Genomic DNA, 57671 nt, shown 5'->3' with positions numbered 1-57671 from the left:
AAACGAGTTGTCCTGCACGACGACGATGATGCCGCACCGAATGTCGATCGACGAATCTCCTGGCGAAGCGTCCTCCGACAAGTCGAGCTCACCCACCGTATACCCGCGAGGTACCAATCCAGGCACGAGAGGTGCGGCGATGCCGGTGTCGAGCGAAATGCCGACCATTTCACCGTCGTACCAGTGAATGTTTTTTGCTGGCAATGACAGCAGCGGCAAAAACACGTTTGCGAACTGCCCTCGGCCAACCGGTCTATTTCCGGACAATGCCACGTCTCACGTCGCTTTCTGCGCGAGTTGCCGCAAAGCGGCTCGCGCGACGAATGGGGTCACGTTGTTTTCTTTGGCGTACGCCGCGACGTCCGCTTCGGAAGGTTCGCCGTTCGCCGCCACCGGAATCGCGGGGCGCAACGCAGCGGGGACCGTACTCTTGGTTCTTCGACCCACGTACGCACGCAATGCGCCCGTGCTCATCTCCGCGTATTCCTGCACCGGGCCCGCTTTCGGATTGCCCGGTTCCTTCCACACGAGCGCAGGAGGCTCGACTTGGGCGAGCTGCGCGAGGAGCTGTTGACGCTCGTTCGCCTCGGCGGCCTTCTGCTCTGCGAGGCGTTCGGCACGCAAGGTCGCTGCTTCCGCCGAGTCCTGCTTCCACGCGACAAGAATGCCCGCCGCCGCGTCCGGCGATTTCTCGCCCGTCAATTGAAGCGCATTGCGCCCCAACGTGAGCACTGGCTTTGCTTCCGCCGATGCTCGCTTGATGTCCTCGGTGCTGGCATCCGCGGCCAATCCGAGGAACGCCGCCAAATCCGACATGCGTTTGTCCTTCCTCTTTTGGGCCATGGAGATGGCCCGCTTCACCACGCCCGACCAAGACAAAACACCGTCTGCAAGTTTTGCATTCACGGCGTTTTGCCCATAAAACACCTTCGCATTCAATTCGCGCACAGCTTTTGGCGTCATTCCGCGGCGTGCAGCGACATGGTCATAAAATCGAGTCGAATACATCGACACGACCTCTTGCAATCGTGCTCGCGCCTCGTCATCGAGAGGCTTTATCCAATCGCCAGCGGTTTTCCCCTCCGGGTCCTGGATGCGCGTAATGGTTACCCCCATCTTGTCGAGCATGCGCGAAAGGTCTAGATGACTCGTATTCGTGCCAATGGAACCGGCTGCTCCATCCGTTGGCACGTAAATCTCATCAGCAACGCACGCCAACCAATATGCTGCACTTGCACCCAATTCGAGATATGCGATCGATGGCTTTCCAGAAGCATCGAGAATTGCTCTCATCTCGTTGCCACCATCCGACAAGCCAGCCGCCGCGCCAGGCGAATCAATGCGGAAACCTACGACGGATACAGCCGAATCATTCGCGGCCTTTTCGACCGCTTGACCAATTCGATCATATCCGTCCCACCAAATGAAATCTTTGAACGCGAGCGCCTTTTTGGCGAGCGGTCCCTCGATACCGATGACCGCGAGTCCATTGCTCACCTCATACAGCGGCACTCCTTTTTCGTTCTTCACAGCCTGCGCTCGAGCAAAATAGGGCCCTGCGAGCGCCGCGTCTATGGCGAGCTCCGAACCCAGTGCTTCAAGCGCTTGTATGAACTCCAACCTCACGCGTCTTCGCCTACAACGTGTAAGAACACGCTGTCAACGAATCGCCCGAGTGCCTACTTTTCTTGCGTTGTTTGCGGGGCTTTGTCGTCGACGAGCTCGGCACCACGCTCCCCACCAAACGGCTCGCGACCACGCGACACACGGATTTCGTCACGGGTGAAGATGCCCCCTCGTTGGTGGTAAGCGAGGAGCTCGGGCAGCGGCATGCGTGCGAGTGCCGGCGCCGAAATGCCGAATTCGCTCGCAAGGCGCGCGGCATACTCCACCGTGATCTCGTGTCCGTTCGCGTGATGCATCTTCAACGTGTCGGCGTAGTCCTTGTGGCGTTTTGCCAGAGCCGCCAAGCGTTCGTTGTCTTCGGGGTCGGGGAACGGCCACCCAATCCACGGGGCAGCGGATTCGTCGCCCTTGTTGACCGCCGCCCAAGGCCGGAGCAGGCCCGTCGAAAATCCATGGCTCCCTGCCATCACATCGGCGACAACCCAATCGAAAAGGACGCCTTGAAGGATGTACGCTTTCGCGTACGAACCGCCTTCATTCGTCGCGCTTCCGTCTTGTCCAGTCAAAGCGAGGAAGATGTCCGTGCGATCGAGCTTGAGACTTTGCGGAAATATCTGCCACCCGGAGCCGGCAAACTCGAATTTTTCCACAGCCGTTTTCGCCGTCACGACGATGTGACGTACGCCCTCCCAAAATTGGCCCAGTGCGGTGTCCAAACTCTTGCCCACTTCGTCCTTTACCGCAATTCCTTCCGGGAGTTTGGCGACGAGTTTGGGGTGGCCAACTGCTTCCGCACCCGACGCGCGATCGACGATGATGTGCCCACGACTTGCGATATTGAGAGATAGAGGCACAACTGCCCCATGCTCGTGAGGATGCAGGTGCGTCGTTCGAAGCACGATCCACTTCCCATCCCCATGGCTGATTGGAATGGAGCCGTCCTGGGTCACGGCAATGTATTGTCGTCTGAGTGAATCGTAGTCGACCGCCTCGAGGTCCCACGGTTCGACGATCGGATCCCACCGCGAGCCGTCTTTTCTCGGCTGCCACGTGACTTGCAAAATCGAGAGTCCACATGTGGCCAGATCTTCGGCGCTGTCGCGCTTTGCTGGCGCCGTGAGCATCGAGCCTCGAGGTCCAAGCGCTTGCTCGAGCTCGAGGCGGATGGCCTCGTCACCCTCCTTCAACACGTGCCCACATGCAAGCCATGGGGCGACGCGTTGCCCAAGTGCCGCCACGAAGTTTGCATCTCGGCGGAAAAACCGTGCAAGCCTTTTTCCCATGTAAACACGACCCGCCTGGTGCGCGTCGCGATGTTCGCGAATGCGCTCAACTGTCCATTCACCGAGCCATGAACGCGTGTAGTTCGTGAATCGGTGCCCAAGATATCGGCCGTCCGTCGAAACTTTGGCGGGTTCGATTGGCGGCGCGGATGATGTCACTTGCAAGATGGTGGCCACGCTGAGGCGCTACCATTCCGACCGATAGCACGTCAATCAGAGCGTCCGGCGCCAAGCTTCCCGCGGCCCGAACAACGCGTCGAGATGCTTGAGCGCCGCTGCATCTTCCGGAGTCGCTACGGCAACTCGCCGCTCTCCCACGCCCCGCAAAAGCTCTTCGTTGTTCTCAGCGGGTTCGTCCAGAATCAACCGATGGACTGCGTGCACGTGCGCATCCAATCCGTTCGGCGATTTCTTCGTAATGCCTGGAATCCATCCGGACATTTCTGCCTCCAACCGAGCCAAATGACCGAAGTGATGAATGCGGCCTTGGTCGTAGGCTTGCGCTACAGGTTGCGCTCGAGCTTCTTTCGATTCGCTCGCCCGAATGCGCACCACTTCGGTCGGTTTGAACGGCGTGGTTTTCCCTGCCCTCAAGTGCTCGGTTTCTTCGTAGAGCTGAATGTTGCTCCTCACATTGTCGCCGCCTCGGTTCGTCTCGGCGATGATTTCTATCTTGTCGGCATGGCGCGCCCATTTTCGGTGCGCCTCGAGTGCAATGGCCGCCCATTGTTTCGGCGTGTGCTTTCCGGTTTTATCGTCAAGCACGTACACGTGGTGACGAGCATCGAGGGCATCCACGACAATTCCAGTTTCATCGCTACGATTCGAGACGCTGTCAGCGGGGTCGATTGAAACGACAATATGAATAAATCGTTGTGGGAGCTGATCGGGTCCGATTCGATGCTGATCGATTGTTGCCTGTGGGAAAAGCGTCCCCTTCAACTCGTCCAGGATTATGCCATCGCGCTCTTGTAAACCGAGGCGCCCCTCGAGCGATGCCAGAGTCTTTGCGTACGATGGCGCCAAGTGCCACCGATTTTCCCACGAACTCCATTGAAAGAAGAGAATGCCGTTATTGGGATCCTTTGCCTTGTCGCGGAATTCGCGAAAGAAGTCGTCGGGGGTCGGGGAGAAGGTGAGCAAGCCTCGCGGCTGGACGAGACCTGGACGCTGCACGCGCAGTGATAGTTTCACGTTCGTCCACAAATCACGACGCCATTTCCACGTCGATACTTCGTCGCCCCATGCGTGATCGAAGTTCCCGCCGCGGAAGTCTCGATCTTCTGCCGAGTACATCTCGGCCTTGGCGACGAGCTCGCCACGCTTGCGCCATTCGATTTCAGGAGGCGTCCGACCAGGAAACCACCGCGGATAAAACCATGGCGTCGCAGCCGCAAGCAGTCCACTTTCGCCTTCGAGCATCTTCGAGCGGCCTTCCCCTTTGTCGGGCGCAATGAGCGCGATGGTGCGCGCCCGGCCTTCCTCGACTTCCTCACGCAACCATTCCGCCGCCGCTTTGGTTTTTCCCGACCCGCGGCCGCCGCAAAGAACAGCTTCAGACCATGGGTCATTCGCGGGGAGTACTTGGTTCGGTCGTGCGCGAAAACCACGCCATGCATGGGAAAGCAGCGCGAGCTCGAACGTCGAATAACGCGCTAGGATGGCATTGCGCTGCTCTTCAGGGAGGCGACAGAGCCGGACGAATAAGGATTCCGTGCTCATACGCTGAGGGGCAACGTCGGCGGCAATGTTCGTGCAGGGAGCTCGCCTCCCGCCTCGAGGTTTTTCACGCATGTCTCCAGGTCATCAATCAGTTTGCGTGTTTCTCGCACATAGGTCGGATCCTTGTCTGGGTCTGGCGGCGCTGGCGGCCGGAGCTCGATAGCGCGCAATTCGGCCGCTCGAGCTTCTCGCATCAAGTCACGGTATCCACGAAGATTGGCGCCGGTGTATTCGCGCTCCGCACGTCTCCGCAATTCGAGTTTTTGCCGTTCGTAAAAAAGCCAATCATCTCGTTGAAGCACGGCCAGGTCATCCGACACGACAATGGGTTCTTCTGGCGGGGGCGGGGGGCGATGCGGGTGCTGGCTGTTGCGCAACCTCGACGACCCCTCGAGGTTTCCTGCGAGGTGGCGAAACAATGCGATTCACGGTCGCGTAATGAATCTCGATGCCTTCACTGTTCAGCTTCTCGGCGATATCGCGATCAGTCTCGCCACGCGCTGCCATACCTCGAATTCGATCTTCGACCTCTGGAGAGATCTTCCTCGCGGGCATGCCTACAGTTTCTATCTCACCTTGCAACACATTGCAACATCATGAAACACACAACGACGCGCTCGGGGAAGGTCGCACGATTCCGGACACCTCCCTACCCCACCCCACCTTGAAAATCGGCTTGTCGTGATCGTGTGCGCATCACCACTCAACACGTCTAGGCACACGCGTCTTGTGTGTGAATCCGCGGTGAATGACTGGCAAGATGGTTTGTCGTGCCGAGATGTCGAGATCAGGCCCCTCCATAACTCCCAAAACACAACAACCATGTGTCTGTTCTACACGTACGTACGCGGATCATGACACAACGACACACACGCGAATTTGTCTAGTGATTCAGGTATCTTAAGAGTGTGCCGTGTTCCAGCGCACTCGGCACGACTCGGCACGAACGACACACGCTCTATGAGGGGCGCAGTCGCGTTACGAGCGCTTGAAGCAGCCGCTACAGTTTGCGATGGCTGCTTCCGTGTACTGGTAGCTGATCTCCATCGACGGCGGCACGGTGGGGCAGGCGCGTGGCTGAGCGCCTGCGGCGGACGCGTTCAACGTCTCCACCAGGTAGGGAAGTACAAGCGCCCCCTCCAACGGCGCAAATGTTAGCTCAATGTGTGGCCCGGAAGGGTACACCGTTGAACCTTTCACGGTGGCGGTGGTCCTGTTGATGCCAAAGCGCACGTTCCCACATTCACAACCACTTACGCCAGTGACGGAGACGGTTGTAAGAAAAGATTCACGTGTAACGATCAGAACGCTACTCGCCGTGCGAACCGTCCAGTGTGCTTGTTCTAGCGTCGTGCGGATTTGCTTCCGCCACTTCTGACGCTGTTGCTCCGACAGGGGCTTGCCCATCCTTCGCCTCCGAGCTGCGTTGATACATCCGGGCTTGCGCTCCGTCCAGTCGCACACGCCCAACGCACACCCACCCAGCTCGAGCGATGCAGATGCCAGCACGCTTCTTGTCGCCATCAGAGCAGTCTTTAAGCTCACGCTTGATGGCCTCAGTGAGGACCTCACCAACCGAGACCTGCACGCCCGGAGCACGCTGCTTCAACCACCAATCGATGCGAGCTTGCCATACCTCTTCTGGAGCTCGTTGTTCTTGCTCCCCGGCGCAAAGGGCTCGTTCCTCTGGAGTGTCTGGCCACCAACGGCTCGAGTTGCGGTCTGGGTCTTGGTATCGCGCGACTGCTTCAGCCCACAACTGATCCCGGTCCTTGGCGATTGCATCAAGGTCAATATGGCCACACCGCACTGGCCACCAGCGCCGATTGCCTGTAGGGTCGTTGAAAGCCGGATACGTGCCATCTGCCATTGGATTGACCGTTCCCACGAAGACGGTCTGGCGGTCGACGCTTGCCGTGTGCTTTTCGTACGGGCCGCGGTAGTCATCGCGCGCCTGCGTGACGAACGCCTTCACGCGGTCGAGATCAGCCTTTCCCAGACCAGCCAACTCAGCGAGCTCGAAGACCCATCGTCCGCGAATAAGCAGGTATTTGTCCTTCGAATGCCAATCCAGCTCTGCGTCAGAGAACCACGCAGGACTCGTTAGCACCTTGACGGCCGTGCTTTTGGCAAGGCCTTGGTGCCCTTCGAGGATCAATACATGATCGACCTTGCATCCTGGGACGAACGCACGCGCAACAGCGCTTATCATCCACCACGCACCGACCAATTTGGTGTAGTCGGATGCTTGAACGCCAAGGTAGGTGGTCAACCACGTATCTATTCGCTTGACACCATCCCACCGAAGCGCGGAAAGCCATTCGCGTACGGGATGCATGCGTTTTTCACGAGCAACCACGCGAGCAGCTACATAACAGTCGGGCCGCCCGAGGTTGAATGACCAGCGCCGCATGAACCAAGCCTGCAAACGGACGTCATCGTCCTCGCTCCACAATTCGCCTGGTTTGCTAGGCTTCCCGTCGACGGGATACCACGGAGCTTCTTTCAGGAACGTTATGCTGTTCCTGAATTCGTCCCATGCAAGCACGTCCTGCCATTGCTCCTCACCTCGCAGGATGCTTATGGCATTGCCAGGATTCGCAAACAGGGCGCCTCGTTCCCCACGACGCAGCTCGTCCCGCCAATCGCCATGGGCTTCAACGACGACTTTAAGTTTGCGTGCGCCCATTGCTTATTCTAGCCCACGGCTTCCGGATAGAAAAGCCATTCGAACGCTTCACCGCGCAGCTTCGCGAGCGCTCGTTCAGCCTGCATCTTGTTGCCCGCCGCGATGCGCTGCCGCTCACTCTCGCACCATGCGCATTTTGCACGCGCCAATGTGCTGCTGCCCGTCACGATGCCGCATTCGCCGCATCGAGCTCCGTTCCATGCAGAGACGTCGATTTCGACGACGGAGACGTTCGCAAAACCGATCTGCGAGCGCCTGTACGTCGCAGTTTGGCGCTTGACGACGACACGCACACGTGGAGCGGGATTCGCACTCACGCCGCGCACTCCCGCACGACCTGCAATTGCGGGCGGTTGGCGTGCTCGTGCTGAGTTGGTGAGCCCCATCCACACGTCTTGCACTGCCCTGGTGCTTTCGCGTTATCTGCATAAACGTGCCCACATTGGACACACCATTTGGAAATCCACACGCCCCGCCCTCCGGTGCATGGGACAGGCGCAATTTCCCATACTCGCCCAAGAATGAGCCCCCATTGACCCGGAACATGCCACGGGTCTCCCGCACAGCGCTCCGGCGGCAAAACATCGAGCAGCTCGGCGCAAAGCACGAGTTTGCCGCGCCAAGCCGCAACGTTCAATTCACGCGGCGACTTCCCACGACATTCCCACAATCCGCGATCGTGAAGATCACGCATAATGTCAGTAACCTCGCTGTACACCTTCCCGTCAGGCAAATCCCCTTTGGACTGAGACAATCCGATAACCGGCACAGTCGCCACTCCGAGACCATAACGCCACTCTGAGAGCGGTTTGGCAACGCCATAAGAGCGGTTTTCAAGGCGCTTTTCGGCGTATGCAATGGCCTGCGTCCATGGCTCCAATAGCGTGAGGCACCGTTCGGGGAGCGGAAGTCGTTCGATCACGCGGCAAATCTCCTTTCGGGCACGGACGCTGGAATCACGCAATCGCCGAGATGTGCGTACGCTCGTGCCAATCGGTCCCAATCTTCGGGCCGCGACGTCAAGAGCAGAATGGCGGAACCGTGCGGCGGCGCTTTGCCAGGCCGCGGCGGGTCACCTGGCATCAAATACCGCACGCGCTTGCGAAACTCGATGCGAGCGGCTTGCTGAGGGCTCGGAACGCCGACGTCGCCGGCATGCGCCAAAGCGACCTGAAAAAAACTCGACGGATTGAATGCGACGAAGAACAACCGCGAGATTCGGCCTTCCGCCCATTCTCGCGCGCCGTGCACCCACCATTGCCACGCCGCCGTTTCGCCTCGTTTCGGGGCGGATTGCACCACACGATGCGAGCACGCCATTCGCGCGACAAGCCGTCGTCACCGGCCCCGAAAAACCGTCGCGCTCCGACGATGCGATTCGCACCAGCACACGACGCCGGATCAAGCCCGAATCCGCCGAACAGCTCGCGAGCCGGGTCGACCACCTCCAGAGGCGTCCACCATTCTCCCGTCTTCGATGAATGGAGTCCACGCAAGGTCATGCTGGCACCTTCCCCCACGGCAAATCGAGCCCACGTTCCGCCGCCTTTTTCGCGGCCTTTGCGTCGTTCATTTGTTCCCACAATCGCTGGAGAACGAACCCCACGAACCACTCGGCCTCTTCACGACCGTATTTCTCGCACCACACGAAGTCGACGTGGTAATCGATGGACAACGCGGTCACATTGGCATTGATGCGTGACAATGGCACGCCATGCCCGCGCGTGATCATGTACATGTCGAGGTCATTCCAACCGCCCTCGATGACGACGTATCGACGTGCGTATTTCGACGGATCGGCCTTGTGCGCTTCGACTGCGCGGAGCAGCTCGGCACAGAACCGATCGCGACCGTGCGTGATCGTGGACCAGAAGTCGGCGATCGACTTCCGCTCGAGCATGACGAGCTCGTCGTGCCCGTCGAGCCCGTAGTCACCCACCTCGAGCTTGCGGCGAACGGTGGGCAAATGGACGCGCGCGCCCTTCTCGAGCACGAACGGCTCGAGCGGCGTTTGCTCACGGGTGTCGACGACGACGCGCAAGTTATCCACGAAGAATCCAGTCCTCCCGATCTTCGGCCGTGAATGCGCGTCGATCGTGCTCGGCCGCCTCGAAAACCGCTGGCAGCAATGCGAGGAATTCGCGCCGTTCATCGTCTCGCGCGGACCCATCGACCATTGCCTTGTATAGCTCGCGGCATCGTTTCAGGTTCATCGCGGGACCTCGCGCACTCGAAGGTCTTCGGGCAGCTCGAGCAAGTCGCCGCCCTTGCGATGCTTCAGCCGCAACGAGATGAGCGGCTGTGCCTCTTGGGCGACTCGAAGGGACCTCCCGGCAATGCCATTGCGCGCATCGGAGAACGCCCCCCCGCCTTGTTTGACGAACACGGGCACACGTTGCTCACCGCATTGCTCGATGATGCGACGAATCCACTCGGCCTCGCACGTGCGTGCCCCATGCCCACTTTCCCCGCCCACGATAACCCAATGAATTCCGCTCAAATCGAGTGCACCGAGGTCCTCGAGCAGCGGCTCGATCGACAAGAAACGCACTCGTGCAGGTACTTTGCGCAATTCGTCAATCCGCGGGCCCCCATACTTCCGGTCCTCGACAGACACACCGAGCCAAACCCATTGTGCTGGAGACGTTGCGGGGTTGGAAATGCCGATGCGCATCAATTCCGGTCGAATATGCCGCACTGCATGGGCTTCATCCAAAACACGCTCGTACAGGTTGGGGCGGGCGAAGTACTCCGCCATTCTCGCCGCGCGCTTGGTGAGCACTTGGTATGTATGGTGCGGTGTGAGCAGCATTCGGACAAGCACGGCGTCGATGTAAGTGAATGGAACAAAATCGGCGAACAAGTCCGACATGCTGTTGGCGAAGATTTTTCGCGGCTTTCGCCATCGCAGCGGCACGTCGAGCATTTCGGGGACGAGTCGCGGATCGAACCCCTGCTCATAAGGATGCCCTGGAACGCCCCGAAAGCGCTCCGCAAACGCATCGGCATAGCAATGTTTGCAGCCGGGAGAAACCTTCACGCACCCACGCACGGGGTTCCAAGAGGCATCCGTCCATTCGATTGGTGAAAGTTGTGCCATCACGCCACCCCCGGGAACCGATACGTCTGCACCTCGCTCAGTTTGGCCAGGTAAACCAATCCATCGGCGCGGCGCAGACGAATCACCGTCTCGCCCGATTTCGGCATCACGGACGTGCCAATGATGCGATGCGCTTCGCCCTCCTGTGTGAAAAGGTGATGTCCGCCGAGCATAAGGTGCCGGCAAACGCGCAGCATGACGCTTCGACAATCCCCAAGAAAGCCCATACACACCTCGAGCGCCGCGTGGGCGCGTCAATGCGTTTCGGTTGACACGACAAACCAACGTGCTACTTCGTCGCGGTCGAGGTGCGCGCACAACCCCAATTCGGGGAATCGGCGCGCCTCTCGCAGGAGCAATCCAAGCTGGTGGTACGAAAAGTTCGTGTGTCCCTCGAGCATTTCGAGCGCATTGCGAAATCGCACGATTCGAGGGTCATCCGTTCGCATCAGATTCGAGATTTCTCGGGCTCGAAGACCACGGCCAGCAAGCGCACCGTTCACGGTTCGCTCGAGCTCGCCCAAAGCCTCGACGAGCATGCGGAACCCGCGAACACGAATCTCGCGCATGTCCGGGCCGATGAGCTGCTTCGGTTTTCGCTCGAGCTGGTCGACCCGGCCGCGGAGCTCCTGCAGCTCGCCACGCAGCGCGATCACTTGCTCGGCCTGCTCGAGCAGCTTCGTGATGGCCTGGTGCCGGAACGCCGCGGCCTCAGGCGTGCGCGCATGCGAGGCGACGACGATGACCGCCGCGGGTGAAAGGTAGAGCAGCTCGCGAGGACGCCCGCCCTTCGCAGTGCTTGGACCAAGGCCAACACGTTCGCGGTTCTTCACCCGTTGGTGAACCAAGGCCCTTTTCAGGCCACCACCTGAATACTGGTCCGAGGCGACAAAACCACGACGGATGAGCCTGTCTACGAGGTCCTTGCAGTCATGGTGTTGAGCAAAGCCGAGTTTTTGGGCGACGTCGGCCAGTTCCCACCATCCATTGCGGCTCACGACACGCCTCCCGCGGGAGTCGACCATGCTTCAACGTCGATCCCAGTGAGTCGTTTGATGCGGATGCGGAAGTCGGCCGCGGGTCGTCGTGCTCGCCGTGCCCAATTGGAACAGTTGTAGGAGCCGAACTCCTCAATCAGAGCGCGATGTATCGTAGTGCGCTCGCCGTACCAAATCAAAGCGAAGAGCCGGGCACCAAGGGTGTCCTGCACTAACGGCGCTTTTCGAGCTGGCCGGCCAGCACGACTACGTGCAGGTCGAAAGGTATCCATCAACGTCCATCATAGACGTTGGTCTATCGGTAGTCAAGCGTCACAAATCCTTCGACTACTTTTGTCCACGGGCAGCCGTGATGAACGCTTTGGACAGCAGTTCAACGTGGTCAGCCGTTGGATCCTCCTGTGCAGCGGAATAGACGTACTGGACAGCAAGAGCAACCGACTTCAGCGACTCGATGCCTAGTGCTGGCTTGGTAATATCGCCCGCTTCAATCAAGTAAGGCAAACGTGGCGGGACGGGCCCCGTGGGTTTTGGCGGCTCGCCCTTGCCATCAAGTAGCCAATCCAATGAGACGTGAAGAGCTTTTGCAAGTCGAACGGCTGTTTGGTGCGTTGCGCTTTTGCGAGCACCCATCAGCAGCTTGGAGATGGTGCCGTTTGAGAGCCCAACCGAGTCCTCAACTTCCTTGTAAGGAGGCGGTTCGCCCTTCTCGTCCGGGGCAGGCTGTGAAGGCGTACCAGACACGATCTGCAAGCTCTGACATGACGCGTCGGACCATCACCGAAAAAATTCGTCCGGTCAATTATTTTGTCGCTTGACTACCGATAGACCAACGTCTATCTTGGACATGCGGGCTTACTTCAAGGAGGACGGCGATGGACGGGCGAACGAAGTGGATGCTGAAGCTCATGCGGATGCTGCACGCATCCAGGCGGCACACGTGAGCGAGGTTGCCCAAGGCGGGCAACCCGTTGACCGGGTGGCCGTGGGTGACCGGTTCGGGGACCTCATCATGGTGAGGCGAGTGGACCCGAACGAGCACGCTGGCGGCGTGGTAGCGATTCTCATCGAGGGGAACGAGAATCCGTGGGTTGGGACGCGTGCGCAGTTCATTGGGCTGGTGCACGCGATGAGCGAGATGGCGCTTGGTTTGACGATTTGATGGAGGGAGCGATGCCGAGCTTGTTGACGTTGTATCAGGTCGAAGTGAAAGAGCGTAATGGCCAACGGACGATGATTTGGCCGGATGGCTCGCCGGCTCGATTGCGCACGTTGGACGAGGCGAATCAGCGGCTCATGATGTACGTGGGCAAGGCCCAACGAGGCGAACCCATCGAGGGCAACGAACCGCGCTCGGTCACGGACCTTTTCGTCACCGAGGTCGAAGTGGACGCGAACGAGGAGCGTCTTGGCTACGACGTGCGCTCGACGAAAGACATTCGGCACGAGCGTGTGGAACGAGTCGACGCGACGTCGGCAGTGGGAGCGGCGGCGTGAAGGGCGACAAACCTGTCACGGCCTCGGATCTCATTGCGTTGCTCGTCGGCGAACAGCGGCTGACGGCACTCGTGTCGGAAGCCAATGAGATTGCTGATGAGGACGGTGCTGACGAAATCGACGGGGACCTTGCAATCGTCGAATGCGTGAGCGCCGAACTGGACGGCTATTCGGACGTGCTCTACGGGAACACGGTTTCCGAAGACGCCGAGCAGCTCGTGAGAATGGCGATGCGCAATGGAATCATGTTGCTGACCGTGGCAGCACGCGCGTCGCGCCGTGTGCAACCGGCGAGCGAGGTCGACACGTCGAACATAACGAGCGAAGACGATTGAGATTCGCCTCGAGCTGCGCAGGGGCAACGACGAGCGCAGCACCTGGAATGCGGGACAACGTGCACGGGTCTTCTGAGCTTTTCTTCTCGTGCGCGTGCGGCGTCCGGCGGGTTCAAGTCCTGCGCATTCCACCATCGGACATGGTGCCCGGTGAAATGGCTTGTCGTGTAGTGCCGATGAACCTTGAAATTCGACATGGCAGGTCGTTTGGGAATGGTAGCTCGGCGGCAGAGCATCGTGAGGGCGCGCATGGGTTGGAGCAGCGGCAATTGCCAAGGCACCATGGTCGGAGCGTACACGAAGGTCGCCGGTTCGAATCCGGTCCGTTCCCCTTGGAGGCAATGAAGTGACCCTCTTTCACGGCCTTTCGTTTGCTGATTACGTGGCATTCGACCGAGAGCATTTCTCGCGATTGCGGCTGCTCGACATTTCGCCGCTCGCGTACCATCGCGAGACCAAGAAGAAGGACACCAACGCTCTCCGAATCGGCCGGGCCGTGCACGCGTTCGTGATGGACCCCAATGCCGTGGAAATCATCGCCTACGATGGCAGGCGGCAAGGCAAGAAGTGGGAGGATTTCGAGGCCGAACACGAAGGTGCCATCATTCTCTCGCCGGACGCATACGAGCGAGCAATGGCCATGCGCGATGCGGTGCATGCGCATCCAGCGGCGAGCAAGCTGCTAAATGCGGGTGAAGGAGAGGAGTCGCTTTTCTTCGAGGTCGCGGGCGTCCAGTGCAAGGCGCGCATCGACTGGATTGCGAAGGATGGCACCGTCGTCGAGCTGAAAACAACGCGGGCGATCATCCCCGGCCGGTTCGCGCACGAATACGCGCGTCGCCTATACCACGCGCAGATTGCGCTCTATCGCATGGGCCTCGAAGCGGAACGATACGGTCGGCCCCCAGTCGTGACGATTGCGCTCGAAAACGCGCCGCCCTACGACGTGGCCGTCTATCGCGTCGGGGAAGATGTGCTCGAGGTAGGCAAGCGCAAAGTGCTCACATGGCTAGACACGCTCGCACGGTGCCGCGAATCGGGGCAATGGCCGGGCGTGGGCGGGCACAGCATCGACGGGATGCTCGATTTGCAATTGCCCGATTGGGCGATCACCGATGGACTGCCTGATATCGAACTGGAGGATGAGCATGGGGACTGAAATCACGGGCCACTTGGAGCTGGTGTATCCGTCGCAGTACGTCAAGGCCGCGGACCTCCAAGGCCGGGATGTCACGGTCGTGATCGAAAAGGTCGAATACGAGAACCTCGTCATGCAAGGGGGTCGAAAGGACCGCAAGGCATGCATCACCATGTTGGCGCGCAATGGGCGTCGTTTGGGTAAGCGGTGGGTTGTCGGGAAAACCGTGCTGCGACAAATCGGAGCGGCGATTGGATCGCTCATTGTACGCGAATGGAAGGGCCGCGAAATCACCATGTACCCGACGACGTGCAAGGGCAAAAGCGGCGGCATGGTCGAGTGCATTCGCGTCCGTGTGCACGCAAACCCCGATGCTACCGAGATTCCGGACGAGATGGCAAAAGACCCCGAGCCGTTGCCGCCGGAGTTCATGGCCGAGGTGCATGGAGAGGGCGAGTCGTGACGGATATTCCGCGCTTCCTATCGCCGAAAGGGTTCGGGGAGCTCCTCGACTACCATCGGAGCACGGTGGCGCAATGGTTGCCCGCGTGGCGAGCCGAGGGCATTGCCACGGGGTACGGCAAGGCGACGCGGATTGAGGTGGCACGTGCACGGCAATGGATCACCGAGCACACGCGGCCGAAAGCGGCGCCGGCGATGCCACACGTATTTCATACGGAGACACTGCAATGAGTGTTGCACGTGCGCGGCAAATCGTTGCCCTGTTGGAGGGCGGAATTGCCAATTGGCGAGAGAAACAAGAGCTGTGCCAGTTATTGCCCCCGATTCTGGACGATGCAGAAGCATGGAGGAAGGGCGCGCATGTGCTGAATGAGCTTCAGGAGCGCGTCATTCCGTGCGGTCATCGAATCGAGGATTTGATCGGCGGTGAAGGGCACGTGACGAAGTGCGGCGCGTGCTTGGCCGCGCGAGCAACATTCGCAGAGGTGAAGTCGTGAGCAGAAAACGAATCAACACAGCACGTGATCGGCGCAAAGCGAAGGACCGTGGTTCCAAACTTGGGATCTTCGTCGTCTCGACGGATGAAGGCGTCGCGATCGAGCTTGGGGAGGGCTCGAGCAGCGTCCGGCTCGACATGGGAGTCGACAAGGCAATCGAAGTCGCATCGACGATCATGGTCGCGATTTTGCCGGCTGCGACACGCGACGGCGAGACCATTGAATCCCTTGGCGACAAGTTCTTCATGCTGTTGACCGAGAAGTGCCAAATGGTGACTGCGCAATTGGACGCAATGCCATCATGAGCACCTGGCACTCTGTCTTTTGGTCGCCTTCGAAGCACCGATGGCTTATTCGCCTCGGCGCAGAAGGTCGAACGCAGCGCCAGATCACGGTGCCTCAGTCGGTTGCGCCTGGCCCACGGTCGCGCAAGCAGGCAGAACAATGGGCGACCGAGCAGCTCGGAGGAAAGTCTGATGCTCCTGCTGTCGTCGCGCCGAAGACACTTGCCGAGCTCGCCCCCATCGTGCTCGAGCTGTGGCAGAACGACGAGCGGTTGGCGCAGAAGACGAAGGCCGACCGCGAAAGCTTCCTGCGCCTGCACATCCTGCCCGCGTTCGGCGAACTGGCAGTCGAAGCCATCGATGTGCCGAAAGTGCGCGATTGGGTGCGTGCGATGCGCAAGAGGGGCGACGCCCGATCTTCGATTGGCAACCGACTGTCGACGTTGGCAACGCTGCTATCCGATCTTCACGCCGAGAGGCACGCACCGGACAATCGTGTCGCGACGGCGAAAGCTGTGCTCGACGAGCTCCCCGCGTCGAAGAAACACGCTCCGGTTTCTTTGGATCTGGCGGCGTTCTCGATGTTGCTGTTTGCGGCTTCCGTGCCGTTTTGGTTCCGCATGCTGTGCGCGTTGGCGGGCCTCGCAGGCCTCGAGGCAGGGGTGGCGCTTGGGCTTCGCGTGAAGGACGTCGTGCTCGAGCACGGGCAGCCTATCGCGCTCCGGATTTGCCAGGCCGTGCAGCAGCTCGGGACGAAAGGGTACGCCTCGATTGGGCCGACGAAGAACGAACATCGAGGGAGCGAAGAACGCCCGCGGATTTTGCCGGTTCATCCGGCGCTCGCCGTGCTCTTGACCGAGTGGTTGCGGATCGAGCGGGAGCGATGGTGCTGCCATGTGGCACAGCCCGACGATCTTCTGGTGCCGTCCGCGTCGGGGAAGGCATGGCGCCCGAAGGTGGCGAAGCGGCTGCGTCGCGAGCTCGCGGGGCTTGGCATCGCAGTACCCGATGGTCTCGTGTTTCACCGGCTACGCGGATGCTTTGCGACGTGGTTGGCGGCCGCCAGCGTCCCAAAGGACCAACGCCAGCGCCTCATGGGACACGCTGGCGATGTCGAGGCGGAACACTACGAGGTAGCGGGGCAGTTGTTCGAATCAGATTTCGAGGCTGTCGCAAGGATCGCTGTGGAGGTGCGAAATGGATCAGGACGACATCAATTGGTTCATGCTGGCGATCGTGATGCGCGCTCGCCGGTCGATGGGATTCCTGCGGCCCGGAGCCCCCCTGACCGCACCCCTCGCTCTCGAGGCACGCCGCCCTCCCCGACGGAAGACCGGACGTACACGGGAACCTTTTACAAAAGGCCGAAAAACGCGCCGGCCGTCCGGGGTTTAGGGGTGGCCTTGGACCAAAATCCCGTCGGCGCCCCCCCGCGGACCTCCGAACTATGTCACGGTCGCAAAGGGCCTAGCCCCTCCGCCCTGCGCCCCCACTGTGCCGGTTGCTCATGCCGCGCGACGATTCCGCGGCACGGCAAGATCTGCTGAAACTGGCACCCCCCCCCCCCCCCCCCCCCCCCCCCCCCCCCCCCCCCCCCCCCCCCCCCCCCCCCCCCCCCCCCCCCCCCCCCCCCCCCCCCCCCCCCCCCCCCCCCCCCCCCCCCCCCCCCCCCCCCCCCCCCCCCCCCCCCCCCCCCCCCCCCCCCCCCCCCCCCCCCCCCCCCCCCCCCCCCCCCCCCCCCCCCCCCCCCCCCCCCCCCCCCCCCCCCCCCCCCCCCCCCCCCCCACACCTAAAACGCCCACGAAACTAGGCGCCCCAGGCAAGAATCGAACTTGCGACCAACGGTTTAGGAAACCGCTGCTCTATCCACTGAGCCACTGGGGCGGGCCGAGACTCGACGAATCCTACGCGGACAAGACAGCTCGTCAAGTGTCTTCGACATGAGCACCACAAATGTGCTTCCGCAAACTTTTTCGCGCGCGGCCAACCACCTCCCTCGCGTCATGCCTTCGGCTCCCGACCACTCCTCAAAATACGCGCCGCCTCCGCATAATGATGCATCCCATCCCGCTTGCCCCACATTTCCGCCCGCTCACTCGGACGCCGCTCATCCGATAAACCTACCTCGTCCCGAGCCCCAATCTCCACAAACGCCCGCGCTATCCCCACAATCACCGCCGGCTCGACCTCATTCTCCGAATAACCCGTCGTCAGCCACTCCTCCACAGGCGTCGTTTTCCCATACGTATTCGTCGTCTCGTTCGGATCACAACCAAGCCACCCCAGAAGCCGCACCTTGTCAGGAACACGCGCCCGCTCGTGCGCCGATCGAAAATGCAATGCCGAAAGCAAATTGTCGAGCGGCCGGCGATGCAATCCACCCGTACGAAGCAAACACGATGATACCCCAAAACCCATGAAGTGCCTCACCCACCGCTCGTTCATGGGCAAACCATTGGCTGCGACATCCACGAGCGTCTGACCATTCGGACGCGTCGATGACGGACTCGCACCCCTATCGACGAGCAAACACGCAATACCAAAATGGTTTTCATCGTCGAATTGATTCGTCGCCGGCATCGTCCGCCCCCGCGATACTCGCTTGGCAAATACCGGAGCATGCCCGAATCGAAGACTCGCATCGGGATCAGCCCCCGCATCGAGCAAACATTCGACCATTTCCCGATTCCGATGCCCTACGGCATGATGCAGCGGCGAATCTCCATGCGCATCAGCCACTCGAACATCAGCACCCTTTGCAATCAATTCGCGCACCCGCTCGATGTCGTTCTTTCGACACGCCGCAAACAAATTCCTGCTCTTCCCGGACAGCGTCACCTTCGGCGGTAACTCGAGAATCGCAGCACTCTCGCCTTCGTAGGGCGCCTCCCCATACACGGCAAACTCGTAGCGCGATATCGGAAACATTTCTTTGGCCAAATTGATCCCGAAATCGGTTGCCGCCGCAATCTCGTCATCCGGTACGCCCCACGGCCCCTCCTCGAGCCACTTCGTGAGCTGCTCTTGCCACGAATCGCCACTCTGTTCTTCGTCCGGCGCAAACTGTCTTTTCAGCGCCTCGATGGATTCCCACAAAAGACGAAGCGCACCCTCGAAATCCGCAACTTCCCCGACGACGCGCAGCCCAATCCAATCCTTCGCCTTTTCGTAAAATGCATCATCCTCGTCCGGAGGGTCCCGCATCGAATCCGGATCGAGCCCATGAACCACGACATACCGCTTGCCACGCAGCTCGTCCGGGAAAACATGCCCCTCCTCAGATTGCGAAAGCAACTCCACGACGCGCTCGATGCTCAAAGGCATACCAAACCATAGACCCATCTACGCACACGTCAATCGAATGCGTCAAACTTCACCACCAGGTCGACCATCATTTTTGCATCAGACCATTCTACTTTGCCATCGATATGCAGGGAAAATAGTACGTCATGCAACCGTTTCGGTCCTCGAGCCGATCCGGTGTTCCAGCCTTACGATCATGCTCACGGTGATTCGACACGGTTTCGTCGTTACTTTCGGGCAACATCGATGAATGCAATGATTGCTTTGCTGCCCATCGTCATGGTAGCCTGGATTCATGCTACGATGCCTGGTCTTCGCCTTTGCAATCCTTCTGTATGCCGGTACCGCATCCGCGGCCGATGTTCAAGCAAACCCGTCGAATTACCTGAGCCTGCTCGGGTCATTGAAGCCCGGCGACAGACTGGTGCTCGATCCGGGTACCTATACGCAAGGCTTACCCATTACCGGCTTGAACGGCACGGATGCTGCTTGGATCACCATTTCTGGCCCACCATCCGGGCCCGGAGCGATATTCGAAGGCAATGCCTGCTGCAATACCGTCGAATTGGTGAGCTCGTCGTACGTCGCCATCGAGCACATCACGGTGGACGGCAAAGGCATTGATGGCGTTTTCGGAGTGAGCGCCAAAGGAAGCTCGAACAACGTGGTGCACCATATCCGCGTCGAAGGTTGCACGTTCGTCGGCCAAAACGCTTCACAACAGACGGTGGCCATTTCCACGAAAACGCCGACGCACGGCTGGATCATTCGCGGCAACGTGATCGACGGCGCTGGCACGGGGCTGTATCTCGGCAATTCGAATTACGCGGAACCGTTCGTTGGAGGCATCATCGAATACAATTTGGTGCGCAACACGATTGGTTACAACATGCAAATCAAAAATCAAAACGCCTGGCCCATGCACGCCGCTTTGCCGGCCGAAAACGCACCTCGAACGATTCTTCGTCACAACGTCTTCATCAAAGACGACACGCCGAGCCCCGATGGGGTACGGCCCAACGTTTTCCTCGGCGGTCCACCTCCAAGCGGCCTCGGCGCCGAAACGCTCGTCGAAGTGTATGGCAACGTCTTCGTGCACAATGCAAGCGAATCACTTCTTCAAGCAACCGGCCGAGTATCCATTCACGACAACATCTTCGTGGACGCATCCGACGCAGCGCTTTACCTTGCCCCACACGACGGTTTTCCGCTCCTCGGCGCTCGCGTGTATAACAATACGTTTTACGCGGCAAAACGAGCGGTTTATCTTGGCACGCAACCGGCCGAAGGTGACGTCGTCAGCGGGAACCTCGTGTTTGCCGATACGGCATTCGATGGGCCATTCGTGGGCCTCGGAACGAACCTCGTCGACACGGCAGGAAATGCGGCCAATTTCGTCAACAAGCCGTCGGTCGCCCTCGGCGAAATGGACTTCTATCCGCTGGTGGGCAAAGCGGAAACGAGCCCCATCGATGCGGCTCCGTTTGCCGATGACCCGGAACACATATGTGATTTCAATGGTGGTCCGCGAAAAACCTTTACCCATCGCGGTGCGTACGCTGGCGCCGGAACGAATCCCGGCTGGAAACTTGCTGCCGAGATCAAACCTGCGGTGGTTTGCCAATCTTCGAGCGGCACGGGCGGGAGCGGATCGACCAGCAGTGGTGGAGCCGGCGCTGGTGGCGAAGGCATGGGCGGCGCTGGCGGCAGTGGAGGCGCTGGTGGCGGCAATGCGAGCGATCCGGGGGGGTGTGGTTGTCGCACGAGCTCGAATGGCGACGTGACGCCAATGGCGGTGGCGTTCGCGCAGGCGGCAATGGTACTCTTTCGGCGCAGACGAAAACAACGAGCGGCTCGCATAGGTCAAAAGCGAGCAGCGTAGCAATCGAGGATCCATCATGAATCGAACCATCGTGTATTTGATCGTCGGGGTCATGGCATTCGGCATTCCAGCCGCTTGTTCCTCGACTGGCAATTCGTCGACCAATGCGTCGAGCGGATCTTCTTCCACGGGTTCTTCCGGAACAGGCGGCGAAGGTGGCGTGTTATTTCCGTCGAGCTCCAGCGCGTCGAGCTCGAGCGGCTCGGGGTCTTCGAGCTCGGGATCGGTCATCGACGCGGGACTCGAAGAATTCTGCGCGGGCAAAGGAGCGATTCCCATCCCTGGAACGACCGATTGCACGGGAGACATCGGCAAAAAGGTTTTTCTTTTTGCGATGTGCTCGTGCACTGATCTCACGTCGCAAAACACGGTCGATACCGATTCGATGGACGCTGCCAAGCCTGGTCAAGCGCTTGCGGGCGGCTCGGTTGGCGTCAATGGCAACTACACGTCTTCGGCGCCGAACGACATTCAAGGAGCGCTCATCGTCGGCGGCGCGCTCGATACGATGAATTCGCATAACGTCCTGCAAAACATGACCATTGCTGGCACGTCGCACGTCGGCGCTCCGGCAACGGCCAAGAGCGATGCATACCTTGGCGCCGAGGTCACCGGCCCGCCAAACTTCCTCACGGTGTCGGGCAAGATGTATACGCCGATCACGTCCAACGTCAATCAAGTCAACGAGCTCGGTGGTTTTTCCATTGGTCCCGTCACGGTACCCGAGCCCTGCGATTGTAAAGATCCCGTCGACATTGCGGGAATCGTTGCGGCATTCAAAGGATCCAACGACAACTTGACGAACATGATCCTCACCGATGCGCTCACGACCATGCCCAATTACGCCAAGGATATCACGCTTCCTTGTGGTCGTTATTATTTCGATGGCATCGTCGTGAACAACCCGGCCACGTTGCGATTGCAGGGACGCACCGTCATTGCGGTGGATGGCAACATCAACATGTCGGGCCCTTTGACCATCGAGCTTGCCGAGGGCGCCGAGCTCGATTTATTCGTGACGGGCACGGTGTTTTTGAACAATGCCGCCACGATTGGTTCGATGACGTCACCGAAATCGACACGTATCTACATTGCTGGCAATGACGTGACGATGACCGGCAAGCTCGATCTTTCGGCGAACTTTTACTTGCCAAACGCGGTCTTCAACATCACGAACGACCTCGAAATGTGGGGCGCTCTATTCGCCAAGAAGATTAGTTCGTCGGGCAAGGTGAAGGTGCATTACGACGAGGGGATATTGAAGATTCCGGGGTGCCAAGGCGGCGACGAACCGTGTACGGATTGCGGCGATTGCGTCAATCCGATGCCTGCATGCGGAGCCGACGGTACGTGCGGGCCATGCACGAAGGATCAAGATTGCTGCCCGCCGCTCATTTGTGATGCGCTTGGGGAATGCAGTCCTCCGCCACCCAAGTGATCCCGGGATACCTCCCGCCTGTTCAGCCATCAGTGCACTGGCTCGACAAACGATTGCTTCATCCCTGACAAATGCGTTTCGAATCGCCACGGACAAACGCTCGGTGATGCGGTCCACGCGGGCGAGAATCGGCGCGCCAAATTCGCAATTCAACTTACAGTTTGTCCGACTAACATAAACGTTTGTCCGACTAATATCCGGTTTGCCACCGGTTAGCAAACTTCCACCGGCGTCGGAAGAAACGCGGCACTGTACAAACGAGTTTGTCACAAAAATCTGGCATGTCCACGGCGAGCTGTGTATGTAGTCGGTTATGGTTCGTCGAAACGCACCTTCACGCCGCTCTCTCATCTACTGGTTTGGCGCGCCGATCGCCCTTTTGCTACTCGCGGCGTGCCCGGGATACATGAGTGCCGATCCTGCCGACCACTGGCGGTGGTCACCCATGTGCCCGAGCACGGAAGACGGAGCGCTTGCAATTCCAAAAGAATGTTGTCCGTGCCCATGGCCGGACATGTGCCCCGATGGGTGGCCGGAAGTGCCTGCGCATTGCCGTACGGGATGCGAACCCGGACAACCCATCGAGTGTTGCGAATGTCCCACGGAAGTGTGGTGTGGCGATGTCGCGGAACAGCACTTCAAAGAACCCGAGTTCTGCAAGAGCAAGTTCTGGCGGCAGGACGGTGGCACGGACGCTGGCTCGGCTGTTTGTCCCATTGGAACATGCGTGCCGAAGATCCCGGAAGGCTGGATGGGGCCGGCAACGCTTCATCATGGGTGGGACATCGAAATACCCGCATGCCCCGAAGACTCCATCATGATGGAGGGTTACGGCGAACCTCCACCTCCCACGTGCTTCGAATGCGGCTGTTCTACACCAAAGAGCGTCTGCGGTTTGTCCCCGGAGTGGACCATCAGCTCGCGCGGGTGTGACGACTTCAATGCGGGCGTCAAGTGGGATTTTTCTCCCTCTCCCGATTGGGATGGAACCTGCAACGGAGAGAAGGCACTGCCCGAAGGCAAGCTTTGCGGCACGGAGGGTTTCTGCGCGAAGTCGATCTCCATTGCGCCTCCGAAGGTCGAACAGATCGACAAGTCTTGTGCTCCGTTCGTCAAAGAGCCCGAGGAGATGCCCGTACCAAAACTCCACAACAACGCGCTGAGCGGCGGCCCCGACGTGCCGATCGGTCGCGTTTGCATTGACAAACAGGCTGCGGACCTGCCCACGTGTGGCGTCAATAGCGAAAACGTCTGTGTGGAGATTCCTCTGAACATGGCGTGCGTCGCGCGAGAAGGCGACCATGCCTGTCCCGAAGGATGGCCTCAAAAGAATCTCTACTACCAAAACATCGACGACCAGCGTGTCTGCTCGGAGTGTTCGTGCGGTCCTGTCGAAGGAGCATCTTGCACGCGCAAGTACCAGATTTTCACCGACGGGATGTGCACCCCATCGGCAGAATACGCAGCTCTGACGTATGAAGATTCCACTCTACCGAAGTGCTTCCTCATCAATCCGGGCATGTCGGTGGGTAGCAAGGCGGTCGAGTTGGTCGAGAACGTTCTCGGTGCCTGCGCGCCTTCGGGTGGCCAGCCGATCGGCGACGTGAAACTCGAGAAGCCCTTCACCGTCTGTTGCGTCGCGACCGACATGTGAGCCCGCACTGGGGTCGTGGTTCGTCGCGCCGAACCACGACCCAACCTTCTAGAACGAAGGTACGAACGAGACAAACCCAGCCAAGATCGGGATGAACGCATTCTGCTCGGGGGTTTGATCCCAACGAAATGACTTTGGTTGATACAGCGGAAGTTGAGCTTCCGCGTCCAGCCGGAATGCAAATCGCGGACTGACCGGAATCTCGACACCGGTGCGTAGCCCGACGGAAAACAGACCATCCAAGTCCGCACGGGAAAACCGCTCGTCCGCAAACGACGCCTTGAAGTCGTTCGCCGACACGCCTCCCATGGCGACCGCACATGCGCTGAGCGGCGCTTTACGCGCACACACGGCGAAGGCTCCGAGATACGCGTGCGACCGCACGGCAACTCGCTGCTGCGCACCCATGTCCATCTCGGCCGGAACGAGCGGTGGAAATATTCGCGCATCGAGCTCGAACGTGAGCGGCCCGATGGAACGCCCGACGCCAATACGCAGTCCAGGCATCACGACACGCGTCATGGCCAAGAGGCCACCGCCAATCACCAAATGGCGGCTGGATCGAGCGTTCTGCGTCGACGCGCGCGTCTGACATATCGGCGTCGACGACGGCTCGGGATCCGACGGCTTCGCAGGATCGGGCGATTCCTGATGGACAGGAGGCTTTTTTTCTGATTGTTCGACAAGTTTGTCCGTACCAACCTGGAGTTTGTCCGCGGCTTCGTCCGCATCATCGGGTTCTTCCGGCGGAATCGTCGCCCGCATGAGGTACGCCCCATCGAATGCCGCCCAATACAGCACCTTGAAACATTCCTCGGACGCCGGGTACTCGTTCGATTGACCACCCACTTGGATCCCCTCCGGATCCAAGACGGACAAATCGACTTTCTTACCCCCATCGAAACGCCGCTTGATCGTCACCACGACCTTGCGCTTCGCCGTCGGATCAATCGATGGATTCGTCACCCAGTTCGTGATGATTCCATACAAAGAGTCATAATCATTACATTTTGATAGGCCCGGCGAGACACTCAACTCGAGCCGATGCGGCGGCGTATCGACCTGATCGGCGTGCGCAAACTTCGGCCACGCAAGCGCAAACCCGAGCGCACTCATTCCCAAACCGAACCGAGCTTTCTTCATTGTCGGGGTCGAAAGGTTCACGAGGACGTCCCGCGCACGAGTAGCCCCCATGATGAATGGATGACCCCTCCGTGGCAAGTCCAAAGATAGCTACACGATTCACGCAACGCGCAAATTGAGGAACGCAGATTGCCCCGTCGTGCACCGTTTGTCTCGACAATCAATACGTGGCTCGCCAACACTTCGGCTCATACAATTCAGGAAGATCCGTATACGGCGGTCGTGAAGTTCCTTATCGCTTCGCCCAAACGTCGCGCGGGAAGTTGCCCCAAAACCATCCACCGGGTTACGCTCACTTTCATGCGTGGCGCAATTCTTCTGCTTCTCACCTCCACTCTCGTCGGGTGCGGTGAAGACCTCGACCGTCGAGACAATAATACAACCTGCCCAGAACCCCCCGCCGATCCCTCCGCCGCTCGCGTTTTCGCCATACAACCACGCATCTCCCCGGAACGTTTCGATAGTTACGAATCATACCAAACACACCTGGTCGAACTGACACGTACCCACGTGGCCCCGTGCTTGGCCCGCGATCGTTCCAACATTATCGTCTTCCCAGAAAACACGGGCCTCCCCGCCGCATTCATCGGATCGCGCGGCGAGGCAGCTCGAGCTTCCACATCGGCGTTCGCCGCATTCCTGGCGCTCGGAGGCCAATACACTCAGCCCATTCAGTTCTACAAAGACAAATGGCCCAACGTCCCGCTACCTACCCAAATCGAGCTCGGCATCACCGACACGGTTTGGCGTGCGTTTTACGAGACGAACTCCCTGATCGCCCAGGAGCTCGGGGCCTGGGTCATCGCATCGACCAACGTGAGCGGGCTCGTCGAAAAAAGCTCCGACCCCACGGAAATCGCCGCCCTGGCCGATCCCGACCTGAAAAACGTGTCGTACGTGTACGTCGCGCGCGACCCCGCCGTCTACAATTCAGCATTCGTGCACGCTCCGGACGGATCCCTCGTCGCAATGCGAAAGAAACCTTACTTGGTTGCAAGCGAAAAAAATGACCTCGCTCTGACACCAGGACCCTTGCGCGACGCTTTACCCATCGAAATCGGAGGCCTCGGGCTCGGCATCTTCACGAGCAAAGATGCATGGATGCCCGACCTGGTCGATAGACTCGCTGCACTCGGCGCCGATACGTTCGTTCAGCCCGAAGCATTTTCCGGTTGGACGATCCCCGAAGAGCCGAGTGAGCCAAATGTATGGGCGCCCGAAATTCTCAGCCAAAGCGCAATGGCCGCCGTACGAAAACACGGAGCCTACCGGCACGGCGTCGTTTCACATCTGACGGGCAATTTGTTCGACATGACGTTCGATGGACAATCGATCATCGTGGGTGATCCGGTGCCCGGCGAGCTGCAACGTGCTTATGTTGGACAAACGGAAGAAGGCGGCGTGCTCGCCGTCGCGCCGTGGGTGATTGCCGATCCCATCGAAGAAGACCCCGCGGCAACGCTGGACGCTCGCAGGGCCAAGCTCCGAGCTTTCGGACAAGAGCTGTTGCCAGGTGGCCCAAGGGCAAACCAATACAAAGAAGCAGTCATTGCAGCGGACCTGGGCAAACCCTCATCCCCGATCACCGATGGCCCGCCCGGCGCGCTCGGGCCGAGCCGCGCGATTTCCAATGTTGGTCAAGCCGAACAGAGCAATGCGGCCGTGGCTTGGACCAATACGTCGCCCATCGTCGTGGTCTTTCAAGAAGGCGCGCGTGGAAAAACCCGCATCGTCGCCGTGACGTCCGAGGATCAAGGAAAAACGTTTGGCATGCCGCACGCCGTCGCAGCATCGAACAAAACACAAATTTCGCCGGCTGTCCTGACGTCCGGCATCTACGTGTACGCTGCTTGGCAAGAGATCGACGAACAGGGCAGCCGTATTGCCTGTTCGATTTCGATGGACCGCGGAAAAACGTTTGGCATGCCAGTCTATCTGCCCTCGGAAGCAGCAGCTCCGGATTCATGGCGACCAGCCCTTGCAAGCTCGAACGGTCGAGTTTTCCTCGCCTACGTGGATGGTTCGTCGGGAAATGAACGCGTCATGCTCGCAAAAGCGCCCGAAGGCACGCTGGCCTTCACGACGAGTCCCATCGAAATGATGAAAGCGCATCCGGCGGGAGACGTCCGCAACAATCAATGGTCCCCGACGGTCGCGGCAAACGCAAATCACGTGGCCGTAGCATGGGTCGATTTCCGAAATAACAATTGGGATGTTTTTCTGTCACGATCGACCGATGACGGCTCGACCTTCACCGCCCCCGTGCGCATCGACGACGGCTCCGAAGCTCCCGAACGATTGCACGACGATGCTTTCGCCATGTTCTTGCCGAATGTGGACCCGTCGACGCTCGCCGTGGGATGGAGCGACGTGCGCCTTCGCAATCGACATGCAGCTCCCCGAGTATCGCTCGTCGCAGGTTCGGCCATTGGCCAGAGTCGCCGCTTCGGCTCGGTGGACGCAAGTGCGTATTCACCACGATTCGCGCCGCTCGGAGCGAACAAATTGGCCGTGGTTTGGCAGGACGATCGGACGCTCGGCGCCGATATTTACTTGTCGACGAGCATCGACGCAGGCGCGAATTTCGGCACTGAGCTGCGCATCGACGATGGGGGCGACGGCGCAAGTCACCAGACGGCACCGGTCATCGCAGGCGACGGAGCAGGCTCGGTCATCGTGGCATGGGAAGATGCTCGATCCGGCCAGCGCCGAATTCGCTTTGCATTGGGGAAACCCTAATTTTTACCCAACGCCCCCGGATACGCACCGCGCATCGTCGCGGCAATCTTCTTCAATGCATCGCCAAACGGAGACCGCTTGCGCCACACGAGCGCGATCGTCCGATGAGGCGCCGGTCGAGCAAACGGCCGCACGCGTAATCCCGCACGCTCGACCTCGAACGCCACGGCCAGCTCCGGCAATAGCGTGACACCAGCACCTCCAGCCACCATGTGCACGAGCGTGGACAAACTCGTCGCGCGAAACTCGAGCTCGTGCGCTTTGGCTCGAGTACACACCGCCAGCGCCTGCTCGCGAAAACAATGGCCATCATCGAGAAGCAATACATTCGTGTCGACGAGCTCGCCGGGCGTCACCGGGCGCGATTTCGCGACCAGCGGGTCATCGGGACGAGCCACGAGCACGAACGGATCGACCGCAACGACATCCGATTCGACATCGCCCAGGTCCGCTTCGAGCGCCAACAGGGCCGCGTCGATGAGCCCCGCATCCAAATTGCGCACCAAAACTTCCGTTTTGTCTTCGAGCCAAATCGTCATGAGACGCGGATACGAAGCCCGCAGCGCAGGCGTCGCGCTCGGCAAGAGATATGGGGAAATCGTCGGAATGACTCCAATACGCATCACCCCCACGAGCGGATCGCTCGCTCGCTTCGCCGCCCCCACGAAATCGTCCGCCTCGACGAGAAGCCGCCGCGCCCGCTCGACCAGCTCCTTGCCCGCCTCCGTGAGAAGCACACGCCGGCGGTCCCGTTCGAAAAGACGCACCCCAATCGCCTCCTCGAGCTGCCCGAGCTGCGCACTGAGCGAAGGCTGCGAAACATGACAACGTTCGGCAGCTTTGCGAAAACTGAGCGATTCGGCCACGGCAACCACGTATTGCAATTGCCGAAGCGTGAAGGGATGAGGAGCATGCGACGCACTGATAGTCATGGGCTATCAATCTTATCACTTCTTTGTCTTGGAACAATCACGAGCGACGCCCCATCATGTGCTCAGGACGCGGCCGGCGCCGCAACTCAAGTAACGAAGGAGACGCAACCATGTTGACCGTTGGCGACAAATTCCCCGAGTTCAAACTGCAAGCCGTCGTCTCGACTGAAAAAGGCAAGGAGTTCCAAGAGATCTCCAACGAGAGTTTTTCTGGCAAGTGGAAAGTGGTGTTTTTCTGGCCTATGGACTTCACGTTCATTTGCCCCACGGAGATTGCCGAATTCGGTCGGCGCAACAGCGATTTCCACGACCGGGATGCACAACTTCTCGGCGCGAGCACCGACTCGCATTACGTCCACTTGGCGTGGCGCAAAGACCATGCGGACTTGAAGCACCTGCCTTTCCCGATGCTGGCAGATACCAAGCGTGAGCTATCGAGCGCGCTCGGGATTCTCCACAAGCAGGAAGGCGTCGCGCTGCGAGCGACGTTCATCGTGGATCCGGATGGGATCATTCGTTTCGCAACGGTGAACGACCTGTCGGTCGGACGAAGCGTGAACGAGGTGCTGCGGGTGCTCGATGCATTGCAAACCGACGAGCTCTGCCCGTGCAATTGGACGAAAGGCCAACCGACGCTGGAGGCGGCCTAGCCATGTTTACGCTCGAATCAGTCCGTCACGCGCTTCCGGAAGCCGCAAAAGACCTGCGGTTGAATTTGCAATCGGTGATGCAATCCGGTTCGCTGACGCTCGAGCAACGGTGGGGTGTGGCGGCTGCGTGCGCAATCGCCACACGATCGCCGGCATTGCGGGATGCCGTCATCGAAGAAGCTCGGCGTGAAGTGAATGAAGCGGTCGTCGACGATGCGCTCGCGGCAGCGTCGTTGATGGCCATGAACAACGTGTACTACCGATTTCGACACATGATCGGCAAATCGGTATACTCGGAAAAACCCGCGCGCCTTCGCATGACGCGCATTGCCAGACCGGCCACGAACAAGGTCGACTTCGAACTGGTTTGTCTGGCCGTGAGCGCAATCAATGGGTGCGAGACGTGCGTGCGAGCACATGAAAAAGTGGTGCTCGAAGGTGGTTTGACCGAGGAGCACGTGCACGACGCCGTGCGAATTGCGGCGACGATTCACGGCGTTGCCGTCGCGCTCGATGCGTCCGGACACGCGCACAAGTCCACGACGCACCCGCACCAGGATGACGGAACGTCGAGCCACGAACACGGAGCCCCTGCTGGGCCAGGATAAACCTTCGCGGCTTTTCAGGAGGTAGGCGACGAGGGGGCAGCCGCGGCCCCCCGCGCGTCATCCGTCGCGGTCTCCGATGCAAGCAATTCTTCGAGCACCTGAATGGCGCCCGTGATGCGCAAGAGCGTCGACTGAAGATTGGCCTTCTTGGTTTCCAGCTCGTCCAGCAAAGCGCGGCCGTTTTCGAGCTCACCGCGAAGTTCTCGAAGGCGTTCTTCCAACTTGTCCCTCATCGATCCCATCTCCTCGTTCGTACCCGCCTTCTCAGAATGCGTACGACAGGCTTCCACCCAATCCCGGACCGCCCGAATTGAATTTCCGCGCTTGATATCCGCCGCGAAGCTGCACGGAAAATCCGCTCGTCACCTTGAACGATACTTCACCCACCAGGCGCACGCCAAACGCTTCTGCATTGGGCATGTCGGTGATTTCGATGATGGGCGAGATGAGCAATCGGCTACCGCCCACGATGTCCATGCGCGAGTAGAATCGATTGCCGAAGGTGACGCCGCTCAGCCCAAGCCGCTCGAAGCCGAGAATGAGCTTGGTCCCGTACGGATCGCCAATATGCGTCGCCACGTTGACACCGGCGGAAAACCCTTCCTCCGTGATGCTCGTGAGCAGCTCGCCCTCCATTTGCCACAAATCGAGGATTCGGAAGCGAACACGCGCAGCGCCGAAGTTGAGCCCGACGTCGTATTTCTCTTCATCATACGTCTCGAGCGGCCTCGGCGACTTCAGCGATTGCCCGCGAAGCACGCCCAAGCGAAATCCGAATTCGGACACCGTGCGCAATGATCGGTACGTGTATCCCGCCTCGATGCGGTAATACTGTTCGTTCACGGCAGGCGTGATTTGGCCATCGGAACCGCACCCCTCTTGCGTCGGTGTGCACGGAATGGACGACGTCGCCTTGTTCTCTCCAAACCCGACATATTCACCGGCAGCGGTGATGACGGAGCGTCGTCCACCGAGGCGGGCGAGGAGCGCGCGTTCGCGCGTATCGGTCAAATCTTCGATGACCGTCACGGGATGCGGCGCCGTGCGCGAGGCAAATGCGGCGACGCGCGATCCATTGACGAGTTCGAGTTCGATGGCATACGCAATGCCCGGCGCCTTCATCAGGTCGGCGGGAACGACGGCGACGTATTGGTCTCGATCGCCACGCTTGAATTCCACGATTCGCTCGGCCCCCGCCGCGGTCGTCACGACGGCGACGACCCGCCGAATCAAATGCGGATGGTCGTACGTGGCTTTGATGGCGAGCGGTTCGCTTGGTGGTGCCGAATAAACCGCCGCGTGATACACGCGCGGCTGTGGTCCCGCTGGACTTTCCGGAGCCACCGGGGCGACCGGCATTGCGGCGGTTTGTCCGGTCGCAACGGGCGCAGCAGCCGGAACCGGAGCCGGTGCCGTTTGTCCGGTGGGTGCGGCTTGGGCCGCTCCCGTCGCCGCGGCATCGGCCGGCGTTTCGGCCGGCGTTTCGGCCGTTTGTGGATCGGCCAGCGCCACACCGACATATCCCACGCTAACGAGGGCAAATGCCACGATGGGCAGAACGAATTTGGCAGCCTGTTCCGTCACCATGTGTACCCCACAGCGCCGCCGAAGCCCGGGCCAGCGTGATCAATGGTTCGGCCTTGGAAAGACACGCGCGCAGACACCACCAAGTCCGGCGTGAATCGATAACCGGCCTGCACGATTGCGCGCACACCAATTTCATTTTCGCCCGTGGACTCGCCCTCCGCGACGTTGTCGATTTTCGTATTTCCCGCCGGTTGGTTCGTCACTTCGGTTCGTACGAGAATGGGCACCTTCTTGATCGTATTGAGCTCCAATTGCGTGAACCCACGCAAACCCACGCCCCCCAAAAGCTCGCCGCCCAAAAGCAAGTTGGTATCGCGATCGCTACCAATTCGGAACAACACTTGACCACCGCCCGTGACACCATTGTCTTGCAAACCAATGGCCAATCGGCCAATGAGCGAGAACAAGCGGTGAAAGCCGACTTCGGTCTCGAGATACCCATACGTGAGACCTACGGCGCGTCCTTTCAGGTTCAATACATCGAGGTCGCGCAGCGATCCGCCTTGACCTCGATACACGCCAAACCCCGTCCGAAGCGCTCGAACCCCCACATCGTCGTACCGCAGTCCGAAAATTCCCTCGGTCTGCCAGCTCCAGTCATTCCCTCGCAAACGATTGTAATCCGCATAATCCGTCAGCAGCGTAGCGCTCGCTCCGACTTTGCGCGGTGGACCAATCTTCGGTACGGGCACCACATCGACGACCTTGGGCACCCCCGGCCCACCGAAGACCGGCGTCGCGACCCCTTTGGCCGACGTCGCCTCAATGAAATATTCCATCTCCGGCGGCTGGAGTTTGTCCTTTGGAACGAGCCCGCTCCAGTACCCCGGACCAATCGGAATCATGTTCACGGTCTCGAAAGCCGATTCGCCACGCCGCCGGATGTGCAGCAAAGCGCCCGTCGCATCGTCCGTCAATTCCGCCACGAGCTCCAGACGCGACCCCTCGAGAACCTCTTTGGGCGGCTCGAAGCTCCTGAGCGCCGGGATGCCGTCATCATCCTTGGCGTCGGTCTTGCGACGCTTGGGCGTGTCTTTCGCTTCCACCAAACGCCGAAGCGCCGCCGCTTCTTCATAAAGCACGCGCGCATAACGCCCATTCGGCGTCGTCCTCACATACTCCTCATACTTGCGAATGCGCGTAATCAAATCGGCGCCCTGCAAGCTGTCGAACATTTCCGCCACTGTCCGCGCTTCCGCGTCGAGCTTCGATTCGGCGGGCGCTTCCCCCGTCGGTGCCGAACCCCCGTCACCCGGAGTGGTCCCCGTCGGCGCCGGCGTCGTCGGCCCCGGCGATGCAGCGGGCGACAAAATCACCAAATCGCCCTTCTCGGGGGTCCGCGCAAGCTCGCCAGAAGGCCGCGCGAGCGACAACGTCGGGCGTACCTGCCCAAGCTGTAACGTACCGATACGGAAGCGATCCTCGAGAATCTTCCCCGACACCGGATGCCGAAGCTTCACCGGCCGCCAAAGCTCGACGAGCGCCCCCTCCGTCGCGCCTTGACCAGCACCGATATCAATGACGAGGTCCTCGCCATCGAGCGCCAGCACCGTCGCTCGCACTTCCCCCACAGGTTTCGCCTGCGCAAAAGCCGAAAGGCTCGTGCCCCAACAAGCAAGCATCATGAGCGCGGCCAGCCCAATCCCCCGCCCCCTGGCTGCGTGTGGATTCGTCTGCTGCGCGCCCCGATACTTCCGCAGGCGGCTCGAATGCCCACCGGAAACTCGTCCCCATTCGTTCATCACGTTGTCGTATTTTTACGTGGAGATTTTTAAAATTCAAGAGGTAATGAGAAAAAAATCAAGTTGAAGTTTTTAGGGTTCGTCATGCGCGCATATCGATTCGCGCCAAGGCCATTGAAACTGCGTCGCACCTTTCGCGCGTAGAAAAATTCACCCAAGCACCGCCCTTGTCGACTATCATGGCACCCGCATGCATCCTTCGACCCTGCAACTCGGCATCGTGAAAGCCGCCCTGCCCCTTGTGCTTCTTTTGGCATGCACGAAGGACACGCCGCAATCGACGAACCCCAATGAAACACCGTCGCCGCAAGTACCGGTGCCGAATGCCGCGTCGTCGCTCGAGAGGCTCCTGGGTATGCCCCTCCCATCCGCTTCGTCTTCGATCGATGAAACCATTGCAGAAAAAGCGGCTTTGGAATGTCCCAGTACGAACGATTGGCAAACACTCGAATCGTTTGACGCCGAATGCGCTTGGGCGTGGACGACGGACGAACAAAAACTTCCCGCACCGCTCGAATGGAAACCATGCTCGCCTCGGGACGGCGCACCCAAAGCAGGATGCCAAAAATTGCAACGCCAAAGGCGTTTGCAAACATTCGCCGTGGGCATCAACGCCGCCGGCGACACGCAAATCGGGTTTGTCGAAAACTGCCCGCCGGAACAGATCGTGCTGGCAAACGTCGACGGTCCCACGCGCTTCGCCATGCGCAGAAGGGAAACGGAGCAATTTCCAAAAACGTGTCAAATGAAATTGCTCGCCGTCGACATGGACCATTGGCTGGCAGCTCTCGGTGGACACGATATGCCCCCAAAGTCGACCACATCCGGATACAGCGTCGGCGGCGCGTTCATCGGAGGCACCATCGGCTCGGCCCCAAACGTGCTCCGTGCTCACGGGTCCAATCCTTTTCACGTGGCGACGACCCAGGGTAGCATTCTGCCCGATGGTTGGATGGCCGATGGTAAACGGCAATCCTGGGACGGAAAACCGCTCGAAAAACCACCACGCCTGCACCTCGACCGAATCACGAAGCGCCTCTTCGTGGATGAAAAGAAAGGCATTTATTCGAAGACCAATGAAGACCCCGAGCTCGTGCTCGAAGTTCCAAAAGGACGAACCTTTACCGGGTTTCAACGCCGTGACAAACAAATTGTTTGGCAGGAACGATCACTCGAGCATAGCTGGCAAAAATGCGCTCTTTTCGGCGGCGAAATCGACGCGCGCGACGTCTTGGTGAAACCTCGACGCATCGCCGAAATCCCGTGCACATCGTCCAAGCTCGCTCTAGGCTGCGACATGGTGCTCGCCAGCGACGACACGCAAATTCGTCTAATATCCTTGTCGGACGGCACCTCGAGAATCCTGCAAATGAAAGGCGATGCCGCCGCGGTCGATTGCAAAAGCGCTTTCGTCGAACGCCCCGCCGCGCTCTTCCGTATCGACGTGGCTGCATTTGGTCCCGCAAAAGTGCCCCTCGACCCACCACCCGAACAACCAAAACTCAAAAAACGGTGATACTCTACGGAGCTCGAGGGCGCCACGTATTCGGGCGACGCAGATGCCGGCAGCACTGGCAAAAACGCAGGAGCGGGTGCCGATGCCGACGCAGCAGCCGCGGCCACTTCAATCCGCGCAGGAACCGGCCCGCTCAAACTAATGACGACCTCCGCACGCGTTTCATGCGAACCTACGAATGCGCGCACGTGATGTACGGTTCCCACGACGCCTCGGATTTTCACCACGCCGTTCGAATGATCGACAGGCCGCCCATCGATCTCCACCGACGCATCCGGAGGCGTCACGATAATCATGGCGTCGATCATTTTCGCAGGCGATGCGGCCGGCGCCGCTTCGTCGCGAACGCCATTCGACCGAAACCACGTCGAAGCATACACGCCGACGCCCAAAATGGCGGCAATGCCAATGGCGCCAAGCACCGTCGCCACGGATCGAGACGGCTTCTTGTCGCTCGCATTCGCCAGCGTCGCAGATGTGGGCGCTGCCCCCGTGGAGCTCGAACGCCGTTTTTCTTCGGCTGCGCCAAGCTGCTGCAATTCGGCAAATTGCAGCGCCGTGATCTTCGCCGAAGAGCTCGCCACGAGATCATCCATCGACGCATCCATCGAAACTCGGTCGGCAAATGGCTCGAGCGCCATCACCAATTCGATCATCGACGATTGCCGATCCTCCGGGCGCTTGGACATGGCCTTTTCGACGATCGCCAATACCTCGGGCGGTATGTCTTTACGAAATGAATCCAGCCGCGGCGGAGGCTCGTGCGCGATGGTGTACAGTACCATCGGAAACGCAATGCCGTGAAAAGGACGCCGACCTGCGAGCATTTCATAGAGTATTACGCCGAGCGCATAAATATCGGCCCTCGAATCGACCGCTCGAGCATCGACCACTTGCTCGGGCGCCATGAAATCGGGTGTCCCGAGCATGCTGCCTTTTTGCGTATTACCGGAATCTTCATGAAATTTGGAAACGCCAAAATCGAGCACTTTGACCCAATCGACGACGCCACGCTTACGCGCGAGAAACACATTGTCCGATTTGAGATCTCGATGTACGACCCCTGCTGCGTGTGCCGTTGCCAACGCATCGGCAATACGTGAAGCGATTTTCGCAGCGCGTCCAATGGCGAGCGGTCCGGACCGAATGATTTCGTCTGCGAGCGAATGCCCCACGAGCAGCTCGAGCACCAAATAGGGCTTGCCATCCGGTGTCGTTCCAATGTCGGTGCATTCGACGATGTTCGGGTGTCCGAGCGTTCCGGCAGCGCGTCCTTCGTTGGTGAAACGCTGCACGGCATCCGAATCGTCGGCGCAGCCGCCTTTCAGCACCTTGACGGCAACCTCGCGCCCGAGCACCTTGTGCTTCGCGACGTAGATCTTGGCCATGCCGCCTTCATTGAGCAAGCGCAAGATCTCGTAGCGCTCGCCGAGGATCGTGCCAACCAGCTCATCGGTCTTCGATGCTGCGTCTGCACTCTCCGATTTGGGGGCTGATGCCATGTTGATGCTCCCACGCGACGTTCGGTGGGCATTCGCTCGTTGATTGTCAGAAGAAACCAAGCAAGCTGCCGGTAAAATGTCATGCGCGGACAAACCGACTGCCGATTTCGTATCAATAGACTGCTGCTCGAGACGCGTCAACAAGGATCTACCGCGCCGAGGCGGCAATCTTTTCGCGCTGTGGTGGGTACGCGTTCCAACTGCGAAGGAGCAGTCGCGCCGGGCTGTGAAAATCCGAGCGGACTACCGGCAAACGAGATAGCCGCCAAGGACCTGACTGGGCAGGCAATCGTCATTTGGCGGGCATACGTTCGGATCGCCATCGCACAAGATGATGTTGCCCTGATTCTGGCACGTGGGCCGGCACGATACCTCGGTATAGTCCTGACCGTTGAACGTGCCGCAGCAGATTTCGCCAGGGCAATCGTCCGGGCCATTGCACGTAATGGCAAGATATTCGGGCGGCCCGCAGCTCCCCTCCGCGCCGCAATGATCCTGGCTCGCATCCTGGTTGTGGAAACAACATATTTCGCCGGGTGCACACGCCTGGCCTGCGCAATTCACCGTGATGAGAACGCCGCTGCTCGAGCTGGAAGACGAAGAGCTCGACGATGACGAGCTCGACGAAGCGCTCGATGACGAGCTGGAAGACGAAGCACCCGAAGACGACGAGCTGGAAGACGATGACGTCGAACCGCCGCCTTGGCCTCCGCCCCCTTCCCCGCCCGAACCGCCAGCTCCATTGCTGTTGGCACTGGCAAATAGCGATTGCGCATCGGAAACTCCGCACCCCACGACCGATGCGACAAGCCCTAGCACGCCCAAAGACACCCACGATGCAAGCTTCATAATGACCTCATCTCACCCGCCATGCCGACGGCTCGAGGCGCTCATCTAAGCGCATTCTCTACCGGTTGAAAAGGACGACGACGACTCCACGAGCACGTTTCGACAGCCTTTGTTCCGCACGATACGCATGGACTTTTTCGATAACACGATAGTCACCTCCGAAGCCCAGGCGCTTCATGACCACTCGCAGCGACGTATTCGACATACCCGCCACCGTACTGATGCACTCCTTCGGGCGTCAATTCGAGCACTCGATTCGACAGCGCCGCCAGAAAATGCCGATCATGTGAAACGAAAAGCATCGTTCCCTCGAAATTCGACAATGCCTCGACGAGCATCTCTTTGGTCGTGATGTCCAAATGGTTCGTCGGCTCGTCCAAGACCAGAAAATTCGGTGGATCGTAGAGCATTCTCGCAAGCACCAGCCGCGCCTTTTCGCCACCGGACAGCACACGGCAAGGTTTGTCGATGTCGTCGCCGGAAAACCCAAAACAGCCCGCAAGCGTGCGCATCGTCCCTATCGACGCTTCGGGAAAGGCCGTCGTGAGCGTACTCATCACCGTCGCATCCGGATCGAGCAGATCCATTGCATGCTGGGCAAAATACCCAAGCTTGACGCTCGCGCCCACCACCGCGCCGCCCGCGTCCGGTTCGAGCGTTCCGGCGACGATCTTGAGCAGCGTCGACTTGCCCGCTCCGTTGACGCCCATCACACACCAACGCTCGCGCCGCCGCACGAGAAAATTCAAGCCGTCGTAAATGGTGCGATTGCCGAATCGCTTGACCACGCCTTCCAGCTTTGCCACGTCTTCGCCGGACCGCGCAGGCACGCGAAAATCGAACATCGGCGGGCGCTTGCTCTTCTTCGGAGGCTCCATTTTCTCTATTTTGTCGAGCTTTTTCACGCGACTCTGCACCTGCGCCGCCTTCGCCGCATGCGTCTTGAACCGCTCGATGAAACGCATTTCCTTCGCAAGCATCGCCTGCTGCCGCTCGTATTGCGCCTCGGCCTGCTGCCCCGCAATCGCCCGCTGCTTTTCGTAAAAGTCGTAATTGCCGGTGTACGTCGTGATGTCCCCACCGTCGATTTCGAGAATTTTTGTGCACAAACGATTCATGAAGGCCCGATCGTGCGACGTAATCACGATCGACCCTTCGTAGGACTGCAAAAAACCCTCGAGCCATATGATCGATTCGATATCGAGGTGGTTCGTCGGTTCGTCGAGCAGCAGCGCGTCGGGGCGCAAAAGGAGTATTTTCGCGAGCGCTACGCGCATTTTCCAGCCGCCGGAGAGCGTCCCGACATCGGCATCCATGAGCTCGTTTGAAAAGCCGAGTCCCGCAAGAATTTCCCTCGCCTTCGCATCGAGCGAATACCCATCGAGCTCGGTCCACTGCGCCTGCGCCTGCCCGTATTTTTCGAGCAAGTTTTCCATTTCGTCGGCCCTTTCGGGATCCGCCAGCGCAAGCTCGAGCTCCGCAAGCTCGGCCGCGATTTTCGACACGGGCCCCACGCCATCCATCGTTTCAGCCACGATGCTCTTGCCCGTCATCTCGCCGACGTCTTGACTGAAGTAGCCGACGGTCACGCCGCGATCGACGGAGATTTGGCCTTCATCGGGCTGCTCTTCGCGCGTGATCATGCGAAAGATGGTGGTTTTACCCGAGCCGTTGGGGCCAACGAGGCCAATTTTTTCGCCGCGGTTGATGGCACACGACGCCTCGACGAAAAGAATTTGCTTGCCGTGGCGCTTACCGATGGAGTCGAGCCGGATCATGGGGGCGCGTTCTTAGCGGAAGCCTGGCCCGTGTGCATCCGAAAAACGCGCGGGCGGCCGGAAAACATGCGAGCTTGCAAGAACTTTGTCGTGCACCTCGGGCCGGAAATGGTTAGCTTTCCGCCATGAGGCAGACTCAGGCCGCGCCTGCACCAGCCGAATCGGACGCGAAACTCGCCGTTCGCGCCATCCTGCGTGTGCTCATCCTCATTGCCCTGTGCACTGCCGGCGGGCTCTACGGGTATTGGTATGCGTGGCTGTTTCTCGGCCTGACGCTCGTGGTGCTCGCCGTGAACGTCACCGTGATGCGGCTACGCAATCCAGGGTTATTGCGCCAACGATTGAAGCCGGATCGTCCCACGAAAAAATGGGACCGCCAATTCATGATCGTCGGCTTCGTCGCGAGCATCGGCATATTCGTCGTTGCGCCGCTCGACTTTTTTCTGATTCACGGACCCAACGTACCTCTCGCCTTCGTCATTGCCGGCGCCGTGCTCTACCTCGGAGGCAATGGCTTCATTGCCTGGGTCATGGGGGAAAACCCATTCCTCGAACGAACGGTGCGTATCCAAGAAGAGCGGCATCAAGTCGTGATAACGACGGGACCTTATGCAATCGTGCGTCATCCGATGTACACAGGGCTTCTCGTTGCGAGCGCAGGATGGCCGCTGGTGCTCGGGTCGTGGTGGGCTTTTTTGCCGGTGCTGGTGATGGATGTAGCGTTCGTCGTGCGCACGTACCACGAAGACCGCACGCTGCACGACGAACTGCCGGGATATCGAGAATACGCGCAGAAAACGCGCTATCGACTATTACCAGGAGTGTGGTAATGGGTTGGACGCTCGAGCCTATGGTGGCGGCATTGCGTCTTCGAGCGCAATCGTCAAATTGTACAGTTTGCCCGTGTACCCGAACGTCGAATTCGTCACCTTCACGAAGTGTTTGCCGGGCGCTGTAATCGGAGCGCTCTTCAAATCTTCGTGGTAGTCGCCATCCGAGCTGGGCCCACCGAGCGACGTCGTGCAATTCGATGCGAACACTTCCACGACGGTGTCCGTTTGCGCATCACCGGGAGACGTTATCACGCGAACGATCTTGCCTTCATTTCCGGGGTCGACGTCGAAGGAGAGCCAATCCACGTCGTCGGGGCTCGACAGGAACAGGTTTTTGATGTCCGCCGGCAACGCTCCTGCAGCTTGGGCCGTCGCGCATGTATTGTTGGGCTCGACGTCGGCCGTCACGACCTTTTCGGCTTTCACGGTCGCGAAATACCCGGTTGTGCCCGAATTATCCCAATAGATGAAGTAGAACGGATCCGTATTCGTCGCCAGAACCGTTGGAGCTCCACTGAAGTCCATGAGCTCGGTGAATTTGCCGCTCTTCGGCAATACGGCGAGGTTGGGATTGGCATCTTGCGACGACGCCGAAGCGGTCACCTGATAGAGTCCCGGGCCAGAGGGCGTGAACGAATACAAGAGCGTACCGAGCGGCGTGTCGATGTTGCCCTTGACCGATGCGCCTTCCATGAGCACGTCGGGCATTCGTGCGGCAATGTCGAGCCCACCCGGAGCGGGCGAAGCCAATGTATCGCCGAGCGGGCCGCTATGCACGGTCAGATCGCCTTTGCCCGCGGGCGTGTCGACATCCACCAAAACGAGCAGGTCGGTGGAATACATGTCCACGGATTCGACCTGCGCATTGATGCCTGGCGAGCCGGCGACGTTGATGTTGGTGTACTCGAATGGTTCGAAAAACCCATCGCCCGTCGATGTGGTATCGAACGGTGTGGATAGATCGAGCTGCCGTGCTTTCGTTACGAGAATGGAGCCTTGGGCGGACGACCCGACCACCGTCAAATCGAGCGGCGTTTCGATTTTGAATGCGCCCGCGTACGTCACGGTGCCCGCCGCATCGACGACCTGCACGTCGCGCGGACCCGTTGCAGCATCCTCGCCAACTTCGATGGTTGCAACAATCGCCGTGGGGCTCGCAATTTTTTGATTGAGCACGGTGACGCCCGCGCCGAATTCGACTTTCGTTGCATCCGACCAATTGGTGTTGAAACCACTGATCGTCACGTCAATCATCCGCGCCAAAAACACTTTGCTCGGAATGACGGCGTTGATGCTCGCATCGGCACTCGGCCCTTCCACGCCCGGAGGGCCCGCGGGACCTTGTTCACCCGTACAGCCCATCGAAACGATGGCAGCAAGGGGCACGGCAAGCAGCGCGAATCGGTGTCTCATGAAAAGCTCCTCGTCTGAAGGATTACCCAGCCGTCGATCATCGTCGAGCCAAGCGACGGCCGCAAGAGAAAAGTGAAGCTTTGGAGGAAGGTCGCGCAAAGCGGCGTCAAAAGCATTTCCTCACGAGCAAACCTTTTCGGCAAAGCGCGAAAACTTTGCGTCAATGGCAGCAGCGCCCCCAACGCGCCTCGATGCGGGCTTCACAACGGGGAGATGTCGATGTACACTCCTGCGACCAGGAGGTTTTCGTCCTATGCTTCGTCATGGTTTTCTTTTCTTGACCGCGCTTGCTCTCGCAGCGTGCTCGTCCGGCACGACCGGCGGCGGCTCGGGAGGCTCTGCAGGAAATGGTGGGTCTGCTGGTAGCGGCGGCACCGCCGGTAGCGGCGGAGCCGGTGGCAGCGGCGGGGCCGCGGGAAGCGGCGGAATGGCTGGCGGCGGTGGAGTTGGCGGCGGCAACGTGAATGACATCAACACGTGCGAAGATTTGCTCGTCGCATACAACAATGAATTGCAGGCGATCCAAAGTTGCACGATGGATGCCGAATGCGGCTTGGAGCTTCAAGGCACGAGTTGCGGGTGCACGCGTAATCTGGTGGCGCGCAAAGACGCCGATACGAAGCATTATTACGATTTGCTGAAGCGTGGCCAGGAGCTCATGTGCGAGCTTGGAACGACGAGCACGTGCGATTGCCCGAATGCGAATGGATTCATATGCATGAGCGGCCGGTGCGCTTGGAATTACGTGCCTTGATTGAGGCCGGGCCAGGATTTGCACCCTCGCTTCGCGCGCGTGGGACGCGCGCTTCGCGAGGCTTGTTTACGATGGGGGGGTCCGCGGCTCGCCTCCCGGTGCTTTTGCTTCGCAAAAGCACGGCGAGGCGCGGACGCCCCCCATACCCCCCCCGGATCAAGTTGATCGCCTATCAAGCTCGTTTCGATATGCGCACGCCTCGTTGCCCAAGCGCATGCCGTAGGGCTGCTTCGAGCGTTGCGAAGGTGCGGAACGTCGACGTTTCGGTCGACCCCAAGTCCACGAGCGTCCGAGCGACTGCGGGTGAAATGCCCGAAACGAGGCAATCGCTGCCGAGAAGGGACGCGGCGCGAGCGATGTCGAGCAGATGATTCGCCGTTTCCGCATCGACGGTCGTGACGCCCGTCAAATCGAGAATGGCGAATTCAGCCTGCTTTTGCGTAATCGTGTCGAGCAACGTGGACATCATGCGCGCGGCCCGCTCGCGATCCACCATCCCAATGACGGGCAATGCCACCGTTTTTTCCCACACTTCGATGATCGGCGTCGACATGGCCGCCAGCGCCGCCTCGAGCAGCGCTGCCGCACGTTTTTGCTCGGTCACGTCACGCGCCGATGAAATGGCAATCTGCTTGCCCGCGTGTTCGAAGAGCACCGTCCGCACCTCGGCCGGAAACGTCGTCCCGTCCGAACGCCGAAACACTGCATCGAACGTCCGCGGCTCCCCCGCTTCGAGAAGCTCACCATCTCGCGCGATGTCTTCGGCCGTCACGCCTTGACGAATATCCGCCAAATTTTTCGCAATCAAATCTTCCGAAGGAACGAGCAATTCACGCCCCGCAGCTCGATTGCATTCGAGAATCGTCCCGTCTCTTTCGTGCACGAAAAGCATGTCCGCCGCATGTTCCACGAGCAATCGAAAACGAGCGTCGCTCTCGGCCGCCACCTTTGCCGAGCGCATTCGTTCGATTTCGGCTGCGACGCGACCTGCAAATAACCGCAGCGAAAGCGCTCGCTCTTCGACGGCGTCCATGGGACGTGAATGCGCAATCGTCATGACCCCGATGGTTTTACCTCGGGAATCGAGCACCGGAACGGCAATGACGCTTTGCGTTTTCTCCATCGTTGGATTTCCAGGAAAAACATCACTCGAGCCGCGAGGAATTTGGCAGATCTCGCCGCGCGCAACGATCCCGCAGGGCGTGTTTTCAACCGGATAACGAATGCCCTCGACATGGTTCGTCCCGTCCCACATCGACAACAATCGTGCATGCGTTGGTGGATCCTCGTATTCGCTTGCAAACACCATGTCGACTTGCATTGCGAGCGCCGTTTGTCGCGTCACGGCGTGAAAAAGCGACGAGCCTTCGAGAAGTGACGCTGAAGAATCGATCCCCATCGCGAGGAGCGATTCGGCACGCATTCTGGCCATCGCACGCGATGCAGCACGGCTGGCAGACTGGAGCACGGCCAAGATTTGTCCGTGGTTCGATTCGAGCATGGGTTTGTCGTCGACGACGCATATGCTCCCCAAAATCGCACCGACCTCGTCCCTTACCGGCACGCCAAAATAGCTCTCCGCATGAATCGCTTCGAGCATTGCGACGTTCGGGAAAACCTCACGCAAACCGCGTGCATACGTGACCACCTCGCCATACATGACGTTTTGACACGGCATACCCGCCACATCGTAAGCGAATGGCTCGAGCGCGTGCCCATCCACCCACCCCGCAAGCACCTCGGCACGCGTCACGGGCCAATCAACACCACGCGTCACCATGACTTGTCGCGGCCCGAGCGCATCCAAGACGCCCCGCACCACATTCTGAAAGAGCACATCGCGCGATACGTGTCCCGTAGCCGTATCACCTACCCATAAGACTCGACGCCCAACACAATGAAAAAGTTCGTCCGAGGGTGTACCGTTTGCTTCCAGGGCATGTTCCGTTTCATCTTGGTTGCGCACCATCACGTGAAATCGCGCGCGCTGCCCCGTTCGCGCTGCCGCCATCGCCGACTGAAGCGATTGTTGCGATTGTTCCGTGACGAACGAGGCAAACGGCGTCCCCAGCATCTCTTCGAGGTTACGCCCTACAAGGCGAAGGAACGCCGGATTTGCCGCAACCAACGTGCCCCCTTGTGATGCCAGCGACAACGAGAAGAGCGGCTCTCGAGAATCGTTGAAAAATGCGTCCGCGGAGAAAGCCATTCGCGCATCATGCACGAATGTCCAGGCTCTGACAAGACGGAATTTTGACGCTCAAGTCTCGAGGCGCGGATCGAATGCTCGGGCAATCAGAGGGTAGACATGCTCGGCCGCCTGCTCGCCGATGAGACAATCGAGGTGCCCGTAATCGGGGATCACGTGTCTTCGATAATACGCGGCTCCATTTTCCTGGACCAGCCGGTCATAACTTTGGTCCGTGCTTTCCGGGCAAAACGTGCGGTTTTTTTCGCCCGATAGCAGACACATCGGAAGCGCCAATCGATCGAAATGGTACTGATCTTCCTTTGTGAGAATGCAGGACGCACGCGTTTTCTCCGCTATATCGAGCAGAAATGCGGCAGCCACGTCGGGAATCAGATCACCGGCGAGCGCATGCGTTTCGGCATTGATGCGATCATGGTGGAGCAAATCGCCGAACACCGCGCTGTGCCGACGACAACTGACGTTGTCGCAATCATAAGATTTCGGCACGACGGCCGCGAGCCCGGTAATGGCAAGATCCGCACGCGAATGCGTAATCTCACCTGGCTTGAAATGGATGATCTGCTCTTCGGGAAACCATTTGTCGAGATGAAGCTCGGCCTTCAAACGTCCAATGATCGGGAGCTCGAAGTCGAACGCCACCTGACTCAAAATCGCCGACGAAAGATGGCCCTTCTCGACATGACCTCGAATGAGCGAAAGCACGAGCGCCGGGGCACTCAAACAATGCGCGAGCACACCCACGGAAGCGCCCGTACGAGCTCGTACCGCACCGACCGCCGCTGGCCAATCGTATGTCGCCACATCGTCGAGCGTGTAAGGACGCTCGTGCGCAGCCAAATACGGCGACGTGCGCCAATCGAAAAGCCACACATCGAACCCTTCGCGGTGCAAATATTCGGCAAGATTGCAGCGCACCGTATCAATACAAAATGACAGCCCCGTCATCGAAGTGCCCGGCGCTAAAAGCACTGGACCTCGATTTCCGCCCGGGACGTGATGAAGTCGCAAGGCAGCGCCGTCGGCGGCGGTGATGTCGACGATTTCAATCGGAGGAAGCTCGAGCGTGCGTCGAGCACCGAAGAGAGGAGCAAAAGAGGTGATTCTTTCCATGGCCAAACCGTGATCCGGCGGAACTGAAATGGCTTCGAACCAGAAGACACTGGCGGGCGCAAGCCGTCAAGCATGTCTTGTACAGAATCGTGCTCCGCTCTCATCAGGGTCCGCGTGCTGCAATCATCGTCGCAAGCCGGCGCGACGAACGCTCTTGCGCTCGGATGCAAGTTGTTGGACGATACTCGAGCTTTTCAACTCCTCCTACATCGAGGTTTCCATGCAACGAATTTCTCAACCCCTGACGCACCTTCGAGGCTCTTACGAAGTGATCGTCGTAGGGAGCGGTTATGGTGGAGGTATTGCAGCGAGCCGCTTCGCACGAGCAGGGCGCAAAGTGTGTGTGCTCGAACGCGGGCGCGAACATTTGCCTGGTGATTTCCCCGACACGGAAGTCGCAGCGCTTCGCGAATTTCAGATGAATGGCCCCATGCACGATTTCGGGTCGAAAACCGGGCTTTATGAATTGCACGTCGACAAAGACATTACGGTCGTGAAGGGTTGTGGGCTCGGCGGAACGTCGCTCATCAATGCGAACGTGGCCTTGCGAGCGGATCCGCGCGTATTCGAGGATTTGCGGTGGCCGGCGGAGTTTCGTGCGGACATTCGTGGAGGTCTCGAGGAGGGTTACGAGCGTGCCGAAGCGATGCTCCAGCCACGGACCTATCCGCGCACTCGTCCGGAGCTCAAAAAGGTATCGCATTTGCGCGGCTGCGCTGAACACTTGGGCGAAAAGTTCCATTTGACGCCCATCAACGTCACGTTCGAGTCGGGCATGAACCATGTGGGGATTGAACAAAAGGCGTGCAACGATTGCGGCGATTGCGCCACCGGATGCAATCACGGCGCGAAAAACACCACGCGAATGAATTACCTGCCGGATGCATGGAATCACGGCGCCGAGATTTTTTGCGAAGTGGACGTCGTATCCATTCGCCGCGTAGGCGACCGCTGGCTCGTCATCGTGCGGCCATTGGAAGTCGGGCGCGAGCTTTTCGATGCCCCGGCCATTCATATTTTCGCCGATATCGTGGTGCTCGGCGCCGGGACGCTCGGTTCGACCGAAATCCTCCTCCGCTCGGCCGAAGCGGGTCTTTCCGTATCGCGTCTTTTGGGCGAGCGATTCACCGGCAATGGCGACGTCCTGGGCTTCAGCTACAATGGTGAAGTCGCCATCCATGCAACCGGCTACGGCGATCATGACCCGTCGGGCCACGAACCCGTCGGTCCCTGCATTACGTCATTCATCGATGCGCGCGACGGCCGGCCGCTTGCCGACGGCATGATTGCGGAGGACGGTACGGTGCCGGGCGCCATTGGATCGTTTACGGCAAGAATCCTCGCGACCGAAGCGCTCGTGCAGGGCAAAACATCGAGCGGCGATTTCGGTACCACCGTAAAACGCGAAGCCCGAGAGCTCGAAACCACCGTTCGAGGACCGCAGCATGGCGCGATGAATCATACGCAAACGTTCCTCGTCATGGCGCACGACGGCGACAATGGACACATGCAGCTCGAAAGTGGCCGCCTGCGTATTCATTGGCCCGGTGTCGGAAAGCGACCCATCATCGAAAAAGCCAATGACATGCTGGCGAAAGCCACCGAAACGACGCGAGGAATCTACCTTCGGAATCCAATCTGGAACAAACTTTTCGGTCAACCGCTCATCACCGTTCACCCTCTCGGCGGATGCTGCATGGGCGACAATGCGCAAACGGGCGTCGTCGACCACAAGGGCCAGGTTTTTGATGGCAATGGCGCCACGACGGTGCACCCCGGCCTTTACGTGATGGATGGTTCGATTATTCCCACGTCCGTGGGCGTCAATCCATTGCTAACGATATCGGCGGTCGCCGAACGATGCGCGGATCTCGCCATTCGCCAGCACGGCTTTTCCGCATCGTACGAATTGCCGTCGCGCCCGCGGGAAGACGTCCCACCGCCCAAGGTCGGCGTACGTTTCACCGAAACCATGAAGGGACATTTCAGCAAAGGAACCCTCGATTACAAGGCCGCGGACGAAGCAGGCAAATTGGACGGCCACGCAATGCGGTTCGTCCTGACAATCCAGGCGGACGATCTCGAAGCGCTCCTGGTGAACGAGCACTACCAATCGAACATGGTGGGCAGCGTCGAAGCCGATATGCTATCGCCCGAACCGCTCACGGTCACGGATGGTAAGTTTACGCTGTTCGTGCGGAATCCCGAACAACCCGGCGTAAAAAACATGATTTACCGCATGGGCCTCTCTGCGCGCGACGGGACGGAGTACTGGTTCGAAGGCTTCAAGGTGATTCGAGACGATCCGGGAATCGACATCTGGCCGGACACGACGACGCTCTACGTGACGGTTTGGCAGGGAAGAAGCAATGCGGGGCCGCTCGTGGGACGCGGTATTCTCTACATTGCTCCCGAAGACTTCATCAAACAGCTCACGACGACGAAAATCACGAATGCGCCCAGCAAAGTCACCGAAGCCAAGGACCTTGTGCGTTTCGGCATGCATTTCATGGGCGAGCTTTGGAAGACCTACGGGCTGCACCTGGTGCGCGAAGCGATTTGATGGCGGGCCATACGCTCGCTTCGCGATGCGATGCCTTGTTTACGATGGGGGGGCCGAGGCTCGGCCCCCCCAAACCCCCCGATTTGCCCTGCCATCTTGCTCTAGCACCTGCGACGACGTGCGCGACGAGCTAGCGCCAGCGCAAATCCGATTACGAGCGCTGCGCCTGCGTTTGCGGGACCATTCCCAGAGGCTCGGCAACCGCCAAACGAGAGGGGTTCGTCATCAAAAACCGATTCGTCGACGGAAACGCCAACGACGTGCCCGCTCTTGTTGATTTTCGCGTTGAACGTCGATTGCGCCGAATTTCCCGCAGAGTCGAGCACGTCCACGCGGATGCCTACGTTCTTGCCCCACAATTCGACGGGAACCACAAAGGCTGGCTCGATTTCGGCCGACGGGCCGTCGAGCAGCGCTTCACCCGCCACGAGCAAAGGACTTTCAGCATTTTCCGCGTCGCGCATCCAAACGATGAAGTGATCGAGCGCCAGGTCGTCTTGCGCCTTCATCGATACCACCACGGTATCGTCGTGCGCCGTTGCAGTCGCCGTCAGCGTAGGCGCATTCCGATCTTCCACGACGATGGTTTCGGAGAATGCTTCGGGGCTCGAGCCAGCAGGCCCTTTTGCGCGCACCGCAATGCGATACGGACGCGATGCGAGCACGCCGTCGAGATTCACCGTGACCTGATTGGTCGCAACATCCCGGTGAGCCGGTGACCACAAAGCTTCGTTTTCAGGACCCACGAGCGCATATTCATACGAAGTCGCTCCCGAAACTTGCCCGAATGAAATGGTGACGTCTTGTCCAGGGGAAATGACGATGGGAGCATTCCCGTTTTTCGGCCCCACGAACGTAATCCCGTCCGTCGGCGAGAGGCGCGGCACATCGATGTTGACGATGTACCCATCCGCGACGCTCACGACGATTTCATCACCCGCATCGCCATCCGTGTCGCCGACGATAGGCTCGGATACCGACCCGCCGAGGAATTTGCTCCAGCGCAAATCGAGCGTGCAGGCATCGACCGCATAAAGGTAGCCATCGCTGGATCCAACGAGCACGGCGCCATTGCCTTGTCCAAGTTTTGCTACCGATGTCGCATTGGACAGAACGCCAGGTTGCTTACCGGCAAGCGTAGCGAGCGCAATCGATGAATACGCGACACCACCAGCGAGCGCCCGCTCCGCAACGAGCGCTCCGGTCGCGCCATCGTAGGCTCGCAGCGTCGGAGATAGAACGGATGGAGTGACAAACCGCGTTGCCGCGCCGCAAAGCACGCGCGCACCACCCATTCCATTGACGGGTTCCGCAGAGGGCGATTGCCATACCTTTTTCAACGATGCATCGAGCAGCTTGGGCGGGAGTCCGCCACCTTGAAGGAGAAGCGCCTTTTCGCCATCAGGAGCGAACGATGCCGCCATCGGCAACGAATACCCCATACCTTCGCCCGCAACCGTCTTCACGTCGCCAGTCTTCGCATCGCGACGATTCAACCCATCGTTCATCGAATACCATTCGTCCGTGCCGTCTTCGTCGAGGTCCGCGACGCTCGAAGCAAAGAAACCTCCGTATGGCAATGGTTTCCCTTGCCAAACCAGCGCATTCTTCGAGAAGTCGACCGCTTTCTGCACGACCTGCACGCCCTCGACGCGCCAATCGATCCCCACGAGCGGAACGCTGGTACTGGCAATCGAAAGCGGCAAAGGCGTTGCGTGAGGTGCTCCAAGGCCGAGGTCCACTTCGTTCAAAACGACGCCCGTCGAAGAACGACGCGCAACGAGCGATTGGCCATCCACGCCCACGACGACATGACCGAACGCCCCCAAATCGAGGATGCTCGGAGCGCCCATTCGCGCCGCTATCCACCGCGGCAGCGGCGGCAGAATGAGCGACGCGAATCGAGCATCGCCTACGTACAAACCAATGGGAGAACCCGGAAGCACGACGAATGGCCCTTCTTCATCACGACCAATCAGCGGCCCACCCCTTGCGCCCGTATTCGGCTGCATTGCCCCGCCAATGATCGAACCCGTTGCTTTGCCGCCGGCAAATACGATTCCGTTCGTTCCTTGAAACGATTGGCTGAGCAGAATCACGGTCCCTGCCGTCGTACCAATGGCGATTTGTGGATACGGTCGCGTCGCCCCACCCGCCGGTATGACGCCCGTGATTTCACCGACGAGCGGCACGTGTTTCCCTACGTCGTCCACACCCGCAGAGCTGAGCGCCAAACCTCGAATATCGAGAAAACTGCCGACATCGGCGAGATCGGCATAAGGAATTTGCGAACTGGGTTTTCCCACGAGAAGCGCGGGACGCTTCCCTGGTCGCTCGAGCACCCCGAGGCGAAATTCGAGTTGTCCGCTTCTTTGCGCATTTTTGTCTGGCATCCGGTGCACGCGCACGTCAGGAATCGGCCCCGCCAGCGCCACGAATTGCCCCGCGTCGAGCTTATGTATCGACAAACCATTCTGCGATGCGAGCACGACTTCGGCGCCGGGCAATCCATCGAGGTTCGCGGCGCCCTCGAAACGAGCACCCGTCAACGTGGTCACGGACGTACCGCTCGGGCCGCTCAGGATCTCCGTCGTGAAAACGCCGTTCGAAGCATTTCGATGCGAAAAGATGACCTCGTCGATGCCATTGCCGTCCAAATCCGACACGACGTCCACTTGAGCCACCATGCTCTCGTCGTATCCATCCGCAACTCGGCGGTAAAGCAGCGTATTCGTGCCGGTCTTTGGATTCAGCCGAAAAACCGTGATGCCCGCCGGCCCGGCGCTCGTTGCAACTTGACCCGATGGCTGCACGATCACGAGCTCTTTCCCGGGCAAACCGTCGATTTCGGCAGCAAGCACGCGAGCATGGGGGAATGGGTTTTTGTCTTGCGACGGAAGAGCAAGCGTTGCAATGGGCGAACCATCCGAACCCCGAACGACGAGCACTTTGTCGGACGAGGTCAAAACCACTTCCGCCAATCCATCTTCATCGAGGTCGACGATGGCATCGCTGCCCGAATTGACGGGCGATGGTGACGCATTCAGAGCGCGTTCCCAAAGCGTCTTCGGGGCCGCGAAACCGGACGCAAACGAATATGCGCCGGCGCTCATGGTGCCTTGTTTCGCACATGTCGTACATTCGTCGACGTACACGTCGGGCAGCCCATTACCATCGAGATCGACGACGCGAACCGCCGCGGGCGTTCGAAATGCATCGGGCGCCGAGCTCCACAGAAGCGCTCCGGTTTTACCATCCAAAACATGAGCACGTGTCTCCGCGCGCACGATGACTTCGAGGTTGTCGTCTCCATCCAGGTCCGCAATGGCTTCGACCGCACCCACGCCGAGCATATCGCTCTTCCAAAGCGTCGCTTGCGTCATTGCGTTTTTCACGATGAACCGCCCGCCGACCGCGGCCACCATCGTCGATTGGTCGCCAATGCCGAATTGCACCGTTTGCGCCACCGGACGTCCGCCCATGTACGCCCTCCACGTCACGAAAGGCTGATCCACGGGAACCGTCCCCGCAGAAGCCCCCGTGCGAGCCGCGTCATGACGCGTTATCGGCCACGTATCCGCGCGCGCGACGCTCGCATCGACGATTCCCACTGCCGCCGCGACCAAACCCAGCACAGTTCCCATCGATCTCATGATGTCCCTCCGCAAAACAGAACACACCGGCCGCCTTCGTTGCCCACCTTGCACAAGATATTCATTCAAAACACATTTTCTACCATCCTAGCACAAGAACGCTACCCAATTGTGCACAGACCCACACCGACCACGTGCTCCACGCAACAATTTATCAATTCTCGACGCCCGAACAAAAAGATCCTAAGAAAATTTCTTCGCCTCCGTTGATGGGAGCAACGAGACAGAGCCGCATGTCGAATGGCACGACGCATCATTGGGTCATGGTCGCCCTCGAGCGATACGAGCAGCCGCTTTTGCGTTATGCGTCGGCGATCGTGGGGCAAAGCTTGGCAAACGACGTAGTTCAGGACACGTTTTTGCGCCTTTGCAAGCAAGAGCGCAGCGAGGTCGAGCCTCATTTGCGCGCCTGGCTGTTCAAGGTGTGTCGGAATCGGGCATTCGACATGCGGCGGGACAAACGCCACACCGAATCGGTGGCGGAAATGGATGATGTCATGCAAACCGATCAATCTCTCCCATCGGATGCATTCGAGCGTAAAGAAGCAATGCAGCGTGTGATGGGCGCGCTCGATACGCTTCCCGAAAAGCAGCGCGAGGCTGTGCTATTGAAGTTCAGCGGGGATCTCAGTTATCAAGAAATCGCGGATGTGCTGGGCACGAGTGTTTCCAACGTGGGGGTGCTTTTGCACACGGCATTGAAGAGTTTGCGTCAAAGCATCGACAAGAAGGACAAGAGCGCTGGAGGGAACATCCGATGACGATCTCGAAAGACGATCCGCGCCTGATTGCCCTTGCGCTCGATGAATTGCCTCCCGAGGAAAAGCAAGCGTTGCTCGACGAAATCGGGGACGATACGGACATTTTGCAGGAAATCGAAGACTTGCGTAATGTCGCAGGGCTGCTTCGCGAGGGGCTTGCGGAAAAAAGCGCGAAGGAGCTGCCTGAGGCCAAGAAAAAGACCATCGAGGACGCAGTCGCTCAGGACAAACCCATTGCGATGCTCCGTCGCCGAAAGGTATTGCGAACCGTTTGGTATCCGACGACCGCGGCCCTGGCAATGGCAGCGGCGGCAACGCTGTTCGTGTTCCCGCAATACAAGCAGAGCCGCGAGAGGACCGAAGCGATGGAGGCGGAGCGACGCGAGAAGGAAGCTGAGCTCGAGCGTCTATGGAACAGTAAGCTGCAGCAAAAGACGATTGTCAAAGCAAAAGATGACGGCGAACGGGAACCACTGCTCGACCAGATAAAAGAGCGGGCTCGACGTCGAATTGACAGCAAAGCGAGCTCAGCATTAAAAGCTGCTTCTGATGTCCCGCCGGCGTTCAATACGGAATCGTATGCGCCGATCGATGAAAATCCATTCATCGACGTGGCAACGGATCCGCGGTCGACATTTTCGATCGACGTGGATACGGCGTCGTATTCGATCATGCGACGCTACATCGAGCGATCGCAAAGGCCGCCCAAAGGTGCCGTACGCATCGAAGAGCTCATCAATTATTTTCCGTACGACGACGCGGTACCGGTCGGGGACGCTCCGTTTGCCGTGCGTACGGATGTCACGTCCGCGCCCTGGACGCCTGCAAATAGGCTCGTGCGGATATCGCTCAAAGGAAAGTCGATTGACCGAGCAAGCCGCGCAGGCACGAATCTGGTATTTTTGATCGACGTGTCGGGGTCGATGGAGTCTGCGAACAAATTGCCACTATTGAAACGTTCGCTGGGACTGCTCGTCAACCAGCTCGATGCGCGGGATCGCGTATCGATCGTGGTATATGCGGGCGCATCGGGGCTCGTTTTGCCGCCGACATCGGGCGCGGACAAACGTACGATCATGAATGCGCTCGACAATCTCAATGCGGGCGGATCGACCAATGGAGGTGAAGGCATCGAGCTTGCGTATGCGCAGGCGACGCGCAACTTCATCGAAGGCGGCACGAATCGCGTCATTCTGGCGACGGACGGCGACTTCAACGTGGGCGTCACGGATCGCTCGAGTTTGGTGGACCTCATCGCCCAAAAAGCCAAGTCGGGGGTTTTTCTGAGCGTCCTCGGGTTTGGAATGGGCAACTACAAGGACGATACGCTCGAGTCGCTCGCGCAACGAGGCAATGGCAACTATGCCTACGTGGACGACATGAGCGAAGCGCGCAAAGTGTTGGTCGAGCAGGTGATGGGGACACTGGTGACGATTGCAAAGGACGTGAAGATTCAAGTGGAATGGAATCCGCGCCTCGTACAGTCGTTTCGGCTGATTGGCTATGAAAATAGAATGCTCGCGCATCGGGATTTCAATGACGATCGCAAGGATGCGGGAGACATTGGAGCAGGGCATTCGGTGACGGCGCTTTACGAAGTGGTTATTGCGGGCGCGAAGCAGGACAAACCGGGCACGGATCCGCTGAAGTACCAATCACCGGGCCAGGTCACGGACGCAGGGCAATCGAATGAACTGGTGACGGTAAAACTTCGTTACAAGGAGCCGAATGGAGCGACGAGCCGCTTGCTCGAGGTGACTGCAATCGATAAGGGGAAAACCTTTGCGGAAGCGAGCACGGATTTTCGATTTGCGGCATCCGTCGCGGCATTCGGGATGATTCTGCGAAGCTCGCCGCATAAAGGCAATGCGACGATGTCGCAGGTGGTTTCGCTGGCGGAAGGATCGCTCGGCGAAGATCCCGGTGGACATAGGCGCGCATTCGTGGAGCTCGTGCGAGCTGCTGCGAAGTTGCCCGAACGTTCGAATGGCGAAAGGGATACGCAAGTGCGATCGCCGTCGAGATGTGATCCGGCGGATCCGTTGTGTACGGATCTATGAGGCATCATCGGAATTCGCGCCTCACCGCGTAAACGTAATCTCTTACGGACAGGGAAAGAGCGCGTCGATCGCCCCAATGAGTCTTTCCTTGTCGACCGGATCGGGGCGGCGCTTCGATACTTCTTCAATGAAAATGGCAGCTTGAGCGGGGTCGCGTACTTGCGCTTCCCGCATGAGCACGCCTCCGAGGATTTCCACGGTCTCCCATGCGGGTTCGCATTCGATCACCTGCACTCGTTGACGCAAAATCAGCGCCATGCCGCGAATCAATGCGCGATCGAGCTGCGCTCGTGCACGCTCGTGCATGACCGGATCCATCGATACACCGGATGGATTGTCGAGGTCCCGCCAGCAGCGCACGGCGAGAAGGCCATCCCAAATGCGATCGTGCGCTTCCTGGCTACGCGCTTGAATGTATTTCGCGAGCCCCATTGGATTTTCACGCGGCTCGCCGGCTGTATACTTGGCCCACATCGAATCCGTGTCGAGCACGTTCATCGCGGCCGTCGTGGCTTCCTTGTAAATGGACGCGTATAGGAACCATAGCAGCGCAGCTTCGATACGAGCTGCATTGATCACGGGCTGATTACCTTTGATTCCCTCTTCGAACGCGAGGTTGAGTATGGGGCGGATGCGCACGGGACCCACGCAGCGGTCGGGGTATTGCGCTAGTTCATCGGGCGTCATGTCGCGGCACAGTTTGGGTGCGGGAGGATAATGTTCGTCTTCGCGACGAGCCACACGCGATTCGATCCCCTGCTCTTGCGAATAGATGACGCGAGCATCGAGAAATTCCTGTGGCGTGGGTGCTTTCAAACCGCCAAATCCGAGGATTTCGCCAATTTGTATGAATGCATTGACGCGCGCGATGCTGCTGATGTTTTGATCGAATCTGACGTATTCGTTGCCGTCGCTGATGCACGCTGGCCACGTGTCGTTCGCCGAAGCACTGTCGCGCGGCGTGTAATCGTCCGAAAGGGGTGCGCACATGGCGCCAGACATATCGGCGACGCCTTCATTTGCATCGCAAGTGACGACGTCAGCTCCGCCATTACCGCCTGTGCCGATGGGGTTTTTCACTTCGGGATCTTCAGCTTCGCAAGCGAAGCTCGACGCAGCAAGCACGGAGATGGAAACTGCACGAAGAACACGATGCCCAAGGTTTGTCATAATCCTGCCTCGACGTTTATGATGAAGCCTCGGCCCGGCCCGTTGACGGCCGAACCGTGGTAACGATACGCCACATCGCCGATGTTTTCTAGCACGGTCGTGACGACCAAGTTGCGACGCATTCGATAACCAGCTCGCATGTCGACCACCGCAAATCCCGGCGTACCGCCCTCCGGAATACGTGCATCGGTGAAATCGGTCGGAGCAAGCCGATCCTGAAGCGTCGCCCACCGTAATCCCATGCCGGCGTAAAACCCGACATCACTCATCCAGCGCACTTCGGCCGATCCATTGAGCGGAGGAATCCTCGATATGGGAATACGCGACTCGTACGACAAGCTTGGATCATCGGGCGGTGCTTGCGGATTGGGAGCGCTCCCATACGCGTAGGCCACGGTAGCTCGAGCATCGAAGCCACGAGGCAATCGTGCGCGTACGGATGCTTCGACGCCCGTGACGAACGAATTGCCAGGATTGTTGACGAGCTGAAAACGCGACCAGCTCGTATTGCACTGCGGCGTTGCAGGCGGACAATCCGCAATCGAACGAATGGATCGCGTAATGGCATCGCCAACCGTCGCATAATATCCCCACACTTCGGCAGTGATCCATTTGTCGGTGTAGCGACCACCCACGTCGACCGTGACGGCCTTTTCGGGTACGAGGCTAGCGTTTTCGAATTGAAACCCAGGCCCCGATTGCTGGCGGGACGTGAGGTCGTCCAAGTTTGGCGCTCGATAGGAACGATCGACGCTCGCAAGCAACGAAACGCTTTTCGTCGCGCGTACTTCGGCGCCAACATGACCCACCGCAATGGGCCACGCAGCCGACACGGGCCGCGTACCGGAAGCAGGATCGGCTGCAGCACGAGCATGCGCAAACGCACCGCGTCCACCAGCGCGCACGATGACGCGATCGAATAGAGTAAGCTCGCCTTCGACGAATGCACCCGCTTGCACGTATCGAGCTCCATCGATGTATTGACCACGAGAAAGTGCAATGACGGCGTCAATGTCGGTGAACGATGTCCATGCACGTGATGCCACAAGATCAACGTATGCATCGGTACCGCCGTCCACGCGGAGGTCGATTCCTTCACGCAGTTGTTTTTCATGGCCACTAAAATTCGCAGTGAGCCCGAATGTATCGACGGCATCGCGGCCAATGTTTTGCACGAACGATTCGGGCCTTTCGAGCGTGCGACGTTCGTGCTGTCGCTGATACGAAAGCGCGATGCGGCCGAATTTCGAAAAACGACCGAATGGACCTTCCAAGGTGACATACGCGAGCGAGCGAAATTGTTCATCGTAATTCAAACACTCGCTTCGGGGTGCATAAGGTGGCGGGCATTGATCCGTGCGCGGAGAATCGTATTGTCGATAAATGTACGTCGCTGCGACGATCCGCCTTCCCCCGGACAAACCGAAGACCAATCGAGCGTCTCCGGTGATTTCTCGAAATCCCGTGCCAAGCTGCGTGCGGCCGTCATCCTCGAAGACAGGGACGAGCGGTATTTGTCCCGTGCGCGGGCTACGTACGGGTCCACCACTTTCGAGGCGCCCGGTCACTCGACGACCAATACCCCCCAAAAATCTTATTTTTGACGCGATTTGTGTATCTATCTGAAAACGATGCGTAAATTCGCCATCGGCCGTCGCAAAACGTGTGGACGCTCGAGGGCGCATGACGAAACGGCGACCCGAAAAGTCGACCGTGGGTTCGATGGGGCGCGCATCGAGAACGCCGCCGATGGCGTCGGATCCATACCGCGTGGAGCCGCCTCCGCGCATCACGTCGATGTGATGGATCGTTTGGGCATCGAGCGTGAAAAAGTATTGATTGGGGCCTTGCCGGTAAAGGCTCGTGTTCATGCGAATGCCGTCGAAGAGCATGACGGTTTGCTGGCCCGTTCGTCCGCGAATGAATGCCGAACCTTGGCCATGAGCACTTTGTTGAACGAATACGCCGGGTTCGTACCGAAGCGCGTCGGGCGCGGAGCGAGGAAGCCGCTCGTCCATGTCTCGCCGGTCGACTTTGGAGCTCGGGCGCCCTTCGATTGCGGCGCGATCCGTCGGGCGCGCTTGCACCGTCACCTCGAGCGGCTTCCCATCGGAATTCTTTTGCGCCGCGTCTTGCGTCTCGTCTGCGGCACGAGCTTCGGGAAGCGCGAACGTTGAAGCAAAAAAAA

General features: G+C 59.3%; 51 protein-coding genes and 2 tRNA genes (2 of these 53 cut by a window edge). 22 read left to right on the top strand and 31 right to left on the bottom strand.

From position 1 onward, the window contains the following. The 15 genes from IPM54_25010 to IPM54_24940 all read right to left on the bottom strand — a co-directional run. A protein-coding gene (locus tag IPM54_25010; GenBank protein ID MBK9263050.1) for a hypothetical protein crosses the window boundary here: on the bottom strand, positions 1–273 show its beginning. Its footprint begins 573 nt before the window's first position; 273 of the gene's 846 nt are visible here — the first part of the coding sequence; its start codon is at positions 271–273; its stop codon lies beyond the left edge, outside the window. 3 nt (positions 274–276) lie between these two features. Beyond that, the gene (locus tag IPM54_25005) at positions 277–1626 is read right to left on the bottom strand and encodes a S49 family peptidase (protein ID MBK9263049.1); all 1350 of its coding nucleotides are present in this window, start codon (positions 1624–1626) and stop codon (positions 277–279) included. A gap of 53 nt (positions 1627–1679) precedes the next feature. Beyond that, entirely contained in the window at positions 1680–3086 is a 1407-nt protein-coding gene (locus IPM54_25000) for a hypothetical protein (GenBank protein MBK9263048.1), read from the bottom strand. A gap of 36 nt (positions 3087–3122) precedes the next feature. Next, positions 3123–4631 carry a DNA-packaging protein gene (locus IPM54_24995; GenBank protein ID MBK9263047.1) on the bottom strand — a complete coding sequence of 503 codons (1509 nt, stop codon included), beginning with the start codon at positions 4629–4631 and terminating at the stop codon, positions 3123–3125. Further along, positions 4628–4951: a hypothetical protein gene (locus tag IPM54_24990; GenBank protein ID MBK9263046.1), complete on the bottom strand. Its 324-nt coding sequence runs from the start codon at positions 4949–4951 to the stop codon at positions 4628–4630. The genes IPM54_24995 and IPM54_24990 overlap by 4 nt, the downstream gene beginning before the upstream one ends. Before the next feature lie 989 nt (positions 4952–5940). Further along, the gene (locus IPM54_24985) at positions 5941–7320 is read right to left on the bottom strand and encodes a hypothetical protein (GenBank protein ID MBK9263045.1); all 1380 of its coding nucleotides are present in this window, start codon (positions 7318–7320) and stop codon (positions 5941–5943) included. An 8-nt stretch (positions 7321–7328) separates the two neighbouring features. Then, entirely contained in the window at positions 7329–7637 is a 309-nt protein-coding gene (locus tag IPM54_24980) for a hypothetical protein (GenBank protein ID MBK9263044.1), read from the bottom strand. Continuing rightward, the gene (locus IPM54_24975; GenBank protein MBK9263043.1) at positions 7634–8242 is read right to left on the bottom strand and encodes a hypothetical protein; all 609 of its coding nucleotides are present in this window, start codon (positions 8240–8242) and stop codon (positions 7634–7636) included. Before IPM54_24975 ends, IPM54_24980 begins: the two co-directional genes overlap by 4 nt. Before the next feature lie 160 nt (positions 8243–8402). Then, a complete protein-coding gene (locus tag IPM54_24970) occupies positions 8403–8822 on the bottom strand; it encodes a hypothetical protein (GenBank protein MBK9263042.1) in 420 nt (139 codons plus the stop codon). Continuing rightward, positions 8819–9370 (bottom strand): hypothetical protein, encoded by a 552-nt coding sequence (locus IPM54_24965; GenBank protein ID MBK9263041.1) that lies wholly within the window; start codon positions 9368–9370, stop codon positions 8819–8821. Before IPM54_24965 ends, IPM54_24970 begins: the two co-directional genes overlap by 4 nt. Continuing rightward, positions 9363–9533, bottom strand: a complete 171-nt coding sequence (locus IPM54_24960; GenBank protein ID MBK9263040.1) for a hypothetical protein — start codon at positions 9531–9533, stop codon at positions 9363–9365. Before IPM54_24960 ends, IPM54_24965 begins: the two co-directional genes overlap by 8 nt. Continuing rightward, positions 9530–10420 carry a phage Gp37/Gp68 family protein gene (locus IPM54_24955; protein ID MBK9263039.1) on the bottom strand — a complete coding sequence of 297 codons (891 nt, stop codon included), beginning with the start codon at positions 10418–10420 and terminating at the stop codon, positions 9530–9532. Before IPM54_24955 ends, IPM54_24960 begins: the two co-directional genes overlap by 4 nt. Then, a complete protein-coding gene (locus IPM54_24950; protein ID MBK9263038.1) occupies positions 10420–10647 on the bottom strand; it encodes a hypothetical protein in 228 nt (75 codons plus the stop codon). The genes IPM54_24955 and IPM54_24950 overlap by 1 nt, the downstream gene beginning before the upstream one ends. Before the next feature lie 27 nt (positions 10648–10674). Further along, positions 10675–11418: a hypothetical protein gene (locus IPM54_24945; protein ID MBK9263037.1), complete on the bottom strand. Its 744-nt coding sequence runs from the start codon at positions 11416–11418 to the stop codon at positions 10675–10677. Between the two features lie 327 nt (positions 11419–11745). After that, a complete protein-coding gene (locus IPM54_24940) occupies positions 11746–12162 on the bottom strand; it encodes a helix-turn-helix transcriptional regulator (GenBank protein ID MBK9263036.1) in 417 nt (138 codons plus the stop codon). A gap of 97 nt (positions 12163–12259) precedes the next feature. On the opposite strand from IPM54_24940, the gene IPM54_24935 reads away from it, so the two are divergent. The 10 genes from IPM54_24935 (at position 12260) to IPM54_24890 (ending at position 17178) form a co-directional block, all read left to right on the top strand. Beyond that, positions 12260–12580: a hypothetical protein gene (locus IPM54_24935; protein MBK9263035.1), complete on the top strand. Its 321-nt coding sequence runs from the start codon at positions 12260–12262 to the stop codon at positions 12578–12580. Between the two features lie 11 nt (positions 12581–12591). Then, the gene (locus IPM54_24930; GenBank protein ID MBK9263034.1) at positions 12592–12915 is read left to right on the top strand and encodes a hypothetical protein; all 324 of its coding nucleotides are present in this window, start codon (positions 12592–12594) and stop codon (positions 12913–12915) included. Continuing rightward, entirely contained in the window at positions 12912–13250 is a 339-nt protein-coding gene (locus IPM54_24925) for a hypothetical protein (GenBank protein MBK9263033.1), read from the top strand. The genes IPM54_24930 and IPM54_24925 overlap by 4 nt, the downstream gene beginning before the upstream one ends. Positions 13251–13460: 210 nt before the next feature. Next, positions 13461–13581: transfer RNA gene (locus tag IPM54_24920), tRNA-OTHER, on the top strand. 15 nt (positions 13582–13596) lie between these two features. Then, entirely contained in the window at positions 13597–14409 is an 813-nt protein-coding gene (locus IPM54_24915; protein ID MBK9263032.1) for a PD-(D/E)XK nuclease-like domain-containing protein, read from the top strand. After that, positions 14399–14851 carry a hypothetical protein gene (locus IPM54_24910; GenBank protein MBK9263031.1) on the top strand — a complete coding sequence of 151 codons (453 nt, stop codon included), beginning with the start codon at positions 14399–14401 and terminating at the stop codon, positions 14849–14851. The genes IPM54_24915 and IPM54_24910 overlap by 11 nt, the downstream gene beginning before the upstream one ends. Beyond that, positions 14848–15081, top strand: a complete 234-nt coding sequence (locus IPM54_24905) for a hypothetical protein (protein ID MBK9263030.1) — start codon at positions 14848–14850, stop codon at positions 15079–15081. The genes IPM54_24910 and IPM54_24905 overlap by 4 nt, the downstream gene beginning before the upstream one ends. Further along, positions 15078–15347, top strand: a complete 270-nt coding sequence (locus IPM54_24900; protein ID MBK9263029.1) for a hypothetical protein — start codon at positions 15078–15080, stop codon at positions 15345–15347. The genes IPM54_24905 and IPM54_24900 overlap by 4 nt, the downstream gene beginning before the upstream one ends. Continuing rightward, complete coding sequence (locus IPM54_24895; protein ID MBK9263028.1) at positions 15344–15652, top strand: hypothetical protein; 309 nt, start codon at positions 15344–15346, stop codon at positions 15650–15652. Before IPM54_24900 ends, IPM54_24895 begins: the two co-directional genes overlap by 4 nt. Continuing rightward, complete coding sequence (locus tag IPM54_24890; protein MBK9263027.1) at positions 15649–17178, top strand: site-specific integrase; 1530 nt, start codon at positions 15649–15651, stop codon at positions 17176–17178. Before IPM54_24895 ends, IPM54_24890 begins: the two co-directional genes overlap by 4 nt. Positions 17179–17442: 264 nt before the next feature. On the opposite strand, the gene IPM54_24885 is transcribed toward IPM54_24890, so the two are convergent. Further along, a tRNA-Arg gene (locus IPM54_24885) sits at positions 17443–17515 on the bottom strand. A gap of 117 nt (positions 17516–17632) precedes the next feature. Further along, complete coding sequence (locus IPM54_24880; GenBank protein MBK9263026.1) at positions 17633–18973, bottom strand: ankyrin repeat domain-containing protein; 1341 nt, start codon at positions 18971–18973, stop codon at positions 17633–17635. A gap of 256 nt (positions 18974–19229) precedes the next feature. On the opposite strand from IPM54_24880, the gene IPM54_24875 reads away from it, so the two are divergent. The 3 genes from IPM54_24875 (at position 19230) to IPM54_24865 (ending at position 23908) form a co-directional block, all read left to right on the top strand. Then, complete coding sequence (locus IPM54_24875; GenBank protein MBK9263025.1) at positions 19230–20816, top strand: hypothetical protein; 1587 nt, start codon at positions 19230–19232, stop codon at positions 20814–20816. A 16-nt stretch (positions 20817–20832) separates the two neighbouring features. Continuing rightward, on the top strand, positions 20833–22254 hold the full coding sequence (locus IPM54_24870; GenBank protein ID MBK9263024.1) for a hypothetical protein: 1422 nt from the start codon (positions 20833–20835) through the stop codon (positions 22252–22254). 313 nt (positions 22255–22567) lie between these two features. After that, positions 22568–23908, top strand: coding sequence for a hypothetical protein (locus tag IPM54_24865; protein ID MBK9263023.1), 1341 nt, complete (start codon positions 22568–22570; stop codon positions 23906–23908). A 48-nt stretch (positions 23909–23956) separates the two neighbouring features. Here IPM54_24865 and IPM54_24860 read toward each other — a convergent pair whose 3' ends face one another. Then, on the bottom strand, positions 23957–25072 hold the full coding sequence (locus tag IPM54_24860; GenBank protein ID MBK9263022.1) for a hypothetical protein: 1116 nt from the start codon (positions 25070–25072) through the stop codon (positions 23957–23959). A gap of 501 nt (positions 25073–25573) precedes the next feature. Between IPM54_24860 and IPM54_24855 the strand changes: the two genes are divergently transcribed. Beyond that, positions 25574–27790: a hypothetical protein gene (locus tag IPM54_24855; protein ID MBK9263021.1), complete on the top strand. Its 2217-nt coding sequence runs from the start codon at positions 25574–25576 to the stop codon at positions 27788–27790. Here the strand turns inward: IPM54_24855 and IPM54_24850 are convergent. Further along, a complete protein-coding gene (locus tag IPM54_24850) occupies positions 27787–28722 on the bottom strand; it encodes a LysR family transcriptional regulator (GenBank protein ID MBK9263020.1) in 936 nt (311 codons plus the stop codon). The genes IPM54_24855 and IPM54_24850 overlap by 4 nt on opposite strands. 110 nt (positions 28723–28832) lie before the next feature. Between IPM54_24850 and IPM54_24845 the strand changes: the two genes are divergently transcribed. Together IPM54_24845 and IPM54_24840 are read left to right on the top strand one after the other, a co-directional pair. Further along, the gene (locus IPM54_24845) at positions 28833–29372 is read left to right on the top strand and encodes a peroxiredoxin (protein ID MBK9263019.1); all 540 of its coding nucleotides are present in this window, start codon (positions 28833–28835) and stop codon (positions 29370–29372) included. Between the two features lie 2 nt (positions 29373–29374). Next, positions 29375–29980 carry a carboxymuconolactone decarboxylase family protein gene (locus IPM54_24840; GenBank protein MBK9263018.1) on the top strand — a complete coding sequence of 202 codons (606 nt, stop codon included), beginning with the start codon at positions 29375–29377 and terminating at the stop codon, positions 29978–29980. Positions 29981–29994: 14 nt separating this feature from the next. Here the strand turns inward: IPM54_24840 and IPM54_24835 are convergent, their stop codons facing one another. From IPM54_24835 to IPM54_24815, 5 genes are all read right to left on the bottom strand, one after another. Then, the gene (locus tag IPM54_24835; protein ID MBK9263017.1) at positions 29995–30213 is read right to left on the bottom strand and encodes a hypothetical protein; all 219 of its coding nucleotides are present in this window, start codon (positions 30211–30213) and stop codon (positions 29995–29997) included. 31 nt (positions 30214–30244) lie between these two features. After that, positions 30245–31567 carry a hypothetical protein gene (locus IPM54_24830; protein ID MBK9263016.1) on the bottom strand — a complete coding sequence of 441 codons (1323 nt, stop codon included), beginning with the start codon at positions 31565–31567 and terminating at the stop codon, positions 30245–30247. Further along, a complete protein-coding gene (locus IPM54_24825; protein ID MBK9263015.1) occupies positions 31561–33312 on the bottom strand; it encodes a hypothetical protein in 1752 nt (583 codons plus the stop codon). The genes IPM54_24830 and IPM54_24825 overlap by 7 nt, the downstream gene beginning before the upstream one ends. Before the next feature lie 1128 nt (positions 33313–34440). After that, positions 34441–36327, bottom strand: a complete 1887-nt coding sequence (locus IPM54_24820) for a serine/threonine protein kinase (GenBank protein MBK9263014.1) — start codon at positions 36325–36327, stop codon at positions 34441–34443. A gap of 243 nt (positions 36328–36570) precedes the next feature. Beyond that, positions 36571–36891, bottom strand: coding sequence for a hypothetical protein (locus tag IPM54_24815; GenBank protein ID MBK9263013.1), 321 nt, complete (start codon positions 36889–36891; stop codon positions 36571–36573). 1 nt (position 36892) lies between these two features. On the opposite strand from IPM54_24815, the gene IPM54_24810 reads away from it, so the two are divergent. Beyond that, positions 36893–37225: a hypothetical protein gene (locus tag IPM54_24810; GenBank protein ID MBK9263012.1), complete on the top strand. Its 333-nt coding sequence runs from the start codon at positions 36893–36895 to the stop codon at positions 37223–37225. Between the two features lie 103 nt (positions 37226–37328). On the opposite strand, the gene IPM54_24805 is transcribed toward IPM54_24810, so the two are convergent. Further along, the gene (locus IPM54_24805; GenBank protein ID MBK9263011.1) at positions 37329–38954 is read right to left on the bottom strand and encodes an ABC-F family ATP-binding cassette domain-containing protein; all 1626 of its coding nucleotides are present in this window, start codon (positions 38952–38954) and stop codon (positions 37329–37331) included. 125 nt (positions 38955–39079) lie between these two features. Here IPM54_24805 and IPM54_24800 point away from each other — a divergent pair, with 125 nt between their 5' ends. Beyond that, the gene (locus IPM54_24800; GenBank protein MBK9263010.1) at positions 39080–39784 is read left to right on the top strand and encodes an isoprenylcysteine carboxylmethyltransferase family protein; all 705 of its coding nucleotides are present in this window, start codon (positions 39080–39082) and stop codon (positions 39782–39784) included. A gap of 18 nt (positions 39785–39802) precedes the next feature. Here IPM54_24800 and IPM54_24795 read toward each other — a convergent pair whose 3' ends face one another. Further along, a complete protein-coding gene (locus IPM54_24795) occupies positions 39803–41200 on the bottom strand; it encodes a hypothetical protein (protein ID MBK9263009.1) in 1398 nt (465 codons plus the stop codon). 253 nt (positions 41201–41453) lie between these two features. Here IPM54_24795 and IPM54_24790 point away from each other — a divergent pair, with 253 nt between their 5' ends. Beyond that, the gene (locus tag IPM54_24790) at positions 41454–41954 is read left to right on the top strand and encodes a hypothetical protein (GenBank protein MBK9263008.1); all 501 of its coding nucleotides are present in this window, start codon (positions 41454–41456) and stop codon (positions 41952–41954) included. 172 nt (positions 41955–42126) lie between these two features. Here the strand turns inward: IPM54_24790 and IPM54_24785 are convergent, their stop codons facing one another. Together IPM54_24785 and IPM54_24780 are read right to left on the bottom strand one after the other, a co-directional pair. Beyond that, positions 42127–44163 (bottom strand): PAS domain S-box protein, encoded by a 2037-nt coding sequence (locus tag IPM54_24785; protein ID MBK9263007.1) that lies wholly within the window; start codon positions 44161–44163, stop codon positions 42127–42129. A gap of 51 nt (positions 44164–44214) precedes the next feature. Next, positions 44215–45276 (bottom strand): hypothetical protein, encoded by a 1062-nt coding sequence (locus tag IPM54_24780; protein MBK9263006.1) that lies wholly within the window; start codon positions 45274–45276, stop codon positions 44215–44217. 220 nt (positions 45277–45496) lie between these two features. On the opposite strand from IPM54_24780, the gene IPM54_24775 reads away from it, so the two are divergent. Then, on the top strand, positions 45497–47839 hold the full coding sequence (locus IPM54_24775) for a GMC family oxidoreductase (protein ID MBK9263005.1): 2343 nt from the start codon (positions 45497–45499) through the stop codon (positions 47837–47839). Positions 47840–47940: 101 nt separating this feature from the next. On the opposite strand, the gene IPM54_24770 is transcribed toward IPM54_24775, so the two are convergent. Next, positions 47941–51492, bottom strand: a complete 3552-nt coding sequence (locus IPM54_24770; GenBank protein ID MBK9263004.1) for a PQQ-binding-like beta-propeller repeat protein — start codon at positions 51490–51492, stop codon at positions 47941–47943. Between the two features lie 233 nt (positions 51493–51725). On the opposite strand from IPM54_24770, the gene IPM54_24765 reads away from it, so the two are divergent. Then, positions 51726–52253: a sigma-70 family RNA polymerase sigma factor gene (locus tag IPM54_24765; protein MBK9263003.1), complete on the top strand. Its 528-nt coding sequence runs from the start codon at positions 51726–51728 to the stop codon at positions 52251–52253. A 365-nt stretch (positions 52254–52618) separates the two neighbouring features. Continuing rightward, on the top strand, positions 52619–54313 hold the full coding sequence (locus IPM54_24760; protein ID MBK9263002.1) for a VWA domain-containing protein: 1695 nt from the start codon (positions 52619–52621) through the stop codon (positions 54311–54313). Positions 54314–54355: 42 nt separating this feature from the next. Here IPM54_24760 and IPM54_24755 read toward each other — a convergent pair whose 3' ends face one another. Both IPM54_24755 and IPM54_24750 read right to left on the bottom strand, forming a co-directional pair. Beyond that, positions 54356–55483, bottom strand: coding sequence for a hypothetical protein (locus IPM54_24755; protein MBK9263001.1), 1128 nt, complete (start codon positions 55481–55483; stop codon positions 54356–54358). Next, on the bottom strand, positions 55480–57671 hold the 3' portion of the coding sequence (locus IPM54_24750; protein ID MBK9263000.1) for a TonB-dependent receptor. Its footprint extends 43 nt past the window's final position; only the last 2192 of its 2235 coding nucleotides appear in the window; the start codon falls outside the window, past its right edge; the stop codon is at positions 55480–55482. Before IPM54_24750 ends, IPM54_24755 begins: the two co-directional genes overlap by 4 nt.

The sequence above is a fragment of the Polyangiaceae bacterium genome, from assembly GCA_016715885.1.
In the GTDB taxonomy this organism is placed as follows: Bacteria; Myxococcota_A; Polyangia; order Polyangiales; family Polyangiaceae; genus Polyangium.
Note: the sequence above shows the minus strand (reverse complement) of the source record. Positions and strands in the feature narration are given on the sequence as shown.

What these genes read in the sequence shown, in the direction of transcription:
- IPM54_24995 (MBK9263047.1), bottom strand. Translation starts at nt 4,631, where the DNA reads ATGAGCACGGAATCCTTATTCGTCCGGCTCTGTCGCCTCCCTGAAGAG.
- IPM54_24985 (MBK9263045.1), bottom strand. Translation starts at nt 7,320, where the DNA reads ATGGGCGCACGCAAACTTAAAGTCGTCGTTGAAGCCCATGGCGATTGG.
- IPM54_24970 (MBK9263042.1), bottom strand. Translation starts at nt 8,822, where the DNA reads ATGACCTTGCGTGGACTCCATTCATCGAAGACGGGAGAATGGTGGACG.
- IPM54_24960 (MBK9263040.1), bottom strand. Translation starts at nt 9,533, where the DNA reads ATGAACCTGAAACGATGCCGCGAGCTATACAAGGCAATGGTCGATGGG.
- IPM54_24955 (MBK9263039.1), bottom strand. Translation starts at nt 10,420, where the DNA reads ATGGCACAACTTTCACCAATCGAATGGACGGATGCCTCTTGGAACCCC.
- IPM54_24950 (MBK9263038.1), bottom strand. Translation starts at nt 10,647, where the DNA reads ATGGGCTTTCTTGGGGATTGTCGAAGCGTCATGCTGCGCGTTTGCCGG.
- IPM54_24930 (MBK9263034.1), top strand. Translation starts at nt 12,592, where the DNA reads ATGCCGAGCTTGTTGACGTTGTATCAGGTCGAAGTGAAAGAGCGTAAT.
- IPM54_24910 (MBK9263031.1), top strand. Translation starts at nt 14,399, where the DNA reads ATGGGGACTGAAATCACGGGCCACTTGGAGCTGGTGTATCCGTCGCAG.
- IPM54_24900 (MBK9263029.1), top strand. Translation starts at nt 15,078, where the DNA reads ATGAGTGTTGCACGTGCGCGGCAAATCGTTGCCCTGTTGGAGGGCGGA.
- IPM54_24890 (MBK9263027.1), top strand. Translation starts at nt 15,649, where the DNA reads ATGAGCACCTGGCACTCTGTCTTTTGGTCGCCTTCGAAGCACCGATGG.
- IPM54_24880 (MBK9263026.1), bottom strand. Translation starts at nt 18,973, where the DNA reads ATGGGTCTATGGTTTGGTATGCCTTTGAGCATCGAGCGCGTCGTGGAG.
- IPM54_24875 (MBK9263025.1), top strand. Translation starts at nt 19,230, where the DNA reads ATGCTACGATGCCTGGTCTTCGCCTTTGCAATCCTTCTGTATGCCGGT.
- IPM54_24870 (MBK9263024.1), top strand. Translation starts at nt 20,833, where the DNA reads ATGAATCGAACCATCGTGTATTTGATCGTCGGGGTCATGGCATTCGGC.
- IPM54_24865 (MBK9263023.1), top strand. Translation starts at nt 22,568, where the DNA reads ATGGTTCGTCGAAACGCACCTTCACGCCGCTCTCTCATCTACTGGTTT.
- IPM54_24850 (MBK9263020.1), bottom strand. Translation starts at nt 28,722, where the DNA reads ATGACTATCAGTGCGTCGCATGCTCCTCATCCCTTCACGCTTCGGCAA.
- IPM54_24845 (MBK9263019.1), top strand. Translation starts at nt 28,833, where the DNA reads ATGTTGACCGTTGGCGACAAATTCCCCGAGTTCAAACTGCAAGCCGTC.
- IPM54_24840 (MBK9263018.1), top strand. Translation starts at nt 29,375, where the DNA reads ATGTTTACGCTCGAATCAGTCCGTCACGCGCTTCCGGAAGCCGCAAAA.
- IPM54_24835 (MBK9263017.1), bottom strand. Translation starts at nt 30,213, where the DNA reads ATGAGGGACAAGTTGGAAGAACGCCTTCGAGAACTTCGCGGTGAGCTC.
- IPM54_24830 (MBK9263016.1), bottom strand. Translation starts at nt 31,567, where the DNA reads ATGGTGACGGAACAGGCTGCCAAATTCGTTCTGCCCATCGTGGCATTT.
- IPM54_24820 (MBK9263014.1), bottom strand. Translation starts at nt 36,327, where the DNA reads ATGGCATCAGCCCCCAAATCGGAGAGTGCAGACGCAGCATCGAAGACC.
- IPM54_24805 (MBK9263011.1), bottom strand. Translation starts at nt 38,954, where the DNA reads ATGATCCGGCTCGACTCCATCGGTAAGCGCCACGGCAAGCAAATTCTT.
- IPM54_24800 (MBK9263010.1), top strand. Translation starts at nt 39,080, where the DNA reads ATGAGGCAGACTCAGGCCGCGCCTGCACCAGCCGAATCGGACGCGAAA.
- IPM54_24795 (MBK9263009.1), bottom strand. Translation starts at nt 41,200, where the DNA reads ATGAGACACCGATTCGCGCTGCTTGCCGTGCCCCTTGCTGCCATCGTT.
- IPM54_24790 (MBK9263008.1), top strand. Translation starts at nt 41,454, where the DNA reads ATGCTTCGTCATGGTTTTCTTTTCTTGACCGCGCTTGCTCTCGCAGCG.
- IPM54_24785 (MBK9263007.1), bottom strand. Translation starts at nt 44,163, where the DNA reads ATGGCTTTCTCCGCGGACGCATTTTTCAACGATTCTCGAGAGCCGCTC.
- IPM54_24780 (MBK9263006.1), bottom strand. Translation starts at nt 45,276, where the DNA reads ATGGAAAGAATCACCTCTTTTGCTCCTCTCTTCGGTGCTCGACGCACG.
- IPM54_24775 (MBK9263005.1), top strand. Translation starts at nt 45,497, where the DNA reads ATGCAACGAATTTCTCAACCCCTGACGCACCTTCGAGGCTCTTACGAA.
- IPM54_24770 (MBK9263004.1), bottom strand. Translation starts at nt 51,492, where the DNA reads ATGAGATCGATGGGAACTGTGCTGGGTTTGGTCGCGGCGGCAGTGGGA.
- IPM54_24765 (MBK9263003.1), top strand. Translation starts at nt 51,726, where the DNA reads ATGTCGAATGGCACGACGCATCATTGGGTCATGGTCGCCCTCGAGCGA.
- IPM54_24760 (MBK9263002.1), top strand. Translation starts at nt 52,619, where the DNA reads ATGGAGGCGGAGCGACGCGAGAAGGAAGCTGAGCTCGAGCGTCTATGG.
- IPM54_24755 (MBK9263001.1), bottom strand. Translation starts at nt 55,483, where the DNA reads ATGACAAACCTTGGGCATCGTGTTCTTCGTGCAGTTTCCATCTCCGTG.